The 40,483-nt window shown below is 66.2% G+C and carries 29 protein-coding genes, 12 tRNA genes and 1 other RNA gene (1 of these 42 cut by a window edge); 10 read left to right on the top strand and 32 right to left on the bottom strand.

Annotated features, from left to right (window positions below; genetic code table 11):
- On the top strand, nt 1-224 hold a 224-nt coding region (locus tag ACM0O9_RS01145), incomplete at its 5' end, for a GNAT family N-acetyltransferase (RefSeq protein ID WP_495495871.1).
- A 57-nt stretch (nt 225-281) separates the two neighbouring features.
- Here ACM0O9_RS01145 and ACM0O9_RS01140 read toward each other — a convergent pair.
- Together ACM0O9_RS01140 and ACM0O9_RS01135 are read right to left on the bottom strand one after the other, a co-directional pair.
- Complete coding sequence (locus ACM0O9_RS01140; RefSeq protein WP_414604253.1) at nt 282-11,171, bottom strand: autotransporter-associated beta strand repeat-containing protein; 10,890 nt, start codon at nt 11,169-11,171, stop codon at nt 282-284.
- Between the two features lie 358 nt (nt 11,172-11,529).
- The gene (locus ACM0O9_RS01135) at nt 11,530-11,847 is read right to left on the bottom strand and encodes a DMT family transporter (RefSeq protein WP_005415486.1); all 318 of its coding nucleotides are present in this window, start codon (nt 11,845-11,847) and stop codon (nt 11,530-11,532) included.
- 300 nt (nt 11,848-12,147) lie between these two features.
- On the opposite strand from ACM0O9_RS01135, the gene ffs reads away from it, so the two are divergent.
- Nucleotides 12,148-12,244, top strand: an RNA gene (ffs, locus tag ACM0O9_RS01130) — signal recognition particle sRNA small type.
- Between the two features lie 148 nt (nt 12,245-12,392).
- On the opposite strand, the gene ACM0O9_RS01125 is transcribed toward ffs, so the two are convergent.
- Both ACM0O9_RS01125 and ACM0O9_RS01120 read right to left on the bottom strand, forming a co-directional pair.
- Nucleotides 12,393-13,160, bottom strand: coding sequence for an MBL fold metallo-hydrolase (locus ACM0O9_RS01125; RefSeq protein WP_005415485.1), 768 nt, complete (start codon nt 13,158-13,160; stop codon nt 12,393-12,395).
- On the bottom strand, nt 13,160-13,909 hold the full coding sequence (locus ACM0O9_RS01120) for a 3-deoxy-D-manno-octulosonic acid kinase (protein WP_005415484.1): 750 nt from the start codon (nt 13,907-13,909) through the stop codon (nt 13,160-13,162). Before ACM0O9_RS01120 ends, ACM0O9_RS01125 begins: the two co-directional genes overlap by 1 nt.
- Before the next feature lie 20 nt (nt 13,910-13,929).
- Between ACM0O9_RS01120 and ACM0O9_RS01115 the strand changes: the two genes are divergently transcribed.
- Nucleotides 13,930-14,976, top strand: a complete 1,047-nt coding sequence (locus tag ACM0O9_RS01115; protein ID WP_414604252.1) for a glycosyltransferase family 9 protein — start codon at nt 13,930-13,932, stop codon at nt 14,974-14,976.
- Between the two features lie 18 nt (nt 14,977-14,994).
- On the opposite strand, the gene ACM0O9_RS01110 is transcribed toward ACM0O9_RS01115, so the two are convergent.
- Both ACM0O9_RS01110 and ACM0O9_RS01105 read right to left on the bottom strand, forming a co-directional pair.
- Nucleotides 14,995-15,399 (bottom strand): DUF6165 family protein, encoded by a 405-nt coding sequence (locus ACM0O9_RS01110; RefSeq protein ID WP_005415482.1) that lies wholly within the window; start codon nt 15,397-15,399, stop codon nt 14,995-14,997.
- Between the two features lie 312 nt (nt 15,400-15,711).
- Nucleotides 15,712-15,802: transfer RNA gene (locus ACM0O9_RS01105), tRNA-Ser, on the bottom strand.
- A gap of 165 nt (nt 15,803-15,967) precedes the next feature.
- Here ACM0O9_RS01105 and ACM0O9_RS01100 point away from each other — a divergent pair.
- A complete protein-coding gene (locus ACM0O9_RS01100) occupies nt 15,968-16,672 on the top strand; it encodes a PP2C family protein-serine/threonine phosphatase (protein WP_065185798.1) in 705 nt (234 codons plus the stop codon).
- A 69-nt stretch (nt 16,673-16,741) separates the two neighbouring features.
- Here the strand turns inward: ACM0O9_RS01100 and dnaQ are convergent, their stop codons facing one another.
- From dnaQ to ACM0O9_RS01085, 3 genes are read right to left on the bottom strand one after another with little or no spacing between them, the layout of a single operon-like run.
- Nucleotides 16,742-17,473: a DNA polymerase III subunit epsilon gene (gene dnaQ / locus ACM0O9_RS01095; RefSeq protein WP_005415480.1), complete on the bottom strand. Its 732-nt coding sequence runs from the start codon at nt 17,471-17,473 to the stop codon at nt 16,742-16,744.
- Nucleotides 17,474-17,477: 4 nt separating this feature from the next.
- Nucleotides 17,478-17,930: a ribonuclease HI gene (gene rnhA, locus ACM0O9_RS01090; RefSeq protein ID WP_005408275.1), complete on the bottom strand. Its 453-nt coding sequence runs from the start codon at nt 17,928-17,930 to the stop codon at nt 17,478-17,480.
- Between the two features lie 12 nt (nt 17,931-17,942).
- On the bottom strand, nt 17,943-18,587 hold the full coding sequence (locus ACM0O9_RS01085) for a methyltransferase domain-containing protein (protein ID WP_065185797.1): 645 nt from the start codon (nt 18,585-18,587) through the stop codon (nt 17,943-17,945).
- A gap of 11 nt (nt 18,588-18,598) precedes the next feature.
- Here ACM0O9_RS01085 and gloB point away from each other — a divergent pair, with 11 nt between their 5' ends.
- Nucleotides 18,599-19,363, top strand: coding sequence for a hydroxyacylglutathione hydrolase (gloB, locus tag ACM0O9_RS01080; protein WP_065177986.1), 765 nt, complete (start codon nt 18,599-18,601; stop codon nt 19,361-19,363).
- Nucleotides 19,360-20,562, top strand: coding sequence for a lytic transglycosylase domain-containing protein (locus ACM0O9_RS01075; RefSeq protein ID WP_414604251.1), 1,203 nt, complete (start codon nt 19,360-19,362; stop codon nt 20,560-20,562). The genes gloB and ACM0O9_RS01075 overlap by 4 nt, the downstream gene beginning before the upstream one ends.
- A gap of 180 nt (nt 20,563-20,742) precedes the next feature.
- Here ACM0O9_RS01075 and ACM0O9_RS01070 read toward each other — a convergent pair whose 3' ends face one another.
- The 18 genes from ACM0O9_RS01070 to ACM0O9_RS00985 form a co-directional block, all read right to left on the bottom strand.
- On the bottom strand, nt 20,743-22,698 hold the full coding sequence (locus ACM0O9_RS01070; protein WP_065177988.1) for a peptidyl-prolyl cis-trans isomerase: 1,956 nt from the start codon (nt 22,696-22,698) through the stop codon (nt 20,743-20,745).
- Nucleotides 22,699-22,879: 181 nt separating this feature from the next.
- Nucleotides 22,880-22,956 (bottom strand) — tRNA-Asp (locus ACM0O9_RS01065).
- A gap of 106 nt (nt 22,957-23,062) precedes the next feature.
- Nucleotides 23,063-23,139, bottom strand: a tRNA-Asp gene (locus ACM0O9_RS01060).
- 86 nt (nt 23,140-23,225) lie between these two features.
- Nucleotides 23,226-23,302: transfer RNA gene (locus ACM0O9_RS01055), tRNA-Asp, on the bottom strand.
- Between the two features lie 82 nt (nt 23,303-23,384).
- Nucleotides 23,385-23,461, bottom strand: a tRNA-Asp gene (locus tag ACM0O9_RS01050).
- Between the two features lie 26 nt (nt 23,462-23,487).
- A tRNA-Val gene (locus ACM0O9_RS01045) sits at nt 23,488-23,562 on the bottom strand.
- 11 nt (nt 23,563-23,573) lie between these two features.
- The gene (gene hbs / locus ACM0O9_RS01040; protein WP_005408270.1) at nt 23,574-23,846 is read right to left on the bottom strand and encodes a non-specific DNA-binding protein Hbs; all 273 of its coding nucleotides are present in this window, start codon (nt 23,844-23,846) and stop codon (nt 23,574-23,576) included.
- A 220-nt stretch (nt 23,847-24,066) separates the two neighbouring features.
- Entirely contained in the window at nt 24,067-26,517 is a 2,451-nt protein-coding gene (gene lon / locus ACM0O9_RS01035; RefSeq protein ID WP_005415470.1) for an endopeptidase La, read from the bottom strand.
- A 143-nt stretch (nt 26,518-26,660) separates the two neighbouring features.
- Nucleotides 26,661-27,950, bottom strand: coding sequence for an ATP-dependent Clp protease ATP-binding subunit ClpX (clpX, locus tag ACM0O9_RS01030; protein WP_004154600.1), 1,290 nt, complete (start codon nt 27,948-27,950; stop codon nt 26,661-26,663).
- A 126-nt stretch (nt 27,951-28,076) separates the two neighbouring features.
- Nucleotides 28,077-28,703, bottom strand: coding sequence for an ATP-dependent Clp endopeptidase proteolytic subunit ClpP (gene clpP, locus ACM0O9_RS01025; RefSeq protein ID WP_004146318.1), 627 nt, complete (start codon nt 28,701-28,703; stop codon nt 28,077-28,079).
- 76 nt (nt 28,704-28,779) lie between these two features.
- Nucleotides 28,780-30,075 (bottom strand): trigger factor, encoded by a 1,296-nt coding sequence (gene tig, locus ACM0O9_RS01020; RefSeq protein ID WP_005415468.1) that lies wholly within the window; start codon nt 30,073-30,075, stop codon nt 28,780-28,782.
- A gap of 189 nt (nt 30,076-30,264) precedes the next feature.
- Nucleotides 30,265-30,349: transfer RNA gene (locus ACM0O9_RS01015), tRNA-Leu, on the bottom strand.
- A gap of 136 nt (nt 30,350-30,485) precedes the next feature.
- Nucleotides 30,486-30,854, bottom strand: a complete 369-nt coding sequence (locus tag ACM0O9_RS01010; protein ID WP_053500976.1) for a hypothetical protein — start codon at nt 30,852-30,854, stop codon at nt 30,486-30,488.
- Nucleotides 30,855-31,075: 221 nt separating this feature from the next.
- Nucleotides 31,076-31,151 (bottom strand) — tRNA-Lys (locus ACM0O9_RS01005).
- Nucleotides 31,152-31,349: 198 nt separating this feature from the next.
- Nucleotides 31,350-31,425: transfer RNA gene (locus tag ACM0O9_RS01000), tRNA-Lys, on the bottom strand.
- A gap of 79 nt (nt 31,426-31,504) precedes the next feature.
- Nucleotides 31,505-31,581: transfer RNA gene (locus ACM0O9_RS00995), tRNA-His, on the bottom strand.
- Nucleotides 31,582-31,753: 172 nt separating this feature from the next.
- A tRNA-Arg gene (locus ACM0O9_RS00990) sits at nt 31,754-31,830 on the bottom strand.
- Between the two features lie 39 nt (nt 31,831-31,869).
- Nucleotides 31,870-31,946, bottom strand: a tRNA-Pro gene (locus tag ACM0O9_RS00985).
- A gap of 180 nt (nt 31,947-32,126) precedes the next feature.
- Between ACM0O9_RS00985 and ACM0O9_RS00980 the strand changes: the two genes are divergently transcribed.
- Entirely contained in the window at nt 32,127-32,885 is a 759-nt protein-coding gene (locus ACM0O9_RS00980) for a Bax inhibitor-1/YccA family protein (protein WP_005415466.1), read from the top strand.
- Between the two features lie 78 nt (nt 32,886-32,963).
- On the opposite strand, the gene ACM0O9_RS00975 is transcribed toward ACM0O9_RS00980, so the two are convergent.
- The 5 genes from ACM0O9_RS00975 to grxC form a co-directional block, all read right to left on the bottom strand.
- Nucleotides 32,964-33,872, bottom strand: a complete 909-nt coding sequence (locus tag ACM0O9_RS00975; protein ID WP_065179772.1) for a LysR family transcriptional regulator — start codon at nt 33,870-33,872, stop codon at nt 32,964-32,966.
- Nucleotides 33,873-33,925: 53 nt separating this feature from the next.
- Nucleotides 33,926-34,669 (bottom strand): cysteine hydrolase family protein, encoded by a 744-nt coding sequence (locus ACM0O9_RS00970; protein ID WP_414604116.1) that lies wholly within the window; start codon nt 34,667-34,669, stop codon nt 33,926-33,928.
- A 249-nt stretch (nt 34,670-34,918) separates the two neighbouring features.
- Nucleotides 34,919-35,923, bottom strand: coding sequence for an isocitrate dehydrogenase (locus tag ACM0O9_RS00965; protein ID WP_033835461.1), 1,005 nt, complete (start codon nt 35,921-35,923; stop codon nt 34,919-34,921).
- 321 nt (nt 35,924-36,244) lie between these two features.
- A complete protein-coding gene (locus tag ACM0O9_RS00960; protein WP_329844159.1) occupies nt 36,245-36,637 on the bottom strand; it encodes a carboxymuconolactone decarboxylase family protein in 393 nt (130 codons plus the stop codon).
- The gene (gene grxC / locus ACM0O9_RS00955) at nt 36,634-36,924 is read right to left on the bottom strand and encodes a glutaredoxin 3 (RefSeq protein WP_004154541.1); all 291 of its coding nucleotides are present in this window, start codon (nt 36,922-36,924) and stop codon (nt 36,634-36,636) included. Before grxC ends, ACM0O9_RS00960 begins: the two co-directional genes overlap by 4 nt.
- 142 nt (nt 36,925-37,066) lie before the next feature.
- Here grxC and ACM0O9_RS00950 point away from each other — a divergent pair, with 142 nt between their 5' ends.
- The 3 genes from ACM0O9_RS00950 to phoR all read left to right on the top strand — a co-directional run.
- Nucleotides 37,067-38,713: a M48 family metalloprotease gene (locus ACM0O9_RS00950; RefSeq protein WP_065185793.1), complete on the top strand. Its 1,647-nt coding sequence runs from the start codon at nt 37,067-37,069 to the stop codon at nt 38,711-38,713.
- A 116-nt stretch (nt 38,714-38,829) separates the two neighbouring features.
- The gene (gene phoB, locus ACM0O9_RS00945; protein ID WP_005408258.1) at nt 38,830-39,519 is read left to right on the top strand and encodes a phosphate regulon transcriptional regulator PhoB; all 690 of its coding nucleotides are present in this window, start codon (nt 38,830-38,832) and stop codon (nt 39,517-39,519) included.
- A gap of 106 nt (nt 39,520-39,625) precedes the next feature.
- On the top strand, nt 39,626-40,483 hold the 5' portion of the coding sequence (gene phoR, locus ACM0O9_RS00940) for a phosphate regulon sensor histidine kinase PhoR (RefSeq protein WP_235649462.1). It continues 474 nt past the right edge of the window; 858 of the gene's 1,332 nt are visible here — the first part of the coding sequence; its start codon is at nt 39,626-39,628; the stop codon falls past the right edge of the window.

Here is a 40,483-nt window from a genome sequence, read left to right as displayed (position 1 = left end):
CCCCCCCCCCCCCCCCCCCCCCCCCCCGCCAGGGACTGGGCCGCGAACTGGCACTCGCGCGCCTGCACCAGGCTGAAAGCGATCCGTCGATCGACCGCATCGCGCTCAGCACCAGCCAGCACACCCAGGGCTTCTATGCCGGCCTGGGTTTCCAGGTGACGCGCATCGTGCCCGATGGGCATGGCGCCGGGATCGACGCCGTTGAAATGGAGCGGGAGCTCTAGCGCTCCCGCCCCGGTGCCATCCACGAAGGGCGTGGATCTACCGCAGGCATCCCCTGCTCAGAACCCGACGCGCAGGTTGATCTGCCCACCCACATCGCGGCGGCCATCGCCATGCTGGCCCTGTACGAACATCGACAGCTGGCTGTTGCGGCCGAGGCCGACCGCCACGCCCACCTGGCTGACCAGGGCATTGCGTGCCATCACCGCGCTGTAGACATCGAAGGCATCACCACCGACCGCAAAGCGGTTGCGGCTGGCCACATCGGTATCCCCCGACGCATGCTGCCAACCCAGGCCGACCGTCAGCTGCGCCGGGAAGCGCTCGCCGCTGCCCACGTCCCAGCGCCCACGCACGCCCACGGTGCTGACATTGAGCGTGTCCTTGCCGCCTTCCAGCACCAGTGCCGCGCTGCCGCCCTGCTCCACCGCACGATCGCTGTCGACCCAGTGCTTGGTGAACTGCACATAGGGCTGCAGCTGGGTCCTGCCATGGGTCCATGTCCAGCTGCCTTCCACCTGGGCGATGGTCACATCGGAATCCTGGCGGCTGTACAGGGTCTGGCCCAACAACGGCACTTCACGCGTAGTGCGCGTCCGGTAGTCACCGCGCGACACGCTGCCACCCACCGCAAAGCCGTTGTTCCACTGTCCCTGTGCATACAGGCCGAACGTGTGGCCACGCAGGCGGGCCCGCGAGCTGCGATCATACAGCCGCGTATCCAGCCGCTCGTTGCCGGCCGCTGCACCCAGCACCACATGCTCGCCCAGCTGCCAGTCGACACCGGCCATCAGCGCATTGCGATTGGCGCGGATCTCATCGCCATTGCCGTCGCCATCCTGCCTGAACACCTTGCCGCTGCCGGCCAACCAGGCCGAAGCGCGCTCGCCACGCACGGTCGGCAACTCGCTGCCGAGTCGCTGGCGGATGCCTTCTTCCAGGTAGTTGTCGTACAGCAGCACCGCGCGGCTGGCCGCGTGCACTTCACCGGAGAGCTGTTCGAATGCGCTGCGCGCAGTGCCGGCGTCATACATCAGCACCGTGTTGTACAGGCCCAGGGCCGCGCCACTCTGCGGCAGGCTGTCCAGCGCCGCGGCGGTGTTGTACTGGTTGCGCGTGTTGGCCACGGTGGTGAACGCTGCGGTCTGTGCCACGTCGATCTGCAGGTTGGCCGTGTTGGCGGTGTAGACCGGGGTGATGGTCAGGAAGGCCGACGGCGAGGTTGCCGAGGCGAACTGCCCACTCACGCCACCGCCCGCATTGACCACCGTGTACTGCTGGCCCTGCTGGTAGCTGGTGCTCGGCGAAATGGTATTCACCCGCACGGTGCTGCCGCCCACATTCGCGCTGCCGCCCACCTGCACCGTGTCGCTGCCGGTGGCGCCCAGGTCGATGCCCAGCGTGCTGCCCGGTGACAGGTTCAGATTGCCGCCCACCGTGATCGTGCCGGTGCCATTGCCTGCACCACTGCCATTGCCCGCGCCATTGCCCGGCGACAGCACGCCGCCGCTGGACACCGTCACGCCACCGCCGGTACCACCGATGGTGCCGGTGCCGGACAGGGTCGTACCACTGCCGATGGTCCACTGGCCGCCGATCGTGCCGGTGACATTCAAACCGCCGCCGGTGACCTGGCCGGTGCCGCTGAAGCCACCACTGTTGCCGCCCAGATTCAGCGTGCCCGGGCCGGCCTGCACGATGCTGCCGCCGCCGGTGATGTTGCCGCCAAGCGTGGTGGTGCCACCGGTGTTGATGACCAGGCCGCCGTTGTTGGTGATGTTGCCGGTGATCGAGCCACTGGCCCCACCATTGCCGACCTGCACGGTGCCGCCGGCATTGATGGTGGTGCCGCCGGTATAGGTGTTGTTGCCGGTCAGGGTCACGGTGCCGGTACCGGCCTGGGTCAGGCCGCCACTGCCGCTGATGGTACCGCCCACCGTGGTGTTGCCGCCGACGTTGAACACCAGGCTGCCGTTGTTGCTGACATTACCGGTGATCGCACCGCTGGCGCCGCCATTGCCGACCTGCAGTGTGCCGCCGGTGTTGATGGTGGTGCCGCCGGTATAGGTGTTGTTGCCGGCAAGGATCACGGTACCGGTGCCCGCCTGGGTCAGACCACCGCTACCACTGATGGCACCGCCGACGGTGGTGGTGCCGCCTACGTTGAACACCAGGCTGCCGTTGTTGGTGACGCTGCCGCCGATGGCACCGGTCGCACCGCCATTGCCTACCTGCAGCGTGCCACCCGCGTTGATCGTGGTCGGGCCGGTATAGGTGTTGTTGCCGGTCAAGGTCAGCGTACCGCTGCCGGCCTGGGTGAGGCCGCCACTGCCGCTGATGGTGCCGCCCAGCGTGGTATTGCCCGCCACGCTGGACACCAGCGTGCCGTTGTTGGTGACATCACCGACGATTGAGCCCGTTGCCCCGCCATTGCCCAGCTGCAGCGTACTGCCGGCGTTGATGGTTGTGCCGCCGGTATAGGTGTTGGTCCCGGTCAGCAGCAGCGTACCGCTGCCGGCCTGGGTCAGGCTGCCGCTGCCACTGATGGTGCCGCCCAGCGCGGTGTTGCCGGCCACGTTGGAAATCAACGCGCCATTGTTGGTGATGTCGCCAGCGATGGCGCCGGTCGCGCCGCCGTTGCCCACCTGCAGCGTGCCGCCGGTATTGATGGTGGTCCCACCGGTGTAGGTGTTGTTGCCCACCAGGGTCAGCACACCGCTGCCCGCCTGGGTCAGGCCACCACTGCCGCTGATCGCACCGCCGACCGTGGTGTTGCCCGCAACGTCGAACACCAGGCTGCCGTTGTTGGCAACGTTGCCGGTGATCGCGCCGGTCGCACCGCCATTGCCCACCTGCAGCGTGCCGCCGGCACTGATGGTGGTGCCGCCGGTATAGGTGTTGTTGCCGGTCAGGGTCAGCGTGCCGCTGCCGGCCTGGGTCAGGCCGCCACTGCCGCTGATGGTGCCACCGAGCGTGGTGTTGCCGGCCACGTTGGATACCAGCGCACCGTTGTTGGTGATGTCGCCGACGATCGCGCCGGTCGCACCGCCGTTGCCGATCTGCAATGTGCCACCGGCATTGATCGTGGTTCCACCGGTGTAGCTGTTGTTGCCGGTCAGCACCAGCGTGCCACTGCCGGCCTGGGTCAAGCCGCCGCTGCCGCTGACCACCGCGCCGACGGTGGCCATCGTACCCAGGTTGTAGACCAGGCTGCCGTTGTTGGTGATGTCGCCCAGCACCGAACCGGTGCTGCCGCCGCTGCCGATATGCAGCGTACTGCCACCGTTGATGGTGGTGCCTCCGGTATAGGTGTTGTCGCCACTGAGGATCAGCGTGCCGGTACCGCTCTGCACCAGGCCGCCGGTACCACTGAGCACGCCGGCGAAGGTCGTGCTGCCGTTGTTGCCGCCGGTGGTCAGGGTTGCACCGCCCAGCACCACGCTGGAACCGGTCACGCCAGCGAGGCCTCCGATGCTCTGGCTGCCACCGGCGCTGATATCCAGCGTACCGGCACCGGCCAGGTTGACCGTGCTGGCACCGGACAGGCTGCCGCCGGCTGCCACCGCCAGCGTCCCACTGTTGATGGTGGTGGTGCCGGTATAGCTGCTGGCACCGCCCAGGGTGACCGTCGCCGCGCCATCCTTCAGCAGGCCACCGGCACCGCTGATCGGGCCGTTCAAGGTCAGTGCGTTGCTGCCGCCCAGAGTCAGCGTGCCGCTGGCCAGCTGCACGGTGTTGGCCAGCGTCAGCGCGCTGGTGCCATCCAGGCTGGCGTTGCCGCCTACGGTCAGCGCACCGGTTCCCAGTGAACCGTCGTTGCCCAGTAGCAGGCCACCGGCATTGAGGGTCACGCCGCCCGTGAAGACGTTGACGCCAGTCAAGCCCTGGATGCCTGCGCCGTTCTTTACCAGCCCCCCCGCCCCTCCGATGGTGCCGGCGAACGTGGTGTTGCCCACGCCATTGAGGGTCAGCGTGCTGCCACCCAACGCCACTGAAGAGCCTGCCACGCCTGCCAGCGAACCGATCGCCTGCGCGCCCCCCGCACTGATGTCGAAGGTGGTACCGGCGTTGGCCAGGTTCACCGCACCCGTCGCAGCGAGGCTGCCACCGGCGCCGATCGCCAGCGTGCCGGCATTGATGGTGGTGCCACCGGTGAAGGTGTTGGTGCCGGTCAACGTCTGGGTACCGGAGCCTTCCTTGATCAGCCCACCGGAGCCAGCCACCGAGCCACTGAACGTGCCATTGGTGGCGTCTCCGATCGTCAGCGTGTTGGCGCCCAGATTCACCGTGCCGTTGCCGATCAGGGTACCGAACTGCTGCGTGCCGCTGCCTGCCGACAGATCGAAGGTCGCCCCCGAGGCCAGGTTGACGATGCCACTGGCGTGCAGGCTCGCGCCCGCGCCCAGTGCCAGCGTACCCGCGTTGATGTTGGTGCCGCCGGTGTAGGTGTTGGTGCCGTTCAAGGTCAGCGTCGCGGCCCCCTCCTTGGTCAGGCTGCCGAGACCACTCAGGTTGCCGTTGAGGGTGAGGTTGTTGCTGCCCAGGACGGTCAACGCGTTGTTGAGGATGAAGTTGTTGCCGAGGATGACCGCAGTGTTCGAATCGAGCGTCGCAGCGCCTCCGACCGTCACCGTACCGGTGCCCAGCGCAGCATTGTTGCCGACCACCAGGCCACCGGCGTTGAGCGCCACGCCACCGCTGAAGGTGTTGGCACCGTTGAGCGTCTGCACGCCCGCACCGTTCTTGATCAGGCCGCCACTGCCGCCGATCACACCGCTGAAGGTGCTGTCCACGGTGCCGCCCAGAGTCAGCGTGCTGCCACCCAGCGCCACCGTGCTGCCCGCCACGCCGGCCAGCGAACCGATGGCCTGGTTACCCGCGGAGATGTCGAGCGTGCCCGCACCGGCCAGGTTCACCGCGCCGGTTGCGGCGAGGCTGCCACCGGCACCGATTACCAGTGTGCCGCTGTTGATGGTGGTCCCCCCGGTGTAGGTGTTGGCACCGCTCAGGGTTACCGTGGCCGCACCGTCCTTGATCAACCCACCTGTACCCGAGATCACACCGCCCAGTGCCAGCGACTGGCTGCCGAGCAGATCAAGATTGGCACCCGCTGCCAGGCTGATGTTGTTGGCAAGGCTGACGCCGGTCGTTGCATCCAGTGTTGCGTTGCTTCCGACCGTCAACGCACCGCTGCCGAGCGCAGCGTTGTTGCCGACCACCAGGCCACCGCCGTTCAGTGCAACGCCACCACTGAACAGATTGGCGCCACCCAGCGTGAGGATGCCGGCGCCATTCTTGACCAGGCCACCGGTGCCGGAAATCGCGCCATCGAAGAGGCTGTTGCCCACGCCACCGAGTGTCAGCGTCTGTGCCCCCAGGCTCACCGTCGAGCCGGCCACGCCGTTCAACGACCCGATGGTCTGGCCGGCCCCTGCGGTGGAGATATCGAAGCCGGTGCCTGCAGCGCTCAGCGTCACCGCGCCGGTCGCGGCCAGGCTGCCGCCCGGACCAATCGCCAGCGTGCCGGCATTGATGAAGGTGCCGCCGGTGTAGGTGTTGGCACCGGTCAGCGTCTCGATGCCCGCGCCCACCTTGCTCAGGCCACCGGTGCCTGCGATCGAGCCACTGAAGGTGCCATCGGTGGCGCCGCCCACTTCGATCGAGTTGGCGCCGAGGTTCACCGTACCATTGCCGACCAGGGTGCCGAACTGCTGCGTGCCGCTGCCGGCAGACAGGTCCAGCGTGGCACCGGTGGCGAGGTTCACGGTACCGCTCGCCGCCAGGCTGGCACCGGCGCCCAGCGCCAGCGTGCCGGCGTTGATGTTGGTGCCACCGCTATAGGTGTTGGCGCCGTTCAAGGTCAGCGTCGCGCTGCCATTCTTGGTGAGGCTGCCGGCCCCGGACAGGACGCCGTTGAGCGTCAGTGCATTGGTCCCGAGCACGGTCAGCCCGGCGTTGAGCGCGATGTTGTTGACCAATGTTGCCAGGCCGGTGGTATCCAGCGTGGCGGCACCACCAACAGTCAATGCGCCGGTGCCCAACGCCGCATCATTGCCAAGCACCAGTCCGCCCGCGTTGAGCGTTACGCCGCCGCCAAACGTGTTGGCTCCGGACAGCATCTGTACGCCCGCGCCTGCCTTGATCAGACCGCCGCCGCCACTGATCACGCCATCGAACGCGGCGTTGCCGGCCGTACCGAAGGTGAGCGAATTGCCGCCCAGCGCCAGGGTGCTGCCACCCGCACCGTTGAGCGCGCCGATGGTCTGGCTGCTGCCGGCACCGGAAATATCAAAGCCAGCGCCTGCACCCAACGTGACATCACCCGCTGCAGCAAGGCTGCCGCCCGTGCCCAGCGCCAGCGTGCCGGCATTGATGGTGGTGCCGCCGGTGTAGGTGTTGGCACCGGACAGCGTCAGCGTGGTGGCACCATTCTTGACCAGGCTGCCATTGCCGCCGACCACGCCCGACAGCGTCAGCGCATTGCTGCCCGGCAACGTCAGTACGACGCCCGAGCCCAGCGTGACCGCATTGCCGAGCGTCACTGCCGCGCCCGCGTCCAGCGTGGTACTGGCATTCACCGCCAGCGCGCCGGTACCGAGCGCATCATTCGCGCCGACCACCAGGCCTCCCCCGTTCAAGGTCAGGCCGCCACTGAAGGTATTGGTGTTGTTGAGGGTCAGCAGGCCCGCACCATTCTTGATCAGGCTGCCATTGCCCGCCACCACGCCACCGAGAGTGAGATCGTTGCTGCCACCCAGCGTCAGCTGCGTACCGGCACCGAAGTTCACTGCGTTGGCCAGGTTCAGCGCCACGGTGCTGTCCAGCGTGGTCGTGCCACCAATGCCCAGTGCACCGGTACCGAGTGCGCTGGCGTTGCCCAGAACCAGGCCACCGTCGTTGAGTGCAAGGCCACCACTGAAAGTATTGGCACCGGACAGCGTCTGCACGCCGGCACCGGTCTTGATCAGGCCGCCGGCACCATCGATCACGCCGGCAAAGCTGCCATTGCTGGCGCCGCCAAAGGTCAGCGACTGCGCGCCCAGCACCATGTGGCTGCCTGCCACGCCATTCAGCGCGCCGATGGTCTGCGCCGCACCGGCTGCGGAGATGTCCAGCGTTGCACCGGCACCGGCAAGATCCACCGCTCCGGCTGCGGCAAGACTGCCGCCCGCCCCCAGCGCCAGCGTGCCGGCGTTGATGGTGGTGCCACCGGTGTAGAGGTTGGCGCCGGACAGGGTGAGGCGGGCCGCGCCGTCCTTGATCAACCCACCGGCACCGAATACCGGACCGGTGAGCGTCAGGTCATTGCCGCCCAGCACGGAGAGATTCGCACCGGCGGCCAGGCCGATGAGGTTGCCTACGGTGAGTGCAGACGTTGCATCCAGCGAAGCGTTGCCGCCCACGTCCAGCTGGCCGGTACCCAGTGCCTGCGCATTGCCCAGCTGCAGCAGGCCCGCGTTGAGGCCGACACCCCCGCTGAAGGTGTTGGGTCCATTCAACGCCAGCGTGGCCGTACCATTCTTGACCAGGCTGCCAGTGCCACTGATGAGACCGCCCAGTGACACGTCCTGGCTGCCCAGCAGATCCAGCGCCGCGCCTGCCCCGAGGTTGACGTTGTTGGCGAGGTTCAGCGCTACTGAACTGTCCAGCGTGGCAGTGGCGCCCACCGACAGTGCACCGGTGCCCAGTGCGCCGGCGTTCCCCAGGAACACGCCGCCGCCGTTGACGGTGAGCCCACCACCGAAGCTGTTGGCGCCGTTGAGGGTCAACGTGCTGGCACCGTTCTTCACCAGCCTGCCGGTACCGGACACCACGCCACCCAGCGTGATCGCCTGCGAGCCCGGCAACGACAGCGCCGCACCCGCGCCCAGGTCAACATTGTTGGTCAGGCTCAACGGGGCGCTGCCATCGAGCGTGACGTTGCCGCCGATGCCCAGTACTCCGGTACCGAGCGCGCCGCTGTTACCCAGCAGCAGGCTGCCGGCGTTTGCGTTCAGTCCACCGCTGAAGGTGTTGGTGCCGTTCAAGGTCAGTGTCGATGCGCCATTCTTGACCAGGCTGCCGGTGCCGGTGATGTTGCCGCCCAGGGTCAGGTTCTGGCTGCCCGGCAGGGTCAGGGCCGCACCGAGGTTGATCGCATTGCCCAGGTTCAGCGCCGCAGTGGCGTCCAGCGAGCCGTTGCCACTGACCGTCAGCGCACCGCTTCCCAGCGCACCGGCGTTGCCCAGCACCAGGCCACCGGCCGCAAGATTCACCCCACCGCTGAAGGTATTGGCGCCGGTCAGCGTCTGCACGCCACTGCCCTGCTTGACCAGGCCACCGGTGCCGCCGATCACGCCAGCGAAGGTCTGGTTGGTGGCATCACCGAAGGTGAGCGTACTGCTGCCCAGTGCGAGGGTGCTGCCCGCCACACCGGACAATGCACCGATGGTCTGGTTGCCACCCAGCGCGATATCCAGTGCGCTGCCAGCGCCGGCCAGGCTGACCGCGCCGGTCGCCGACAGGCGCCCACCACTGCCCAATGCCACCGTTCCGGCATTCACCGCCAGCCCACCGGTGAACGTGTTCGCGCCGCCCAACGTCAGCGTGGCAGCGCCGTTCTTGACCAGGCTGCCGCTGCCGCCAATGACACCCCCCAGCGTCAACGCGTTCGAGCCCAGCACATTGAGCGAACCACCGGCGCCCAGTGTGATGCCATTGCCCACGGTGAGCCCGGTGCTGGCGTCGAGCGATACCGCGCCGCCGACGCTCAGTGCGCCGGTTCCCAGTGCACCGCCGTTGCCCAGCACCAGGCTGCCGGCGTTGAGCGCCAGACCGCCGCCGAATGTATTGGCGCCGTTGAGGGTCAGTGACGACGCACCATCCTTGATCAGGCCACCCGCGCCGCTGATCACCCCGTCGAACGTCAGCGCCTGCCCGCCAAGCAGATTCAGGCTGGCACCCGATGCGAGGCTGACAGCATTGGTCAGCGCCAGCGCCGTGGTGCCGTCGAAGGTGGTGTTGCCGCCGACAGAGAGTGTACCGCTGCCCAGCGCGGCGGCATTGCCCAGCAACAAGCCACCGGCGTTGAGCGCAACACCGCCCGTGAGGCTGTTGACGCCCGACAGGGTCTGCACACCGGTGCCGACCTTGATCAGGCCGCCGGTGCCTGCGGCGAACGTGCCGCTGTAGCTGGTATTGCCCAGCCCGCCCAGGGTCAGGGTGTGGCTGCCGAGGTTGACCGAACCGCCGAGGCCGGCCAGCGAGCCGATGGTCTGGTCGGCCGCCGCCGAAAGATCCAGGCTGGTGCCAATGTCCAGCGAGATCGCACCGGTGGGCGACAGGCTGCCGCCCGCGCCCAGCGCCAACGCGCCCCCGGCCAGGTTGAAGCTGCCGCTCAGCGAATTGGCACCGTTCAAGGTCAGCGTGCCGGCACCGTTCTTGGTCACGTTGCCGGCACCGGATATCGAGCCACTCAATGTCAGCGCATTGCTGCCCAGCAGGTTCAGCGAGCCCCCGCCATTGATCACCAGGTTGTTGCCCAGGTTGAAGCCCGCCGTCGTATCCAGCGAGGCGCTGCCACCGACGGTCAGGTTGCCGCTGCCGAGTGCACCGGCATTGCCCAGCAGCAGGCCGCCGGCATCGAGGTTGACGCCCCCGGAGAACAGGTTTGCGCCGCCGAGAGTAACAATGCCGGTGTTGTTGACCGTCAGCCCACCAGCGCCAGAAAGCACGCCATTCAAGCCGAACGCATTGGTCCCGGCCAGGGATAGATTGCCGCCGAGGCTGAACGCATTGGCCAGGTTCAGACCGGCCATGGAGGATGCGATGGCACCGCCGTTGACCGTGAACTGCCCTGTGCCGAATGAACCAGCATTGTTGAAATTGACCAGGCCATCATTGAGCGTCGTCAGGCCGGATCCGCCCCATGCGCCCTGCAGGTTCCAGGTACCGCTGTTGACAGTGAGCTTCTGGAAGTTGAGGTACTGGTTCCAGCCCAGTGTGGTCACCGCTCCGCCGGTGCCGGACCCCGGGCCGCTGACGACGTTCTGCAACACCAGCGTGTTGTTGGCCGCACCACTGCCGATGCCGGCATCGACCGATCCCGCAGCCGCAACCTTCACCCCGGTAACACCGGTAATCACGCCGGCAATGGCGGTGCCGCCGCCGGCCACAACGCTGGAACCCGACACTGCGGTGAAGGTATTTCCGCCGGTTGAATCACCCAGGTGAACGCTGCCGCTGACCGCCCCCGCATTGAGGAACGCGTTTCCTCCAGAAGCCCCCAGGCCGACGCGCCCGTCGATGGTGCCTGTGTTGGTCACGTTGGCTGCCGCGCCACCATAGGTCACCACCGTGGTCGCGTCGGAAACGCTACCTACGCCGATCAACGACGTACTGATCAGACCGGCATTGTTGATGGTGGTGGTGCCGTTGACATTCTGTGCCACCAGCGCCTGTCCACCGAAGCCCAGCAGCGTTGCGATGTTGACGACACCCTTGATCTGTCCGCTGGCGTTGTTGTTGACGACGATCGCGCTGTTGTTGGCAGAACCATTACCGATGACCAGGCCGGGCGAGGCAAGGACGATCGAGCTCGGATCGATCGTGCCATTGTTGTTGACCGTCACGTTGTCGCCGGTCAGCGTTGCTGCGTTGCCTCCACCTACGAACGGCGGCGTACGCAGCAACGCACCCGCGGCAATGTTCAGCGTGAGGCCGCTGGTCGCGTTGGAGTAGTTGTTGATGTTGGTGGTGCTGTCGCAGTTTACGGTCGTGGTGCCCGTACACGCCGCGAATGCCGATCCGCTGGCCAGTGTGGCGGCCAGTGCCGCCGCCAGCTGGTGCGCCCGCAATCGCGGCACCCGCCCTGCGCCGACCGCGCTTCCGCCGGGATTCCGGGTGACCTCCGAAGCAACCTGCATTACCCCAAGGGCGCGATTGAAAACCAGACGGTAAATGCGGTTCATCGGCAAATCTCCATGAAAAGACCGGATGGCACAGCTGGCAGGTTTTTCGAGACAATGCGGTCCACCCCTGCTCCCGATACGGGAACAAGGCCTGAAGGCATTAACTCCTGAAAATCTTCACATCTTCACGTGATCGCACCCCGGGACAGGTACGTCAGCGTGTCCACCAGGACGAAAACTCCCCGATTTCGCCCGACGAATGGCGGCACTGTGCGACCGGCCGTGCCAGCGGCATGTGAATCGCGCGCGTTATTTTCATGACGCACGTCAAATAAAAGAGGCAGCCAGAATGGTTTTGCCGAAAATGCATATCGCTGCATGTGGCGGAGAATCCATTCCCCGCCACGAGTAAATAAATTCAGCTGCTGGAGAGTTTCATCAGCACCAGGCCGGAAACAATCAGCACCGCTGCACCGATCCGCATCGGGCTGACCTGCTCCCCCAGGAACACGATGCCGACCACGAACGCGCCGACCGCGCCGATGCCGGTCCAGATCGTATAGGCGGTGCCCAGCGGCAGGCTGCGCATGGCCACCGCCAACAGCCAGAAGCTGGCGATCATGCCGATGATGGTGACCACGGTGGGGGTGAGACGGGTGAAGCCTTCGGACTGCTTCATGGACACGGCCCAGACGATTTCCAGCAGGCCGGCAAACAATAGATAGATCCAGGCCATGACGGCCCTCCTCTTGGTAGGGCCAGGCCGTCCTGGTCTTTGATTCCCGATGTGGGGGAGGTCGTTCCTCCTGGCCGGCATTCTAGCAACGGGAGCCACGCCCGGCCGCCGTGGCCGGGAACGGGTTACAGCCGATTCAGTGCGTGAAGCTGGCATCGACGCACCCGCCTGCGCTAGAATGAGCGCCTGCCATCGGCTAGCCGATGTGCGGTCCGGCTGTGGTCTCCGGCGCATCGCGCGCTGCTTCCCCTGATCCGTGAACTGGCCGCCCTCGGGGCGGCCAACGTCTCTATGGTGGCCCCGTCGGCCCCTCGCGACGCTAGGTCGAAAACCCCGCCAGGGCCGGAAGGCAGCAACGGTATCGATCGACGCGGGCGCCGAGGTCAGCCGGCGGGGCCATCGCCTTTTCTGGCGACACCCGGCCCTGGCAGCTGCCAACCCTGGTTGGCGCCCCTCGCCGGGCATGGCCCATCGCTACTGCAGCGCTCGCTCCAGCGCCTCCAGTTCGGCAGCCCGCGCCGTATCAGCGGGCTGGCCGGTCCTGCTCACGGCGGATCCTGCACCAGTACGTGCGGCGCGGTCGGGTCGGCCAGCGGCACGCACTGCCCCGGCTGCGCCACGCGGTGCCCGCGCACGGCCAGCGCTTGGCCATCGGCCACGCTGGCGTAGTGGTAGAGCATCATCCGCGCCTGCAGTTCGATGCTGTACTCACGCTCCAGGTCGTCCACGCCCGTGTGTGACGGGTTGCCATGCAGGCCGCAGTCGTGGGCGATCAGCTCGTTGTCGTTGGCGTAGCGCGCCAGCATCTCCGGAATCGGCCGGGTATCGCCGCTCCAGGTCAGCGCGCCCTGCAAGCGCAGGCCATAGGCCGTCTCCGGCCAGTGATGGCGCACCGGAAACACCTCCAGGCGCATCCCCTCATGCCAGAACGCCTCGCCCACCACGATCAGGTGGAAGGCATCCCAGAAGTTCGCACCGCCCTCGGCCAGCACGTTCGGATAGTCAGCAATGCGCTTGTGCAGCAGCGGCACCACCGTGGCAGGCACGTACAGGCGCACCTTGCCGCGCCGGTGCGCATTGAAGAAAGTGTCCACGAACAGGCGCTCGAAGCCGGCCACATGGTCCAGGTGCACATGGGTGACGAACAGCGCCTGCGGCATGTGCCCGTAGTGCGCCTTGAACGCGGTGAGGCCTTCACCGCCGCAATCGATGGTCAGCCACGGGCGACCACCGCGCTCGATCACCGACATCGGCGATCCCAGCTCGACCGCCGACGCATTGCCGACGCCGAGGAAACGCAACGACCAGTCCATCAGGTGCCCCGGTTCCACGCCATGTCATAGGCACGGCGCAGCCGTGCGTAGTCCTTCTGCACATCTTCCACGCTGCGCTCGCCGCGCAGCTTGACCAGCGAGCGCAGCAACCGCTTGAGGTTGCGTTCGCGCCAGCCGGTGGCCGGGATGCGGATCACCCCACGGTCGAAATCGATCAGCCAGCCATGGCCACTGCCATCGAACAGGATGTTGTGCGCGTTGAGGTCGGCATGGTCCAGGCCGGCACGGTGGAAACGGGCGATCAGCCGCCCGGTCTCTTCCCAGGGCGCGCCCCGGCCCGCAACCAGTGCGCGGTCGGCCAGCGAGCGCACGTCCTCGATCCGTTCCATCAGGATCGCCGCCCGGTAGCGCAGGCCTTCACGCATGTAGAACGCGGCGATCGGCCGTGGCACCGGCAGCTTCTTCTCGCGCAGCGCGCGCATCAGGCGGAATTCGGCGAAGCTCCGGGTCCGGTCCGAGCCGCGCCAGAGGTACTGGTCGTGGCTGATCCGGGCCGCCATGCCGCCGCGCAGGTAGTGGCGCAGCACGCTGGCACCGAACGGCGCATCGACGAACCAGGCGCTGCCGCGGCCGCCCTCGCCCACCGGGCGGGCCTTGCTGCCCCAGTGCTGGGGCGAGAACAGGCCAATATCGGCTTGCCGCAGCCGCTCGCGGTCGAACAGAATGGCCCCGATGCCGCGACCCTCGCGGCATGGCGTCAGCGCTTCATTGGCGTCGAATGCGACCATTTCATTGAGTCTAACAACACATGGCATCAGCGTCCTCCTCCTTGTGCCTCCTGCGCTTGTCCGCACTTGGCGATGTCACCCACGTGGTGCCCCTGGTGCGCACCCTGCAGGCCGCACGCCCGGACACGCCGATCCACTGGATCATCGACAAAGCCGGCCACAAGCTGCTCGACGGGCTGCCCGGCGTCACCTTCCATGCCTACGACAAGAAGAGCGGCATGGCCGGGGTCAAGGAACTGCGCAGGCACCTGCCACCGGGGCGCTTTGAAGCGCTGTTGCAGATGCAGGTCGCGTTCCGCGCCAACCTGCTGTCGGCCTTCATTCCGGCCGAGCGCCGCATCGGATACGACCGCAGCCGCTCCAAGGACCTGCACGGGCTCTTCATCAACGAGCGTATTCCCGATCGCCCCGGCATCCACGTGCTGGATGCCATCGGCAGCTTCTGCGAGCCGCTGGGCCTGCGCCAGACCGAAGTCAGCTGGGATCTGGCCGTGCCGCCGTCCGCCTTCGAGTGGGCCGCCGCGCAGTGGCAGGACGATGGCCGCCCGGTGCTGATGATCTCGCCCTGTTCCAGCCACGTGCGCCGCAACTGGTACGCCGACCGCTACGCCGCGGTGGCCAACCATGCCGTCCAGCGCGGCTGGCGGGTGGTGCTGTGCGGTGGCCGCAGCGAACTGGAGCGCCACATGGCCGATGCGATCCAGGCGCAACTGCAGACGCCTGCATTGGACCTGGTTGGCAAGGACACGTTGAAGCAGCTGCCTGCCCTGCTGGCCCGCGCCAATCTGGTGATGACCCCGGACTCGGGCCCGATGCACATCGCCAACGCAATGGGCACCAAAGTACTGGGGCTGCATGCGGCCAGCAATCCGGACCGCAGCGGCCCGTACTCGGACCGCCGCTATTGCGCGGACCGCTACGACGACGCAGCGCGCAAGTACCTGGCCAAGCAGGCCACCGATCTGAAGTGGGGCACCAAGATCGAGTTCGACGATGTAATGGAACTGATTACCGTCGAAGACGGTATCGCCGCCTTCGAACGCTACGTCGCCGACCACCTGGGGTGAGCGGCGGACTGCCCGGGATCACGTGCGCTGCGCGTAATCCTGATAGGACTTCTCTTCCACGTACGCCGAACCCAGCGCCAGGTTGATCGCCTTCTTGATGCGCGCGCGCTCGTCGTTGCGCAGGTAGACACTGCGCGCCAGGTCGATGAAGCCCTGGTCGAACGCCTGCGCCTTCTCCTTCAGGCGGATGTCGTCCTCGATGTCCCACAGCTGCTCGTTGACCGCCTTCAGCTCGGCACGCAGCTTGGCGATGTCCTTCACCGCAGCCGGGTGTGCCATCCAGGTCTGCTCCAGCGCCGACAGCTCCCTGCGCACATTGGCCAGCTTGCCCTCGTCGCTGATGCGCTCGGACTTGATCTGCAGGATCGAGATCTTGTCCAGCAGCTCGCCGAAAGAAACGGGGACGAGGATTTCAGCGGTCATCGGGGAAAGCTCCAGCAAGTGATGTGTGCAGTTTAACCCGCGACTGGCGATGGGACAGTTCAGGTAGAGCCACGCCGCGCGTGGATGGTCCAGCCCTGCAGCAAGTGCATCCACCCATGGCGTGGATTTACTGATGCATCTGCTGGAACAAGCCCCTCTGTTGAGGGGCTGCCCCGACAGGGGCGGGGAGAGGCCGGCAAAGGGAGGGGCCCGAACGTTGCACGGCAACGTTTGGGGCGACGCGCAAAGCGCGTCGCGTCCCGCGCCAGATAAAGAAAAAGGGCCGCCTTTCGGCAGCCCTTTTTCTTTATCTGGCGGAGAGGGGGGGATTCGAACCCCCGAGGCGCTATAAACGCCTGCCTGATTTCGAGTCAGGTACATTCAACCACTCTGCCACCTCTCCGGGTGGTCCCCGGCGGACCGGGGACGCGCATCATACGAGGAAGTGAGGCCGGCGACAAGTCATTCCGGTCAACGAAGTGAAAATTTCCTGAGTGCATGCCTTGCCGGATGCCTGCAGCCCCCCGATGATGCCTGTCTCCCCAGCAATACCCCGCCCCCGCACCCCATGATCGAATTCGGACACCTCACTCACCCCGGCCTGCGCCGCGAGCTCAACGAAGACACCTACTACGGTGACAGCGAGCTGGCCCTGTGGCTGGTGGCCGATGGCATGGGTGGCCACGCCTGCGGCGAGGTGGCCAGCGCGCTGGCGCGCGAAACCATCGTGCGCGAGATCCGCCGTGGCGCGCCGCTGGCCCAGGCCATCCGCACCGCTGACGAAGAGATCATCCGCGCCTCGCGCCGGCGCAACGACACCCTGCCGATGGGCACCACCGTGGTCGCCGCACGCGTGCAGGGCACTCGCTATGAAGTGGCATGGGTCGGTGACAGCCGCGCCTATCTGTGGCGTGACGGCCAGCTGGCCCAGCTCAGCCAGGACCACAGCGTGGTGCAGGAACTGGTCGCGCAGGGCAACCTGACGGCCGAACAGGCGCGTGCGCATCCACATCGCAACGTGGTCACCCAGGCGCTGGGCGTGACCGACCCGGCGCATCTGAACGTGGCCACCACCAGCGGTGAGCTGCGCCCGGGCATGCAGCTGCTGCTGTGCAGTGACGGCCTGACCGAGGAAGTGGACGACCGCAGCATCGCCCGCACCCTCGCCTTCGACGATGCCAGCGCGCAGGAATGCGTGGACACGCTGGTCGCGGCCGCGCTCGACGGCGGTGGCCGCGACAACATCAGCGTGATCCTGGTGCGCTGCCATTAAGCGGCAGATCCACGCCATGCGTGGATACGGCACTGCCGGCCAGCGTCCGGCAGTACCCCATGCCAGGCATTACGCGCTGGCGGGCTCTTCCACCTTCGGGCCATCCCACAAGGCGTAGCCGGCCTTCTTGCGCAGTCGTTCCAGACGCGCGCTGTGCGCTTCCAGTTCCGACGGCGTGGCCACCACGCGTGGGCGCGGCAGCAGTTTGCTGGTATCGAAGGCCTGCAGCGCGGCACCGGCGCCACCACCGTCATCGTCGCCCATGCCGAAGCCGATCTCTTCCTGGCCCGAGGTCAGCGCGATATAGACGTCGCCCAGGATCTGCGCGTCGAGCAGGCCGCCATGCAGCGCACGGTGCGAATTGTCCACGCCCAGGCGCTTGCACAGCGCATCCAGCGAATTACGCTGGCCCGGGAAGCGCTCGCGCGCCATCACCAGGGTATCGATCACCGTGCAGCGATCGGTGATCTTTCCATACTGCGGGCCCAGCAACGACAGCTCGTTGTCGAGGAAGCCCAGGTCGAACGCCGCGTTGTGGATGATCAGCTCCGCGCCATCGATGAAAGCCAGGAACTCATCGGCGATCTGCGCGAAGTCCGGCTTGTCAGCCAGGAACTCCAGGGTCAGGCCGGTGACTTCCTGCGCGCCCTGTTCGAATTCGCAGTCCGGCTTGATGTACTGGTGGTAGTTGTTGCCGGTCGGGCGGCGCTTGAACAGCTCCACGCAGCCGATTTCAACGATGCGGTTGCCCTTCTTCCATTCCAGGCCGGTGGTTTCGGTATCGAGGATGATCTGGCGCATGGACTCAGTTTACCGGGCTGGCGTCACGGATCTGGATGGCCGCGTTGCGCGCCAGGGTATCCACCCGCTCGTTGTCCGGGTCACCGGAGTGGCCCTTCACCCAGCGCCAATCGATCTGGTGCCGCAGCGTCGCCGCATGCAGGCGCTCCCACAGCTCGCGGTTCTTCACCGGGTCGCCGCCGGCGGTCTTCCAGTTCTTGCGGATCCAGCCGGGCATCCATTGGGTCAGGCCCTGCCGCACGTACTGCGAATCGGTATAGAGCACGATGTTGCACGGCTCGGTCAGCGTTTCCAGGCCGGAAATGGCCGCCATCAGCTCCATCCGGTTGTTGGTGGTGTGCGCTTCGCCGCCGCTCAGTTCACGCTCGTGGCCCTTGTAGCGCAGCAGTGCAGCCCAGCCGCCGGGGCCAGGATTGCCAAGGCAGGAGCCGTCGGTGTGGATTTCAATGGTTTTCAATACAACTCCAGATCAGGTAGCAACGGTGCCGTGCCAACGCACCGGCAACGGTTTCGGCCCGGGCAGGGCCAGCGTTCGTTTTTCAGCATGGAACAGGCAGGCCGCGCGAAGTGGCGACCAACCGCCCGGGCGACGGCTGCCGGCGCCGCGCCAGAGCGGGCCGAGGAAACGCATATCGTCGCACTCCAGCCCGTGGCGGCCGAGCAGCAGGCGGATCCGCTGCGGCGTGCGCACCACCAGCCCGTGCTGGCGCCAGTGCGTGCGGTAAGGGCTGAACGGGTTGAGGCTGCTCAGCCACAGATGGCCGCCCGGCATCAGCACGCGCTCGCACTCATCGAGCAACCGATCAGCGTCAGCTGCGGTGACATGCTGCAACACGACCGCATTGACGCTTTCATTGGCCAGCGGCAGCGGCAACGCACAGCGGGTGTCGCCGGCATAGCCGTGCCCCTGCCGGTACAGGCGCAGGCCGCGCCCGCCAAGCTGCGCATCGTCCAGCCATGCGGCACTCGGCGCGATCCACAGCCAGGGCTGCACCGGCAGCAACGACAGCTGCGGCAGCAGCAGTTGCCGCTCCAGAACGCGCAGGGCTTCCGCCGGTTCGCTGTCGAACCACGGGGTCTGGCTCGCTTGACGGGTGCTCTGCAGCGCGGGCATGGTCCAATTCTATGCGACTGACTGCCCTGCCCGCATTTGCGGACAACTACATCTGGACCTTGATCGACGACGACGGTAACGCCGTGGTCGTCGATCCCGGCGATGCCGCGCCGGTGCTTGCGCTCGCCGATCAGGGCCTGCGCGTGGACACGATCCTGCTCACCCATCATCACGATGACCACATCGGTGGCGTGCCGGTGCTGCAGGCACGTTTTCCTGGAGTCCGGGTGATCGCACCCGTCGAGGAGCGCATCCCCACGGCAACCGAACGGGTCGGCGAAGGTGAACGCGTTCAGGCACTGGGTCAGGCGTTCCACGTACTATCCGTGCCCGGGCATACCCGCAGCCACATCGCGTTTCACACTGCTGAACATCTTTTCAGCGGAGATTCGTTGTTCAGCCTGGGCTGTGGACGCCTGTTCGAAGGTACGCCGTCCCAGCTGCTGGCATCGATGCGCAAGCTGGGTACCTTGCCCGCGCAACTGCTGCTTTGTTGCGCTCATGAGTACACCGTGTCAAATGCCGTCTTCGCGCGGCATGTCGACCCCGCCAACGCTGCCTTGCGGCAGCGCCAAGAGGAGGCTTTGGCCATGCGCCGCGATGACCGTTCCACCCTGCCGGTAACCCTGGCCAGCGAATTCGACTGCAATCCGTTCCTGCGTGTGCACACTGCGCCGATCCGCGCGTCGGTGTCGGCACACCTGGGCCGTGACGTCGTTGACGACGTCGACGTGATGGCCGGTCTCCGGCACTGGAAAGACGGCTTCCGCGCATGATGCGCCGAAGTCTGCCGCTGGCCCTGGGCCTGGTCCTGGGGCTGGCCGGAACCGCCGGCGCCCAGTCGCTGGGCGCTGGCATCGGCCAGAACCTGACCGCCGCCGCGGCCCTGCCGCTGGATCCGGCCGCGTTGCCGGCCGCGTCGGTCCGCAACGGCCAGGAGATCTTCTCCAGCTTCCGCGACGGCCTGGCCGAGCCCACCTGCAATGCCGAGGCCACCAGCCCGCGCTGGCAGAAGCAGTTCGCCCACGCCCCGTCGCGCCTGGCCAACCAGGATGACGATGCACTGGTGCTGTTCGGCTATGTGGTCGAAGAGCTGCGCAAGGCCAACCTGCCTACCGAGTTCGCGCTGATTCCGTTCGTGGAAAGCGGTTACCGGCCCAATGCACGCAATGGCAGCGGCCCGACCGGCCTGTGGCAGTTCATCGCCACCACTGCGCGCAATCACCGCGTGCCCATGGCCAACGGCTACGACGGGCGCCTGTCGGCGGTCGATTCCACCCAGGCCGCAGTGCGCTACCTGAAGACCCTGCACGGCATGTTCGGCGGCGACTGGCGCCTGGCCACCATGGCCTACAACGCCGGCGAGTACCGCGTGCTGCAATCGATGCGCAAGGCCGGCATGAACGCGCAGAACGCCAAGCCCTCGGCGCTGCCCGGCCTGTCGCCGGTCACCCATGCCTACGTCGAGAAGCTGCATGCCCTGGCCTGCGTGCTGGAAGATGTGGAAGACCAGCCAGGTGTCATGGCCTCGCTGGACCGCACCGTGCCCGTACTGAAGGACCACACCTTGCCCGCCGGCACCAGCGTCCAGCAGTGGGCCGCACAGCGTGCCCTGGACCCGGCCAGGATCGTCCGCCTCAACCCCGCCCTGGCGGGCGGTGGGCGCGTCTCGTCCGGCACCACCCGCGTGCTGGCGCCGGTCTCGGCCGCCAGCACGACCGTGGCGGACACCGCCACCGCACTGGTGGCCAGTAGCGTACCTGTTGCCGCCGCCTCGCCAGCGCCACAGGTCGCCAAGACCGTGGCCGCGATCGCCGATCGTCCGCGCAGTCGTCGCCACACCGTGCGGGATGGTGAATCGGCCTGGACCATCGCCCGCCGCTATGGCATGCCGGTCAAGGCGCTACTGTCGCTGAACGGCCTGAGCGGCAGCAGCGTGCTGAAGCCGGGCGCCGTGCTGCGCGTGGAGGACTGAGTCCGGCGCGGCACCGCCGCGCCCTGCCCGCCCCTTTGTTCTGGAGAGCCGAGCCCACGCTCGGCTTTTTTCATGCCTGCGCCCAGCAGGCGCAGTCGAGCATGGCTCGACGCTACGCATCGGCAGGCACAAAAAAGGCCCGGCATTGCCGGGCCTCTCTCATGGGTGCCGCCGCGAGGCTTACAGGTTCGCTTCGGTGGTCTGGATCATGAACTTCTTGCGCATCGCTTCGATGTAGGCCTTGGCTGCGGCCATGCCGTCGATCTGGCTCAGCTGTTCCTTCAGCTGCTTCTGCTGCTCTGCAGTCACTTCCTTGATGTCGCCCGGATTGACCTTGTTCACCGCGAACAGCAGCGCGTGGCCATTGACGTCGACCTTGCCATAGCTCGGCTTGCCTTCAGCCGGCACCGGCGCACTGAAGATCGCGCGGTTGATTTCCGGGGTCGGCACCGGCTGGCTGCGCGGCAGGCCCGGCATCGGGCTCAGCTGCAGCTTCTCGCTGGCGGCCAGCGACTGCAGGGTGGCGCCCGCCTTCAGCTTGGCCAGGATGGCATCGGCCGCCTTGTCGCTGGCCTGGCGCTGGCGATCAGCACGGATCGCAGCGATCACCTGGTCACGGGCCTTGTCCAGCGGCAGGGCCTGTTCCGGGGTGTGTGCAGCCACACGGATGACCACGCTGTGGTTGGTCGCGCCGCCCAGGGCGATCGGGTCACTGGCGGTACCGTCCTGCACCAGCACGTCGGAGAAGGCGGCACGCAGCACGGCCGGGTCAGCGGCGATGCCGCTGGCGGTCGCGCGGGTGATCGGGCCCAGGGTCTGCAGCGGCAGGTTCACTTCCTTGGCGGCGGCCGCCAGGTCGCTCGGGCTCTTGTTGATGGCATCGACCAGGCGACCGGCCAGTTCGTTGAAGCCGCGCTCGCCGTCGGCCTTCAGCTGCTCGGCAGCCAGCGTGTCACGCACTTCCTCGAACGACTTGCCCTGGCCACCGCGCACAGCGGCCACCTTGATGATGTGGTAACCGAACTCGGTCTTGACCGGGCCGATCACGTCACCGGCCTTGGCCGCAAACAGCGCGTCCTCGAACGGCTTGACCATCGCACCGCGCTCGACCCAACCCAGCTCACCGCCCTGGTCCTTGGAGCCCGGATCTTCCGAATTGGCCTTGGCCAGCGCAGCGAAGTCGGCACCGGCCGCCTTGGCTTCGGCAGCGATCCTGTTCGCCTTGGCTTCGGCGCCGTCACCGGTGATCAGGATGTGCGAGGCCTGGCGCTGCTCCGGCGAGGTGAACTTTGCCTTTTCCTCTTCATAGCGCTTGCGCAGGGTCGCTTCATCGGCCGGGGTCGGTGCCGGCAGGTTCGCACCGTTGATCTCGACGTACTCCAGCGACACGCTCTCGGCCTGGCGGAAATCCTTGCCGTGGCTGTCGTACCACTGCTTGATCTGATCATCGGTGACCGGCGCGGTATCGGCCGGTACGGGCGGCAACGCGGCCAGCTCGACGTCGCGGGTTTCGCCCAGCAGCTTCAACAGGCGCTCGGTCTCGGCCTGGGTGACGAAGCCGGAGCTCTGCAGGCCCGATGGGATCACCGACTGCTGCAGGCTCTCACGCACCAGTTCCTGGAACTGGGTCGGGGTACGCGGCGGATTGCCACCGGCCAATGCCAGCCGGTAGTTGTTCTCGTTGAACTTGCCGTTCGAATCGAGGAACGCCGGCATGGTCGCGATGTATTCGCGCACAGCGCCGTCGCCGATCACCACGCCCGCCTGTTCACCGACCAGGCGCACGACCTGTTCGTCGATCAGCTGATCGAGCACGGCCATCTTGTTCTCGGTGCTCTCGAACGCGCGCGGGTCGAAGTTGTCGCCCTGCTGCTGGCGCTCACGCATGCGCTCCTGCTCGAAACGCGTGCGGAAATCCTGCGAGCTGATCTCATGGTGCTGCCACAGCATGCGCACCGGCCACCACGACGGCGCCGAACGCCACCAGGTGGGCGGCGCGGAAACCTTGGCCACGTTCTGTGCGCCAACGCCACCGAGGTAGCTGTTGTCGATCACGAACAGGAACGGAATCATCAGCAGCCCCAGGATCACGGTGACGATCCAGCCTGAGGTCTTGTCGCGGAGTTTCTGCAGCATGGTGAGGAATCACAAGGCCTGATTGGCGAGCCCGGCAGTGTAACCCGCTTCGCCGCAGGGACCAAAAGCAGCACCGACGCGGCCTGCGCCCACTTGCGCAGGCACGCACCATCAGTGCATCGGCCAACTCCATCCTGGCGCAAAGAAAAAGCCCCCGGCTTGCGCCGAGGGCTTTTAGAGTTGGCGGAGCGGACGGGACTCGAACCCGCGACCTCCGGCGTGACAGGCCAGCATTCTAACCAGCTGAACTACCGCTCCGCGCTTGAACTTTGCAGGTGCCCAGTATATCCGAAGACTCGCTGGAAACCCAGCCCGATGAACACTTTTTTCAAAGTTTTTTCACAGGGACTTAAGAAGTCTGCAATGGCGGAGCGGACGGGACTCGAACCCGCGACCTCCGGCGTGACAGGCCAGCATTCTAACCAGCTGAACTACCGCTCCGTTCTTGCAAAGACTTTTCGCCTTCCTCCCGAACCTCTCGGTGAGAAGACAAGGCCCCCAGCCTTGAACCGGGGGCCTCGATGTACTGGCGGAGCGGACGGGACTCGAACCCGCGACCTCCGGCGTGACAGGCCAGCATTCTAACCAGCTGAACTACCGCTCCGCGTTGTTACTTTTTTGCTTTCAGCCGGCCTGGACCGGGGAGAAAACAAAGCCTCCAGCTTTTGGCCGGAGGCCTCGTTGAATGGCGGAGCGGACGGGACTCGAACCCGCGACCTCCGGCGTGACAGGCCAGCATTCTAACCAGCTGAACTACCGCTCCACACTCAAACTTTTACCGCGGTGCTGTGGTGGGTGCTGAGGGTTTCGAACCCCCGACCCTCTCCGTGTAAAGGAGACGCTCTACCGCTGAGCTAAGCACCCCAGCGAGCCGCTTAGTTTACAGCATCCTTCAGGGCCTTGCCAGCCTTGAACGACGGATTCTTCGAAGCAGCGATCTTGATGGTGTCGCCGGTCTTCGGGTTGCGGCCGGTGCGGGCAGCACGGTCGCGGACCTGGAAGGTACCGAAGCCAACCAGGGTGACCGCATCGCCGTCCTTCAGCGCCTTGGTGATGGCAGCAACGACGGCATCGACAGCGCGGCTGGACTCTGCCTTGGTCAGGTCGGCAGCTTCAGCAACGGCATCGATCAATTCGGTCTTGTTCATTCTCTACAACTCCTTTGGCGGTGGGTTCCGCTTATTCGACAGGGAAGCAACCGCACGCCATCTGCATGCGGCCGCCATGTGGAAACGGTTCGCCGAATTCCAGCGATCACCAGACTGCGATCACTCATTCGCGAGTGCTGCTTTTATACCAGTGGCCCTACCCCCACGCAAGCTGGAAAGCCAGCAACGACGCGGGTTTCGGGCCATTGGACAGCGCGCGTCAATGCTTGACGCGCGCGTTTCCACTCGGTTTGGCCTTGCTGCGCACCGTGACACGCTGCGCACTCTTGCGCGCCTTCTTCGGTGCCAACGGACGCTCCAGCGCCAGGTCCAGGACTTCTTCGATGTACTTCACCGGCACGATCTTCAGATCGCGGGTGACGTTGGCCGGGATGTCGGCCAGGTCCTTGCGGTTCTCTTCCGGGATGATGACTGTGCGGATGCCGCCACGCAGTGCAGCCAGCAGCTTCTCCTTCAGGCCACCGATGGCAGTGACGCGACCACGCAGGGTGATCTCGCCGGTCATCGCCACATCGGCGCGCACCGGCACCCTGGTCAGCATCGACACCAGCGAGGTGACCATCGCCGCGCCGGCACTCGGGCCATCCTTCGGCGTGGCGCCATCGGGCACGTGCAGGTGTACGTCGTGCTTCTGCAGGAAGTCGCTGTCGATGCCGAAGCCGACCGCGCGCGAACGCACCACCGACAGCGCCGCCGACGCCGATTCCTTCATCACGTTGCCGAGCTGGCCGGTCAGGATCAGCTGGCCCTTGCCCGGCACCAGGGTCGATTCGATCTGCAGCAGGTCGCCACCGACTTCGGTCCAGGCCAGGCCGGTGACCAGGCCGATTTCATTCTCTTCCTCGGCACGGCCGAAGTCGAAGCGACGCACGCCCAGGTACTTGTCCAGGTTCTTGCTGGACACGCTCACCAGCGCCTTCTTCTTCGCGCCCTTCTTCGCCTTCGCTGCCGGCTGCGGGCCAGCCAGCGCGATCTCCTTCACCACCTTGCGGCAGATCTTGGCGATCTCGCGTTCCAGGTTGCGCACGCCCGATTCACGCGTGTAGTAGCGCACGATGTCCTGGATGGCATCACTGCCGATCTCCAGCTCTTCCGGCTGCAGGCCGTTGGCCTTGACCTGCTTCGGCACCAGGTAGCGGGTCGCGATGTTGAGCTTCTCGTCCTCGGTGTAGCCGGGGATGCGGATCACTTCCATGCGGTCCAGCAGCGGGCCGGGAATGTTGAGCGAGTTCGAGGTCGCCACGAACATCACTTCGGACAGGTCCAGGTCCACTTCCAGGTAGTGGTCGTTGAATGCGTTGTTCTGCTCCGGATCGAGCACTTCCAGCAGCGCCGAAGACGGATCGCCACGGAAGTCCATCGACATCTTGTCGATCTCGTCGAGCACGAACAGCGGGTTCTTGCTGCCGACCTTGTTGAGGTTCTGCACGATGCGGCCCGGCATGGAACCGACGTAGGTACGGCGGTGGCCACGGATTTCGGCCTCGTCGCGAACGCCGCCCAGCGACATGCGCACGAACTTGCGGTTGGTGGCCTTGGCAATGGACTGGCCCAGCGAGGTCTTGCCCACGCCCGGCGGCCCGACCAGGCACAGGATCGGGCCCTTCATCTGCTTCACGCGCGACTGCACCGCCAGGTATTCAAGAATGCGCTCCTTGACCTTCTCCAGGCCGTAGTGGTCGGCATCGAGCGTATCCTGCGCGACCTTCAGGTCCTTGCGCACCTTGCTGCGCTTCTTCCACGGCACGCCCAGCAGCCACTCCAGGTAGTTGCGCACGACGGCGGCTTCGGCCGACATCGGCGACATCTGCTTGAGCTTGTTCAGTTCATTGCGCGCCTTGGCTTCAACCGCCTTCGGCATGCCGGCCTCGGCAATCTTGCGGGCCAGTTCTTCCAGCTCGCCCGGCGCGTCGTCCAGGTCACCCAGTTCCTTCTGGATGGCCTTCATCTGTTCGTTGAGGTAGTACTCGCGCTGGCTCTTCTCCATCTGCGACTTCACGCGGCCGCGGATGCGCTTCTCCATCTGCTGCACGTCGATCTCGCCGTCGACCAGGCCGACCAGCATCTCCAGGCGGTCACCGACGGCCAGCGTTTCCAGCAGGCGCTGCTTGTCGGCCAGGCGCACGCTGATGTGCGCAGCGATGGTGTCGGCCAGGCGCGCCGGCTCATCGATGCCCGACAGCGTCTGCAGCAGCTCCGGCGGCAGCTTGCGGTTGGTCTTCACGTACTGCTCGAACAGCGACATCAGCGAGCGGGCAATCGCCTCGACCTCGCGCGCCTCGCGCTCGTCGGTGGCGTCGATCTCCACGGCCTGGCCATGCAGCGAGCCGTCGCGCTCGTCGACGTGGGTGACCTGCACGCGCGACAGGCCTTCAACCAGCACCTTGATGGTGCCGTCGGGCAGCTTCAGCAGCTGCAGCACCTGCGCCAGCGTGCCAACCTGGTAGAGGTCGGCCGCATGCGGGTCGTCGGTCTCGGCCGACTTCTGCGCCAGCAGCAGGATGCGCTTGTCCGCCTCCATTGCCTGTTCGAGCGCGTGCATGGACTTGTCACGGCCGACGAACAGCGGGATGACCATGTGCGGGAACACCACTACGTCGCGCAGCGGCAGGACCGGCAGGTCGAGGGTTTCACTTGGGGAACGGGCCATGGGGGCTCCAGGGAAGGGGGAAAACCGCCTCCGGGAGGGCATCTTCCGGAGACAAAAAAAGCCGATGGCCCCGTTATGGGGCCATCGGCTTTCAGATGCAAGGCATTCCTTGAAAATCCTTTCCAATCAACAACCTGGAAGGATCACTCGGCGCCTGCGGCCTTCTGTTCAGGGGCCGCCGGGGTCTGGTAGATCAGGTACGGCTCGGACTTGTGCTCGATCACCGATTCGTCCACGACCACCTTGCTGACGTTCTCCTGCGACGGCAGGTCATACATGGTGTCCAGCAGGACCGATTCGACGATGGTGCGCAGGCCACGGGCGCCGGTCTTGCGCTTGAGCGCCTTCCTGGCGATGGCCGACAAAGCGTCCGGACGGAACTCCAGCTCGACGTTCTCCATCTCGAACAGCTTCTTGAACTGCTTGGTGATGGCGTTCTTCGGCTCGGTCAGGATCTTGATCAGGGCCGGCTCGTCCAGCTCCTCCAGGGTCGCGACCACCGGCAGGCGGCCGACGAACTCGGGAATCAGGCCGAACTTGATCAGGTCTTCCGGCTCGACTTCCGCCAGCACCTTGCCCACTTCCTGCTTGCGCTCGCTGCTCTTCACCTTGGCGCCGAAGCCGATGCTGCCGACGTCGGTGGAACGCGCCTGGATCACCTTGTCCAGCCCGGCAAACGCGCCGCCGCAGATGAACAGGATGTTCTTGGTGTCCACCTGCAGGAATTCCTGCTGCGGGTGCTTGCGGCCGCCCTGCGGCGGAACGCTGGCCACGGTGCCTTCGATCAGCTTCAGCAGGGCCTGCTGCACGCCTTCGCCGGACACGTCGCGGGTGATCGACGGGTTCTCGCTCTTGCGCGAGATCTTGTCGATTTCATCGATGTAGACGATGCCCTGCTGCGCCTTCTCGACGTCGTAGTCGCACTTCTGCAGCAGCTTCTGGATGATGTTCTCCACGTCCTCGCCCACGTAACCGGCTTCGGTCAGCGTGGTGGCGTCGGCCATGGTGAACGGCACGTTGAGCAGGCGGGCCAGGGTCTCGGCCAGCAGCGTCTTGCCCGAACCGGTCGGGCCGACCAGCAGGATGTTCGACTTCGCCAGTTCGACGTCGTCGTTCTTCTGCCGGCTCTCGATGCGCTTGTAGTGGTTGTACACGGCCACTGCCAGCGTGCGCTTGGCACGGTTCTGGCCGATCACGTACTGGTCGAGGACCTCGAGGATCTCGCGCGGCTTGGGCAGCGAACTGCGCGCCGACTGCGCCTTTTCCTCAAGTTCCTCACGGATGATGTCGTTGCACAGCTCCACGCACTCATCGCAGATGAACACGCTCGGACCCGCAATCAGCTTGCGCACTTCATGCTGGCTCTTGCCGCAGAAAGAGCAGTAGAGGATCTTGCCGGTGTCCGTGGAACGACCTTGGCGGTCTTCGCTCATGCTTCGCTTACCCAGTTACCCCCCCCGCTGAACGGGGGTTCGATTCGAGAATAGCACAGGGCCGAGGGGACACCAGTCCCACCCGACCCTGCAGGAACGAGGCCTCCCTGGCCCCGTGAAGGCCGGTCAGCCGGCCTGGATCGACTCATCCGGACGACGCTCCAGGACCTGATCGACCAGACCGTAGGCCTGCGCCTCGAAGGCGCTCTTGAAGTTGTCGCGCTCGGTATCACGGGCGATCGTCTCCAGCGACTGGCCGGTGTGCTTGGCCAGCACCTCGTTCAGGCGCGAACGCAGGGTCAGGATCTCGCGCGCGTGGATGTCGATGTCGGTGGCCTGGCCCTGGTAGCCACCCAGCGGCTGATGGATCATCACGCGCGAGTTCGGCAGCGCATAGCGCTTGCCGGCTTCGCCCGCGGCCAGCAGCAGGGCGCCCATCGAGGCGGCCTGGCCGATGCAGGTGGTGCTCACATTCGGCTTGATGTACTGCATGGTGTCGTAGATCGCCATGCCGGCGGTGACCACGCCACCCGGCGAGTTGATGTAGATGTTGATGTCCTTTTCCGGGTTTTCCGATTCAAGGAACAGCAGCTGCGCCACCACCACGTTGGCCATGTGATCGTCGATCGGACCCACGAGGAAGATCAGGCGCTCCTTCAACAGGCGCGAATAGATGTCGTAGGCACGCTCGCCGCGGCTGGTCTGCTCGACCACCATCGGAACCAGGTTCAGGGCTTTGGTTCGGTTGTCCATTACGTGAGGTACCTATCTTGGGGGGCAACAACCCCGCGCCGGCAAAGGCGCGGGGCATCCGGTGATCCGCCCGGGCTTACTGGCGGATCGCGTCCTGGAACGACAGCTTCTCTTCGGTGTGCTGGGCACGCTCGGCGATCCAGTCGATCACCTGCTCTTCCATCACACGGTTCTGCAGGCCAGACATCAACTGGGGGTCGTTGCGGTACATCTCAATGACCTGCTCCGGCTCTTCGTAGGTCGAAGCGATCAGACGCATCGTTTCATTCAGGCGCTTGGCTTCCAGGCGCAGGTCGTTGATGCGGGCCACTTCACCGACCAGCAGGCCGACCAGCACGCGCTTGGCGGCAGCGTCCTTGAAGCCTTCGTGGGCATCGGCCGGGATCTCGCCGACGTTCTGGCCGTTGCGGCGCAGCTGCTCGACCTGCTGGGCCAGCATGGCGCGGGCTTCGTTTTCGACCAGGCGCGGCGGCATTTCGACCGAGGAGTAGGCCGCGATCAGCTGCTCGCCCACTTCGCGGCGCAGGCGGTTCATCAACGCACCCTTCAGCTCGCGCTCCAGGTTGGCGCGGATGTCGCTGCGGAACTGCTCCACATCGCCGCCCTTCACGCCGAAGCTCTTGATGAAGGCTTCGTCGACCGCCGGCACGACCGGCTCGGAGACCTCGGTGACCTTGACGGTGACCTGCACGGTCTTGCCGGCCAGCACCGGCACGCGCCAGTCAGCCGGGAACTCGACGTCCAGGGTCTTCTCTTCGCCCTTGGCCAGGCCGACCAGGCCCTTCTCGATGGTGTCGAACATCATGCCCTGGCCGAGCACGATCGAACCCTTCTCGGTGCCCTCGGCCGGCAGGCGCTCTTCGCCGGCCTGCGACCAGGTTTCCACCGCGACCAGGTCACCGTCCTGCGCGCCACGGCTGACCGGGGCCCAGGTACGGCGCTGGTTCTGCAGGTTCTCGATCATCTGGTCGATGTCGGCGTCGGTGATCTCGGCGGTATGGCGCACGACGGTCAGCTTGCTGACGTCGATGTCGCCGAAGTCCGGCACCACTTCCACGGTGGCGACGAAGGAGAACTCACCCTCGTCGCCCTTGTCGATGCGCGGGCTGCCGACGATGCGCAGGTCGTGCTCGCGCACGGCTGCATCGAAGGTTTCGCGCAGCAGGCCGTCCAGCGCCTCGCCACGGACCTGCGCGCCGAAGCGCTGCTCGATCACCTTGGCCGGCACCTTGCCCGGACGGAAGCCCTTGATGCGGGTGGTACGGGCGATTTCGCCGAGGCGGCCGACGATGTGGCTCTGCAGACGCTCTTCCGGCAGCGAGAAGCTCAGGCGGCGTTCCAGGTTGCCGGTGGATTCGATCGAAGCTTGCATGTTGACTCCTGCCACCGGTGGCCCAGGCCCCCGGCTCGATGATTGGAATGAAACGGTTGTAAGGACGCGACGTCTGGGACGCGCCTGCTTGCCGCAGCCCTTTAGTTTCGCCCAATTCGGCCTGCACTGCCAGCGCGTGCCGGTCAAGGGGGCGCAGATGGCCCGATCAGGGCGGGGACAGGCCGGCACTGGTGCGAAAGGGGGGACTCGAACCCCCACGCCTTGCGGCACTGGAACCTAAATCCAGGGCGTCTACCAATTCCGCCACTTTCGCGTGGCCGGCGCAGGTGTTCATTGTCGCAGGCGATGACGGGAAGCGGAAGGCCTGCACAAAACTGAACATGGCAATTGTGCGCAGCCCGCGCGTTGAACCACCCCGGCGAGCGCAAGCTCATCCGGGGTGGCGGGGTTCACTGCTGCGGCCTGGCCTTGGCCGACGCCGTATCGGCACCCTGCCCGGCTGCAGGATCCACCTCGCGGATCTCCACGCCCCCGTCGCCGGTGCGCCGCAGGGCCGCCGACTCCGGCGTGGCCTTGCGCACATCCACCGAACCATCCGCATTGCGCTGCACGTCCACCGCATCGGGCAGGGCCTCCCGCTCTGCCGGCTGAGCCGGCTGCATCTGCATGGCCTCACCGACCGGGCGTGCAGGAGCACTTTCAGTGCCAGCATCGCGTTCGACGGTCTGCGCGGGATCGTCGGCGGGCGCGCAGGCCGCCAGTGCCAGCAACGCGAAGGAAACCCACAGCGTGCGGTGCAATCGATTGATATGAGCCATCAACATCGTCCTTCGTGCATGCGCCGTCGGCGCGGAAGAGCCATTGGGTGCGATGCAGGATGCGATGCGGTGAGATGCAGCGCACAGCATTGATAACACTGATGACGCGTATGACCCTGATTTCAGCATTGCTTCAGTCGATCCACGCCATGCGCGGATGAAATGCCCCCCCAGCGAACAGGCAAGAAAAAAGCCACTTGGCGGACCAAGTGGCTTTTGTCTGGTGGGCTGTCAAGGATTCGAACCTTGGACCTATTGATTAAGAGTCAACTGCTCTACCAACTGAGCTAACAGCCCGAAATCGGGGCGCGAATTATGACCCGATCCGCTCGGTGGGTGCAAGCACTTTTTTCAACGTGGTTGAAACCAGCACTGCGGGGCCCGCTCCTGCTGCAGATCCACGCCAAACGGGTTCTGCAACGCGTGATCCATCGGAACGATGGGAGTCACACCTATAAGAAAAAAGCCACCTGGCGTACCAGGTGGCTTCTGTCTTGGTGGGCCGTCAAGGATTCGAACCTTGGACCTATTGATTAAGAGTCAACTGCTCTACCAACTGAGCTAACGGCCCGTGAAACTCAGACGCACATTGTAGCGTGCCTTCTGTTTATTGCAATACCGTTTCGGCTGCGCCGATGCGGTTGAATCAGTGGGGTGGCTGAGGGGATTCGAACCCCCGACCACCGGAATCACAATCCGGTACTCTAACCAACTGAGCTACAGCCACCACTGAAACTTTCGCTCCATCGCCGATATCACTGACGCTGGAACCTTGAACATTGCCTGGGGACTGTCACCGAAGCTGCGGTCCGCCGAAGCGAGTCCGATATTCTGGTGGAGTCCTTGCGCTTTTGCAAGCACTTCTTCACATCCGTCGATGCGATCCCGGTGCTCGCCAATGGCGCGCCCGACAGGAATCGAACCTGTAACCGCCGGCTTAGAAGGCCGGTGCTCTATCCAGTTGAGCTACGGGCGCCCGAACCGGAACGGTGTCCAATCCGACGTGGCGTGGGATTGGTCGGGGTAGAGGGATTCGAACCCCCGACATCCTGCTCCCAAAGCAGGCGCGCTACCAGACTGCGCTATACCCCGGTCTTGCAATCCCCTCGGGTTGGGCCCGGGGAGTTGGTCATTGTCGCCAAGCGCGTTGGGAACTGTCAACGAAGGATGCACAGATCCCGGGCCTGCCACAACGCCGAAAGCAGTCATCGGCTATGCTGACGCCCATCGGCCGGATGGCCGTCCCGACCTTCATTCGCACGGAGAACACGCATGCGCAGCGGCAACCCGGCTCTTTCCGAGTCGACTTTCCTCGACCTCGCCAGTGGCTCGGTAGTGACCAGCCCCGACCAGGCCATGACCCTCAACGGCACCGCCAACAAGACCGGCATCCTGCTGCTGTTGACCGTGCTGACCGCGGCGTTCGCCTGGAGCCAGGCGGTCGACGAGTACGGCCAGATTTCCGGCAGCGCGAGCCTGTACGCCATCGGTGGCGCGATCGGCGGCCTGGTGCTGGCATTGATCACCATCTTCAAGAAGGAATGGTCGCCGGTCACCGCGCCGATGTACGCACTGGTCGAAGGCCTGTTCCTGGGCGCCGTGTCGGCCCTGTTCAACATGAAGTACCCGGGCATCGTGTTCCAGGCGGTGCTGCTGACCTTCGGCACCCTGGCCGCCCTGCTGTTCGCATACCGCAGCGGCCTGATCAAGGCCACCGAGAACTTCAAGATGGGCGTGGTGGCCGCCACCGGCGGCATCGCCCTGCTCTACCTGGCCTCGTTCGTGCTGGGCTTCTTCAACATCAACGTGCCGGTGATCCACGACTCCAGCTGGCTGGGCATTGCCTTCAGCCTCTTCGTGGTGGTCGTGGCCGCGCTGAACCTGGTGCTGGACTTCGATTTCATCGAGACCGGCGTGGCCCAGCGCGCGCCCAAGTACATGGAGTGGTATGGCGCATTCGGCCTGATGGTGACCCTGGTCTGGCTGTATGTGGAGTTCCTGCGCCTGCTGTCGAAGATCCAGCAGCGCTGAACCAGGCAGAGCCATGAACGACAAAGGGCGCCTTCGGGGCGCCCTTTTCTCTTTGTAACGCGTGGCTGCATTTCCCGGCTAGCCAGCCACGCCAGCCTGTGCAGCGTAGTGCGCCGCAAGGTGTTCGACCAGCGCTCGCACCTTGGGCGCGAGCGCACGTGCATGCGGGTACAACGCGAAGTAGCGCCGCTGGCCGGCATGCCAGGCCGGCAGCACGCGGATCAGACGACCGGCGCGCAGATCCTCCTGCACGGTCAGCGCGGTGAACAGGCTGATGCCCATTCCGGCCAGCGCGGCGGCGTACAGCGCGGGCGTGGCATCCACGCGCAGGCGCTGCCCGGCTTCAACGCTCACGCTGGCGCCGCGCGGTCCCAGCAACCGCCAGGGCGGCATTGACGGCGTGGGACTGAAACCCAGCAGCGTGTGCTGCTCCAGATCCACAGCGTGCCGTGGCAGGCCATGGCGCGCCAGGTAGACCGGTGCGGCGACCAGGATGCGCGGGCAGCTGGCCAGCTCGCGCGCAACCAGTTGGCTGTCCGGCAATGAAGCTGCAATGCGCAGCGCCAGGTCGAAACCACCACCGACCACATCCACCACCTGATCATCCGCCGACAGGTCCAGCGTGACCTGCGGGTAACGCTGCAGGAACGAGGGCAGCCAGTGGGGCAGCTCCTGGCTGGCCACCACCTGCGGCACGCTGATCCGCACGCTGCCGCTGGGCTGCGCCTGCCCGGCGCGAGCACGATCATCCGCCTCCTGCAGGCGGTCCAGCAGCGTTGCCGCCTCGCGGTAGTAATCGCGCCCGGCCTCGGTCAATGACAGCCGACGGCTGTTGCGATCGAGCAGGCGTACCTGCAGGTGCTCTTCCAGCTGCCGCAGTTGCCGCGACATCGCCGAGTGGGTGGTCCCCAGGCGCTCGGCGGCCGCAGTGAAACTGCCCGCGTCAACGATGGCGCGCAGCGCACGCAGGGCGGCGAAGTGATCCATCGGCGGGCAGCTCCACGTGGCGGGGCCCACGGCATGCGGGCCCCGCCAGCTTATCAAGCGCCGTCACCGGCCTTGCGTACCGGCAGCGCGAGGATCGCGTCGGTGCTCATGACATCGCCGAAGGCGTCTTCGATCTGCGCCAGCGAGGCCTCATGCAGCGCGCGATGGCCGATGCGACGGCCGCCGGCCAGATCCAGATCGCGGCTGGCGCTGGCATCGGACGAGACGATCACCCGGTAGCCGCGCGGAGCCGCTGCCGCGTCGCGCGCAGCACCGGCCACGCAGGCGTGGGTCTGCAGGCCGGTGACGATCAGGGTGTCGATGCCGGCGTTCTTCAGCATCGGGTCGAGCACCGCGGCGGACGCGCCGGCGAACACGCTGACATTGTCCTTCTGCACCACGGTCTCGCCCTGGCGCGGCTGCAGGTCGCGATGGAAGGCGGCATTGACGCTGCCCTGCGCGAACAGGGGTGCGCCGGCCGGCAGCACGTGCTGGACATGGATCACGCGGATGCCGTGGGCATCGGCGAATTCGACTACCCGCCTGGCCTGGCGCAGTGCGGCCTCGCCATCGGGAATGACCATGCGGCCACCCACAAAGCCCGGTACAGCCTTGGCATCGAAGTACTCGTTCTGGAAGTCGATCACCAGCACGGCAGTCTTCGCCGCATCCAGCGAGGTCGCGACCGGCGCACCCGCCATATGGCGGATGGTGGGATGGGCCGGCTCGGCAGCAGCAAGCGGGAGGGTGACGGTCATGCCGATCAGGCTGGCCAGGCCGAAGGCGGTGAGGTTCATGTTCAAGCTCCGGTGCATTGGGAAGTGGGCACAGGATGCCGATCACATTACGCACGAACCAGCCGCCCAGCGGCACATGATCTGTGCGATACACGCACAGAAAATCCCCTGTAGAGGCACCCCATGGGTGGCTGCGGACCGTAGGGGCCCCGTCATCCACGCATGGCGTGGATCTACCGAGCCAGCCCACAACGCAACGGGGCGCCCGAAGGCGCCCCGCTGTGGATCCAACCGAGGTCGGCCGGCCGCTTACAGGCGGCTGGCGATGGCCTGGGCAAAGCTCATGGTGGTACCGGTGCCACCCAGGTCGCCGGTCAGCGAGTCCTTGGCTTCCATGGTCGCCACGATGGCCTTGCGCAGGCGCTCGGCATTCTCCGGCTGGCCGATGTGGTCCAGCATCTGCGCGGCCGCCAGCAGCAGCGCACACGGATTGGCCTTGCCCTGGCCGGCGATGTCCGGCGCGGTGCCGTGCACGGCTTCGAAGATCGCCGCGTCCTTGCCGATGTTGGCACCCGGAGCCAGGCCCAGGCCGCCGACCAGGCCGGCGCACAGGTCGGAGATGATGTCGCCGAACAGGTTGGTGGTGACGATCACATCGAACTGTTCCGGACGCATCACCAGCTGCATGCAGCAGTTGTCGACGATCATTTCCTGGAACTCGATGTCCGGGTACTGCGCGGCGACTTCACGGGCGACATTCAGGAACAGGCCCGAGGTCGACTTGATGATGTTGGCCTTGTGCACGGCGGTGACCTTCTTGCGGCCGGTGCTCTTGGCCAGCTCGAAGGCGTAGCGCACGATGCGCTCGGAGCCCTTGCGGGTGATGCGGGTGCCGGAGAAGGCGGTCTCGCCATCGGCCGACACTTCCTGGCCTTCGGCCAGGTAGGCACCTTCGGTGTTCTCACGGACGGTGATCAGGTCGACGTTGTCGAAACGCGACTTGGTGTTCGGGAAGGTGTGGGCCGGACGCACGTTGGCGTACAGGTCGAAGTGGCGGCGCAGGCTGACGTTGATCGAGGTGAAGCCACCGCCGACCGGGGTGGTCAGCGGGCTCTTCAGCGCGACCTTGTTGCGCGCGATCGATTCCAGGGTCACCGCCGGCATCAGGTCGCCGTGCTTTTCCAGGGCCACCAGGCCGGCGTCGGCGTCTTCGTACTCCAGGCCAGTCTTGAGCTGGTCGAGCACGAACAGGGTGGCGTCCATGATTTCCGGGCCAATGCCGTCGCCGCGGATGACCGTAATTTTCTGCGTCATTGATCGATGTTCCGAACAGGGGGAAAAACGCCGTCCGGACGTGCCCGGAAACGCCGGCGCAAAGGAAGTTTCACCGGCAATTATGCCTGAGCCGGGGCCGAGGTCCCAAATAGACCATGGTCCCAGTCCCCGGCTCAGGCAGAATTGCCCGCGCATCCCTCCTCTACCCCCGCCTGTCGGCGCGCCCCTTCAACAAGAAGGGGCTCCTGGGCTGTTGGATCGCGGGACAGGCCCCCTCGCGGGCCCGGTAGTGCCGGCCGCTGGCTGGCAACCCCGGCCATGTCGGGTTCAGGGGATGCCGGCCGCTGGCCGGCACGACCCTCAGTGCTCGTGCGCGGCTGGCGCGGCGGCGCCGCCTTCCAGCTGGTCGAGGAAGGCGACCGCGCGGCGCAGGTGCGGGATCACGATGGAGCCGCCCACCACCAGGCCGACCGAGAAGGTCTCGAAGAACTCCTCGCGGGTCACCCCGGCGTCCTTGCACTGGGCCACGTGGTAGCTGATGCAGTCGTCGCAGCGCAGCACCATCGAGGCCACCAGGCCCAGCAGCTCCTTGGTCTTCACGTCCAGCGCGCCGGCCTGGTAGGTCTGCGTATCCAGCGCGAAGAAGCGGCGCACCACCTGGTTCGGTTCGCCCAGGATGCGCTCGTTCATGCGCTTGCGGAACTCGGTGAACTCGGCGATGCGGTCCTTGCTGCCGTCGTCGGCCGCGCTCATGCCTGGCCCTGCCCGGCCAGCAGCGGCTCGAGCTTGCCTTCACGGTGCAGGGCCATCATGTCGTCGTAGCCGCCGACATGGACGTCGCCGACGAAGATCTGCGGCACGCTGGTGCGGCGGGTCAGCGCCATCATCTTCTCGCGCTCGGCCGGGTCCAGGTCAATGCGGACCTCGGTCCACTGCTGGCCCTTGCTCTTCAGGAAGTTCTTGGCGGCCACGCAATACGGGCAGACGGCAGTGGAATAGATGGTGATGGCGGGGGCACCGCCGGCGGTCTGGGCTGTCACGGGAAACTCCACGATGGATCGACGGTCTACATATGGTACCGGTGCGCTGGAATTTCCACGCCACGGCCGCAACACTGTGGATTAACGAATGGTTGCCCCCCGCCCTGCCACGCTTGGCGCGCCCCGCCCGAGGACCTTCTGCTTGCGAGCCCTGCTGCTGACTACCGCCGTCACCCTGGCCCTGGCCATGCCGCTGGCCCAGGCCCAGGAGAAGCTGCCCGACATCGGCTCTTCGGCCGGCGAGCTGCTGACCCCGGCCCGCCAGGCCGAGTACGGCGCGATGATGCTGCGCGAGCTGCGCAACTACGGCTACCTGCTGGAAGATCCGCTGGTCAACGACTGGCTGCAGACCATGGGTACCCGGCTCGGCTCCAACAGTGACCAGCCGCGGCAGCCGTACACCTTCTTCGTGATGAACGACCGCCAGATCAACGCGTTCGCCACGCTGGGCGGCTACATCGGGGTCAATGCCGGACTGGTGCTGACCGCCGAGCGCGAGGACGAGGTCGCTGCGGTGCTGTCCCACGAAATCGCCCACGTCACCCAGCAGCACGTGCTGCGCGGTGTCGAGCGCGCCCAGCGCGACCAGATCCCGATCCTGCTGGGCATGCTGGCGGCGGTAGTGGCCGCCCAGGCCAGCAACAGCACGTCGTCCGGCAACGCGACGATGGCCGCGATCAGCTCGGGCATGGGCCTGATGCAGCAGCGGCAGATCAACTACACCCGCTCCAACGAGTCCGAGGCCGACCGCCTGGGCATCCGCACCCTGTCGCGCAGCGGCTACGACGTGGATGCCATGGCCGGCTTTTTCGAGCGGATGTCGGCAGCCATGCGCGGCAACGAAGGCGGCTACAGCGTGCCCGAGTTCCTGCGCACCCACCCGGTCAACATCACCCGCATCAGCGAGGCCAAAGCCCGCGCCGAGCAGATGAAGAAGGATACGGTGCTGCTCACCACCAGCACCCCCACCGGCGAGCGCAAGGAGCGGGTGGACCCGGCAGATCCCAGCCTGGGCGAGCCGCTGTTGCGCGGCAACAACCCGCTGCTGCCCGGCAGTGTGCTGCGCCTGCCGATCGGCCAGCTCAACCGTGGCGCCAGCGGTGACTTCGAGTGGGCGCGTGAGCGCCTGCGCGTGCTCAGCGCGGACTCCCCCCCCGAGCTGGAGCGCGAGTACGCCGACCTGGCCAAGCGGCAGAAGGACGGCCTCAACGATGCGCAGCGCTACGGCCAGGCGCTGGCGGTGATGCGCGGTGGCCGTGCCGGTGCCGGCCAGGCCCGGCAGACCCTGGCCGGCCTGCTGCAGAGCCACCCCGGCAACCTGTGGCTGGCGCTGGGCCTGGGCGAGGCGGAGTCGCGCGCAGGCCAGGCGGCCCAGGCCAACAGCCGCTTCGAGCAGCTGCTGCGCGAACACCCCAACAGCCGCCCGGTGGCACTGACCTATGCCGAGATCCTGAACGAACAAGGCAGCCGCGAAGCCGGCCAGCGTGCGCAGGCAATGTTGCGCCCCCTGCTGTCGCAAAGCGGTAACGATCCGGTCTTCCAGCAGCGTTTCGCCCGCGCCAGCGAGTTGGCTGGCGACAGCGTGCGCGCCAGCGAGGCCTATGCCGAGGCCGCCTTCCTCAGCGGGCGGCCAGAACAGGCGCTGATGCAGCTGCAGGCGCTCAAGCGCAACCCGGCGCTGGATTACATCGGCCGCGCGCGGGTTGACGCGCGCATCGAATCGATCACCCCGACAGTGCTGGAGCTGCGCCGGCAGGGCGTGCAGGACCCGGACCTGGACCGCCGCTGAGCACCGCATGACCGGCCGATGGCAATCCAGGTCGGTTCCGGCCGGGTAGTCACAAACATGTCATCAAACCGTAGTCTACTGGCACCACTCCAGTAACCGAGCCCTACGGTGTCCTCGTGCAGAAACGCATCCTGATCGTCGATGACGAGCCCGCGATCCGTGAAATGGTCGCCTTCGCCCTTCGCAAGGGCGATTACGAACCGGTCCACGCCGGCGATGCCCGGGAGGCCCAGACCGCGATCGCCGATCGCGTTCCCGACCTGATCCTGCTGGACTGGATGCTGCCCGGCACCAGCGGCCTGGACCTGGCCCGCCGCTGGCGCAAGGAAACGCTGACCCGCGAAGTACCGATCATCATGCTGACCGCCCGCGGCGAAGAGAATGATCGCGTCGGTGGCCTCGAGGCCGGTGTCGATGACTATGTGGTCAAGCCGTTCTCGGCACGCGAACTGCTGGCCCGCATCCGAGCGGTCATGCGCCGCGCCCGCGAAGATGACGAGGACGGCAGCGTAGCCGTCGGCCCGATCCGTATCGACGGCGCCGCCCATCGCGTGTTCGCCAACGACCAGCCGGTGCCGATCGGCCCGACCGAATACCGTCTGCTGCATTTCTTCATGACCCACCCGGAGCGCGTCTACACCCGCGCGCAGCTGCTGGACCATGTATGGGGCGGCAGCGTGTACGTGGAGGAGCGCACCATCGACGTGCATATCCGCCGCCTGCGCAAGACGCTGGAGCCGTTCAACGCCGAGAACATGGTGCAGACCGTGCGCGGCGCCGGCTACCGCTTCTCCACTGCTACCTGAGTCTCGTCGTGCCGGCACCGCGCACCTGCGGGTGCCGGTGCCGGCAACTCTGCTATAACCCTCGGTTCACCCCAGTGAACCGCCGCACCTCAACGACGAGATCGCAATGCCCCGCCACATCCGCTCTGCCTGGTTGAAGACCCTGGCCACCGTTGCCGCGGTGCTGCTGTTCGCCGGACTGGTGGGGTGGTTCACGGGCCATCTGTGGTTGTGCATCGCACTGGGCGCGCTGGCGGCCCTGGCCTGGCATTACTGGCGCCTGCGCAGCGTTCTGCGCCGGCTGACCGCTCGCCAGCGCTGGGACACCGCCGAAGAAGGCACCGGCGTCTGGAACGAACTGGACCGCCTGCTGTACCGCAACCAGGTGGAAATGCGCGTGCGCAAGCGCCGCCTGCTGGACATGCTGCGCAGCTACCGCGCTGCTGCCGCCGCGCTGCCTGATGCCGTCGTCGTGCTGGATCGCAACAGCCAGCGCGTGCAGTGGTTCAACGAAGCGGCTACCGCTCTGCTCGGCCTGCACCATCCCGGCGACCTTGGCGAGGCCCTGGTCGAACGCCTGCAGCCGATGCCGCTGGCGCATTGGCTGGCCGGCGGCCGCAATGCCGAGCCGATCCTGGACGTACCCTCGCCGGTCGATCCGGCGATCCGCCTGAACCTGCGCCTGATTCCCTACTCGTCGGACTATTGGCTGCTGATCGCGCGTGACGTCAGCAAGCTGCTGCGCCTGGAGCAGGTGCGGCGGGATTTCGTCGCCAACGTTTCACACGAGCTGCGCACGCCGCTCACCGTGGTCCACGGCTACCTGGACATGATGGACCCGGAGGATTTCCCGGGAACCGGACCGATGCTGGAAGAAATGCGCAAGCAGAGCCAGCGCATGGCCCAGCTGGTGGAAGACCTGCTGACCCTGTCGCGCCTCGAATCGCAGGAACACAGCGAGGACGAGACCGTGGCCATGCAGCCG

This window comes from Stenotrophomonas sp. FR012, assembly GCF_047520565.2.
GTDB classification, from domain to species: Bacteria; Pseudomonadota; Gammaproteobacteria; order Xanthomonadales; family Xanthomonadaceae; genus Stenotrophomonas; species Stenotrophomonas sepilia.
The sequence above is the reverse complement of the archived record's forward strand: the minus strand, read 5'-3'. Positions and strand labels throughout refer to the sequence as shown.

Excerpts from the sequence above, each read along its gene's own strand:
- lon (WP_005415470.1), bottom strand. The coding sequence starts at position 26,517 with ATGGCCCGTTCCCCAAGTGAAACCCTCGACCTGCCGGTCCTGCCGCTG.
- ACM0O9_RS01140 (WP_414604253.1), bottom strand. The coding sequence starts at position 11,171 with ATGAACCGCATTTACCGTCTGGTTTTCAATCGCGCCCTTGGGGTAATG.
- ACM0O9_RS01075 (WP_414604251.1), top strand. The coding sequence starts at position 19,360 with ATGATGCGCCGAAGTCTGCCGCTGGCCCTGGGCCTGGTCCTGGGGCTG.
- ACM0O9_RS01115 (WP_414604252.1), top strand. The coding sequence starts at position 13,930 with ATGGCATCAGCGTCCTCCTCCTTGTGCCTCCTGCGCTTGTCCGCACTT.
- ACM0O9_RS00980 (WP_005415466.1), top strand. The coding sequence starts at position 32,127 with ATGCGCAGCGGCAACCCGGCTCTTTCCGAGTCGACTTTCCTCGACCTC.
- ACM0O9_RS01110 (WP_005415482.1), bottom strand. The coding sequence starts at position 15,399 with ATGACCGCTGAAATCCTCGTCCCCGTTTCTTTCGGCGAGCTGCTGGAC.
- ACM0O9_RS00960 (WP_329844159.1), bottom strand. The coding sequence starts at position 36,637 with ATGAGCGCGGCCGACGACGGCAGCAAGGACCGCATCGCCGAGTTCACC.
- ACM0O9_RS01100 (WP_065185798.1), top strand. The coding sequence starts at position 15,968 with ATGATCGAATTCGGACACCTCACTCACCCCGGCCTGCGCCGCGAGCTC.
- dnaQ (WP_005415480.1), bottom strand. The coding sequence starts at position 17,473 with ATGCGCCAGATCATCCTCGATACCGAAACCACCGGCCTGGAATGGAAG.
- ACM0O9_RS01125 (WP_005415485.1), bottom strand. The coding sequence starts at position 13,160 with ATGGACTGGTCGTTGCGTTTCCTCGGCGTCGGCAATGCGTCGGCGGTC.
- ACM0O9_RS00975 (WP_065179772.1), bottom strand. The coding sequence starts at position 33,872 with ATGGATCACTTCGCCGCCCTGCGTGCGCTGCGCGCCATCGTTGACGCG.
- clpX (WP_004154600.1), bottom strand. The coding sequence starts at position 27,950 with ATGAGCGAAGACCGCCAAGGTCGTTCCACGGACACCGGCAAGATCCTC.
- clpP (WP_004146318.1), bottom strand. The coding sequence starts at position 28,703 with ATGGACAACCGAACCAAAGCCCTGAACCTGGTTCCGATGGTGGTCGAG.
- ACM0O9_RS00970 (WP_414604116.1), bottom strand. The coding sequence starts at position 34,669 with ATGAACCTCACCGCCTTCGGCCTGGCCAGCCTGATCGGCATGACCGTC.
- hbs (WP_005408270.1), bottom strand. The coding sequence starts at position 23,846 with ATGAACAAGACCGAATTGATCGATGCCGTTGCTGAAGCTGCCGACCTG.
- gloB (WP_065177986.1), top strand. The coding sequence starts at position 18,599 with ATGCGACTGACTGCCCTGCCCGCATTTGCGGACAACTACATCTGGACC.
- ACM0O9_RS01085 (WP_065185797.1), bottom strand. The coding sequence starts at position 18,587 with ATGCCCGCGCTGCAGAGCACCCGTCAAGCGAGCCAGACCCCGTGGTTC.
- ACM0O9_RS01120 (WP_005415484.1), bottom strand. The coding sequence starts at position 13,909 with ATGGTCGCATTCGACGCCAATGAAGCGCTGACGCCATGCCGCGAGGGT.
- ACM0O9_RS00965 (WP_033835461.1), bottom strand. The coding sequence starts at position 35,923 with ATGACGCAGAAAATTACGGTCATCCGCGGCGACGGCATTGGCCCGGAA.
- ACM0O9_RS01135 (WP_005415486.1), bottom strand. The coding sequence starts at position 11,847 with ATGGCCTGGATCTATCTATTGTTTGCCGGCCTGCTGGAAATCGTCTGG.
- ACM0O9_RS01070 (WP_065177988.1), bottom strand. The coding sequence starts at position 22,698 with ATGCTGCAGAAACTCCGCGACAAGACCTCAGGCTGGATCGTCACCGTG.
- tig (WP_005415468.1), bottom strand. The coding sequence starts at position 30,075 with ATGCAAGCTTCGATCGAATCCACCGGCAACCTGGAACGCCGCCTGAGC.
- ACM0O9_RS01010 (WP_053500976.1), bottom strand. The coding sequence starts at position 30,854 with ATGGCTCATATCAATCGATTGCACCGCACGCTGTGGGTTTCCTTCGCG.